This window comes from Bombella favorum (assembly GCF_014048475.1).
GTDB classification, from domain to species: Bacteria; Pseudomonadota; Alphaproteobacteria; order Acetobacterales; family Acetobacteraceae; genus Bombella; species Bombella favorum.
The window spans coordinates 1-57,671 of sequence record NZ_NWUS01000002.1; the positions used below are offsets into that span (position 1 = coordinate 1).

The following is a 57,671-nucleotide window of genomic DNA, read 5'->3' on the forward strand; positions in this document are numbered from 1 at the left end:
AGAGCTCGTCCGAAACACGCCCCATCACCTCACCGACGATCTGCGTGCCGAGCTGGCTGGCCTGTATCTGATTCTGGAGTTTCTGCGCATCAAACCTGTTCGTCAGCGCACCATTGGCATGGTCCACATCGCGACTGTATGCCCCCGTGACACGCCCCGCATTGACCGTGATGGTGTCACTGATAGCGGACTGGCTTTCACTGCTCTCATCATGCGAACGCCCACCACCAAGAAGACCCGCAGAGTTCGCCGCCATCCCCTTGCCGATACCTACAAGCGTCTGCGACAGAGAACCGGTGATCATGCCGCTCCCGGCACCCGCTTGGAAGCCCACACTCCGGCTCTTCCATGCAGAACTGTTCTCAAGGCTGTGGGCTTCCAGACTGCCCGTATTGAAGTGGTTCTTCTCCCGGGACGCCGTGCTGGAGATCACCCCTGCTGTCAGGTTCGTATTGCCCGCAACGTCAATACCAATGCCCTGATCACCCGCATACAGGCCGGAAAGCACCTTCCCCGTCGACGCAAAATGATCCGTTGTCTTCTGGTTCTGATAGCTCGCAGAGACACTGCCTGTGGATGCACCATAAAGCGGTATCTTCACCCCAGCCGTCGCCTGCATGAAAGTACTGCGATAATCTGACGTGTTCTGCGGGCTGGTGATCTCAAGCTCCGCCGCCTTTACATCAATCCGGTGCGCATTGACCTCCGCCCCCTTCAACGTAGTCTTGCCGCCAGACGTCAGGCTGACGCTATTGGTCGCATTCAGGACCGTATCAGCCGCTGTCGCCTGATGGCTCTCCATGTTCGTCCGCTGCATCTGCCCGGAGGCAGACAGGCTGATACCAGCCCCGCTCGTGCCCACACTCGCTTCAACACCAACCGAAAGACCCTTCTGCGTGGTGTGGCTCAGGGCACTCTGACGGTTCCAGCCCGCTTCAAGATCAATATTGTTCTTTGCATCAAGACTGATGTCCTTCGCAGCCAGCTGAGCCGCAATGGCACTGATCGACCCGTCATCCGCCAGCCCCGGACGATCACCACGGGCCACGATGGAAAGCCGGTTGCCCGCTGCGGCTGTGCCGCCCAGAACCGTGCTCTGCTCCTGTTCGGAGTGGCTTTTGGTCTTCGACATGTCAAACGAGACCGACACACCGACAAGAGACCCACCACCACCATTGCTGCTGCCGTCACTTCCCCCACTACTGGAATCCTGCGTACTGCTGGGCAGACTGAACAATTGCGAGAAACCAGTATCAACGGCTGTACTCAGCCCCGTACCCAGCTGATAGGCCCCCTGCATGGCATTGAAGGTCCGCAACACGGTGCTGCCCTTGCCCTTGGCCTGGCTCGCCGCAAGAGCAGACTGCACCACGCTCCCAAGCACGGAATCCCCGGTAAGACCACCGCTCACACCGTAATAGCTGGACATGCTGTCCTGCGTCTGTTTCAGGCTCTGTGCCACCGCCCTGAACACAACCGAGGCCGCATCAATACCTATATCATGTCCGGCACTCAGGCTGGACCCGGTAATCGTGGCCGCACTCCCAGCCTTCAGGGTCAGGTCTCCCTTGCTGGCACTCACCGTGCTGGAAGTCCAGTTCGTCCCATCCCCTGTGTCAGTCTCACGGGACTTGCCATACCCAACCGAGGTCCGGCTCCCTATGTGGAATGACAGGCCACTTTTCTTCTTCTGGTAATAAGAATTCGTCGTATCTTTCAGGGCATCAATGCTCAGGGAGCCACCAGACGTCAGCGTCACATCCTGCCCGCCACTGACAGTGCCTTTCACGGACAGATCACCGCCAGCACTCATCCGGATGTTGTCATTTGCACCGACAAGACTGCCTATTTCGGTCGTGCTGTCGTTGCTGGTGGTAATGGTCTTTTTCTTCAGGAACCCCTTCTTGACGACCCTGCTGTAACTGTGATCCTCATCCGTCATGGCCTTCAGGGCCAGATTTCCCTTGGCCTGAAGGAAAGCGTCCTTTCCTGCCATGACGCCAGACCCGGCAAGATTTATGTCACCTCCCAGAGCCGCCAGAGTGACCGTTCCATCACCCATGACGCTGGACCCGATGTTACGGACAAAGCTGCCCGTCTGTGTGAAGTGACGCCTGGACACTCCACCCGCCCCATGTGTCGAGAGGGCGTCAAGATTGATGTTCTGTCCGGCCACAAGGGTGGCGTCCCCACCAGCCTTGAGCGAAGCCCCCTTGAAGAGGATGTCCTTCGCAGCACTCAGCCGGGCATTGCCACTGGCCGTGATCGTACCCTGCTGGCCTAGTGTCTGCTGCGTCCCTCCGACAATCTGGTCTGTTCTCAGCTGGCTGTCATTCACGACAGACCCTGCAAGGCTGGCAAGGGTCACATCGCCACCCGAAATGCTCCCGCCATCATTCACGAGATCACCCTGAGTGGCCACGAGATTCAGGGCCTTGCCGGATGCCATCGTTCCGCTGTTGCTTATGCTGCCCCCCTGAAGAGACAGGTCATTCCCTGCGGAAATGACGCCGCCATTGGCCAGCCTCACCTTGCCGGGAGCCAGATAAAGCTTCGGCACCAAAACCGTCTGTCCATTCACCGAGACGGGAACATACCAGACGATGTTGTCCGTCAGCCTGGACTGCTCATCCGACGTCAGGGCCTGCCCGAAGGTCAGCCCCAGCTGCTCAGACTGCCGGGACGCATTGTCCAGCAGTGTCTGCATCTGCTCATTAGCTGCCTGATAGCTTCCACCCAGGAAGGTCTGGCCCGTGGCAGAGACAATCTGCTGCTGCACATACTGCGTATCGAACCCGCTATCCCCCAGGAAACGGTAATCTCCCATGGAATGGCCCAGCCGCCCCAGCAGATAGTCCGACCCGTAAAGCCCCGCAAACGTCGCATAACGTGGGTTGGTCTCCAGCAGATAATGCACCGAAGGCGACGGGTTGGGCACTAAGAGCGTCCCACCACCCGGGATGGACGCTATGACCGCCTGCAGGCTGGCCGCAGGCACATGAAGCACGGCTCGGCCCGACAGCTCCCCCGAGACAGCCCCTGATGTGAACGCTGCTCCTCCAGGCACCATAGATGGCGTAGACGGGCTCGCAAACTGTCCTGTCTTCTCTGTAGAAGCAGAGACGTTACCCGATAACACTCCATTCGTTATCATGAGCGATGTGGACGAGCCAGAGAGCTGTCCTGTTTCATTCCTCTGATGCACAGATGCTGCTGACAAGGAACCTTCTTTGCCCGTCGGGACGAAAACACCGCTCATCAATGTCGAGTTGGACGAAGAGTGATCTGTTGGTTTCCACTCTGCAGTCGGTATACTGGGGGACGAAACCGCTACCGTAGCCCCGCTAAAACCGGGAAGAGACAAAGACTGTGCCTGCGATGAGGTCACCATTACAGGAGGCGTCTTATCTGGTTGCAATCCAGACAGGCCACCCGCTCTAGCTCCAGAAGAAACCGCAGCTACAAAAGAATCACCTGCCTGAGACTGTCCGCTCAGCCCTTCCGGTCGCCTTCCTGAGAAGGCCTCACCCGAATTACCTATAATTTTAGTCTTGCTATTAATATAACCACTGAAATTACCTACAATATTTCTTCCGGCAATAATGGTTCCACTTATTCCAGGTAGGTAGAATGTCGCCCATTCATAGGGGGCAGACCTGTGACCTTTTTTGACGTAACCATCTGTATGGCTGAAACTTGGAAAGTTTGTTGACTCCGTCTTCCAGTCACATCCCATATGATCACTACATTTTAGGAAAAAGACCCGTTTATCGGTATAACCAACATTATCTAACGTACCACCTAAAAGGGCTATATCCCTTCCTGCCGCAACGTGACCACCATCATTCACAACTCCACTACTTGTCACGAGATGCAAGTCCCGCCCTGCTGATATAAGTGGAGTAGCATTATTGGCTACAGTACGTGTTTCATCTTCAAGAACATGCGCTTCCCCACGATGATTCTTCACGCGGGTACTACGCAGGGTCATAGTCAAAAACCCTGTACCCTGCTCTCCCTTTTCATTTAAAAAACCAACAGGAATAGGAATATAAGCTTTGACACCTCTATCCGGCTTCTGCCACTCTCCTCTATTCTGATTCCAAATAGAGATATCCTTTGTAATTACCTGAGTAACCCCTCCGACAATATCATTCGTCAGTTTATTCGTGGCGATGTTTATATCACCCTCAGAACCCACAGCCGTAATCTGGCCTGACTGGTTCAGCAGAGATGCCATGGCCCCACCATTCAGGCCGCTCAGAACCATACTGCCATTCCCCGTAAGAATGGCTCCCTTGTGATTGGTCAGCGTACCGGGCAGGGTCATGGCCAACCCTGTTGCACCATAAAACAGGCCAGTATTATAAATATCCCTGTCAGAATGAACGGTCAGGGTACCGCCATTCGCCATCAGGGCTCCATCATTGCTAATGGAAGCTGCTTGCACTGTTGCATTGCGCCCAGCCAAAACACCAGCCCCAGTTGCAGTGTGATAGTCGCCCAGAATTGTTATGAAAGCGTCACGACCAGCCTGAAAGAACGCATCAACATCAGGCGTGTATGTCGTCACACTCAGATCCTGCGGCGCAATAAGAGCTCCGAGCCCATGCAGGCTATTCACTGCAAGACTCAGACTTCCTTTCGTCTGAATCGTACCAACGGACCCAGCAACCACATCAGCGAGCTTCCCTGCCCCTCCATCAATGCTCAGCACACCTGTTGCAGACTGCTGAAGAATTTTTCCGTCCGCATTGCTCAGGTGCTGCACGACAAGGTGGAGATCACCATTGGCCTGTATGGTGCCGCCCTCATTATGGACAACATCCAGACCATTCCCACCGGGCACCGCAACATTTACTCCACCTGAAACCGCATTGATCAGGCCGCCCCGGCCGTTATCAAGGCTCGAAGCTGTCAACTGTACACCCTGCTCCCCCTGAACCGTTCCACCCTGATTATTAAACGGCCGGGTCGTAGAAAGCTGTGCTACACTCTGCTTACTGAGGACTATCCCCTGCTGGCTGTTATCAAAAGACGCTGCGGTAATACTGACATTACCCAGACCCTGTATAAGACCCCCATGATTGCTGCCAACATCAGCAAACTGCGCTGTCACAGTCCCGGCATCAGACAGGATACGCCCGGCATTATTCGCAAGGGACTGCCCCTGTATGGTCAGATCACCCCGGGAACTGATTTCACCCCTCTGGTTATCAATACCAGCCCCAGACAGGAACTGGCCCCTCTGGCCATACATCTGACCAGCATTATGCACATCCCCTGCAAAGGTACTGTTCAGCCAGCCGGAAGACGCAATTTTCCCCTGGTTCATCAGGCTCTGCACCTGAATAGTCAGATCACCATCCAGTGCACCCACCGTGCCACCATTGACCAGCTGCCTCTGGCCAATCAGCCCCATACTCCCCGTTGACAGCAAGGTCCCATGATTCACGATATCGCCTTCCGACTGCACTGTCAGGCGGGCATCCTGCCCCTGCGCTTCAATCATGCCATGACTATCCAGGCCGTTTCCACCCAGCCCCAGAGCCAGCAAGCCGTTACCGGAAATAATCTGTCCACCAGAAGCAACAGTCAGACCAGAAGACTGCAGATTTATACCCTGCCCTCCCATCAGTAGGCCATTCACCGTCAACGGAGTTTCACTTAAAAGTGAAATATGTTTTGATGCCGTTATAATCGAACGAGCATCATCCTTCCAATTCAGAAGTCCCAACGCTACAGAACCGATGGCCTGTAGACTTCCACTAGCATTCTCAAGGTCAGTTACCTGCCCATCTGCAAGCCTTGGACTAAAATTATCTGTAGCATTATTAACTGTCAGATCACCACCAAGAGACAGAATCTTCCCGCTACTGTTGGTCAAACGTGCGGCGATAACATTGAGATTCCGGCTTGCCTGCAAAATGCCCTGATCGTTATAAACCTGAGCCCCATGGCGGCCAAGAGACAGATCGCCGCCAGCCTGTATTACCCCGTTCTGGTTGGAAAGCAGATCACTCTGCAGCTGTACATCTGCTTCGGCAGCAATCTGTCCACTCCTGTTATCAACCTGCCCTGCCTGAAGAATCAGCCTGCCCCCTGTTGCCTGAATGGCACCAGATTCATTCACAACCCTCGCAACGGAAAGATGCGCATCACCACCACCGATCACGAACAGGCCATTGCTATTATCCAGCTGCTCGGCAATCTGCTCTACCAGTCCTCCTGCACCGTAAATCGTGCTTGAATTCACCACATCCTGCACATTCTTCAGAGCAATAATTCCTGCCGACAGCAGCGTCCCTCCGTTATTCAGAGATGCAGCCGACAGAGCCAGCTGTCCGGCAGGATTTCTTTCTTCTATGACCCCCTGATTCCTGATCGACCCCTGGGTCGCTGTCAGGGCTATATCACCTTGATTCGACAGAATATGACCCTGCACTCCATTCTGGATGGACGCAGCCCCCACAGTCAGCCCCGTGCCACTACCCAGCAGACCATTATTCTCCAGCCCGTCTGACACAGACAGGGACATCACTTTCTGAGCCACTAGCCGAGACACCGCATCAGAGCTGTACTGGCCAAGAGCCCCCTGAAGATCACCAGCAGACTCTATGTTCCCGGACTCATTCCGCACAATATTGGCATTCAGGATCAGGTCGCCCTGACTGTTCAGAACGATACCTTTAGTATTGTAGAACTCTCCCACACTATTGAAGGTCATTCCCTTCACAGCTTGTAGGGTTCCACCCTGATTTGCCACCCTACCTGCAGTGACAGTCAGATCATCTGTCGATGTGACCGTTCCGGCATTCACCAGAACAGGCGCTACAATATTCAGATATGCACCCGAACCCTGTCCCGGCAGATGCTGCGTCTGTATCGTCCCTGTATTCCGTAAACCACCCTGCCCTGTGACCCTAATCTCCAAAGGAGCACCCAGTCCAACGAGTATAGCCTGTGCTTCATTTTCCAAAGATGCAGCCTGTATATGCGCACCTGCACCACCTCCCATCAGGCCAGCATTGCGTATATCTCCCCAAGCCTGAACATTAAGGTATTCCCGACTGCTCAGTACTGACGCGCCACTGGAAGCATAGCTGCCTATCTGGGCCGTCAGCTGCCCTTGGGCCTGTGCCAGACCCCCTTCATTATGGAAATCCCCTACCGTCAGGCTAACATCGCCCTTGCTGCTCAGAAGGCTGCCCCCCTGATTGGACAGCTTCCCCGCCGTTAAGGTTAGATTATCCGAGGACTGGATCAGGCCATTCTGATTGGAAATATCCCCGCCATGAAGCTTCAAATCCAACAAGCCAGAAGCCGCAATCAGCTTGCCACCATCATTGGTGAAGCCAGCCCCATCGAGAGAGACCGCACCCTGCTGGGCCCCCATCTCCCCGCTATTCGACAGATGCCCTGTGCTGGTCAAGGTCAGACCCGACAAACCAATCAGTGACCCGCCATTCTGAAGACCACCATCACCCAGCTGCGCCGTAACAGTCTGCCCCTGAAGCTGAGCCTTGGGCCCGCTACTCAGCTGAGCCGCATTCAGACTCAAATTGCCAAAAGACGCCAGAACACCTTCATTCTGCAGGACACCCGGAGAGGTCAGATGCAGATCATGCCCCGCTACAAGACTGGAGCCCTCACTGGAAGCATAGCTGCCTATCTGGGCCGTCAGCTGCCCTTGGGCCTGTGCCAGACCCCCTTCATTATGGAAATCCCCTACCGTCAGGCTAACATCGCCCTTGCTGCTCAGAAGGCTGCCCCCCTGATTGGACAGCTTCCCCGCCGTTAAGGTTAGATTATCCGAGGACTGGATCAGGCCATTCTGATTGGAAATATCCCCGCCATGAAGCTTCAAATCCAACAAGCCAGAAGCCGCAATCAGCTTGCCACCATCATTGGTGAAGCCAGCCCCATCGAGAGAGACCGCACCCTGCTGGGCCCCCATCTCCCCGCTATTCGACAGATGGCCCTGTGAATGAACCGTAAGAGGACCAACATTAGTTACGGCATGGCCAGTATTCTCAATGGAACCATCTGCCGACAACTGCACCGTACCGCCGTAAGCATACATGGTACCCGCATTCGTAATCGCCTTCCCAGATGCAACATCCAAGGCTTGCCCTGATTCCAATGAGCCTTGCTTACCTGTTCGTATATCTCCGTCAGCTCTTACATTCACCTGCCCCTGCGCAAGCATATGGCCATTCAGGACAAGATCACCTCGACTATCCAGATGCATGTCGCCAGCATTAGCCGCCATAGCGCCATCTACACGAACACCCGCCCCGGATTCATTAACAATCAGATAAATACTGTTGGCGTACAGCCCACCCATGGCAGCTGTATCCAATGCCAATTCAGGCTTTTTGCTTTTATCATCCGCTAGTGGTGTAGCTTCATTCGTTCCATAAACGATATGATTTCTACCCAGAACAAGATTGGCCTTCTGCGCACTGACGGGTCCTTCAATCTTGACGGAGCGTGACAGAATATCCAGCACAGGTACAGTTGCAAAATCTGCACCCCGCTGGCCAAACTGGACCGTCCCACCACTGACGGAAAAAGCCTGAACACCACCCTGTGCATTCAACTCAGGATGCCCAGTCGTCAGAGTAACACGGGATGTATTGATGAAACCGCATCCATTACAGGTCAAACCGTTTGGATTGGCAATAATGACAGCGGCCTGTTTTCCAGCAACCTCGGTATAACCCAAAATACGGCTGGGTAGTGGGCCTGTTACTTCATTCAGAATCGTTTCTGCAGCCCGACCATGCAAATTAGTGTTGCCTAATATAGCACCACCAATCTTTGTCTGCGCGTTATGTGTTGCGTTGTTTAGGATAATTCCACGTTCCGAAACATTGTAGTTTCGAAACATATTATGAGACACCCCCGCCCTATTCGGCGACACAATATTGATCTGGTCTATACCATTCTGAGTTTTGTCCAACTCAGGACGCAAACCATGAACAGAATTATCAACCACAATCTGCGGAGGAGCTTGCTGTGCTACGGCCTGTGTAACAGTAGATGCCATTAACAGAACCACAGCGCAGAACAAATTAACTGCTTTCTGCACGACTGAAAAAGCTGTCTGGCGATTATGATGCATCATTGACCGTTCCATGCTGCTCACATCCGTACCCCTGCATTAAAGAACGTAATCAAGCCTTCTGCTGGCAAAGCCCCTCGGGCGAGGGCGTGGGTAAGGATCACATCCCAGAAGAGAATCCCCCCCGTCTTGCGGATACCCAGCCCCACACCAGCCATTTCTCCACCCTTCAGAACGGCTGGCGTTGCCCTTGACAGAAAACCGGCACGAACCACGCCGAAGTCCAGTGCCCCGTAAATCTGTACACCTTTTAGAAAAACCCTGCACGCCACAGTATAGGCGCCACATTTCATAGTATCCGTTGGCGGAGACCATGAAACGTCATTGCGCATGTAGCCACCATTATTGCCAATGAACTCCTGATCTAGAAATCCACGGACAGTATAGGGACCACCGACCTGCAATTCATTTGTCGGGTTCTGGTCATGGGAACTTATTTCCGCATGCATGGTCGTATGCCACAGCCAGCGGGGGGCGAAGGGAACGTATCCGTCAATATCCAGTGTCGGCTTTACATAGGCCGTGTGAGGCTCATCCCGGGCGGGGTTGGGGTAGTAGTTCCATGTACCGGCCCCATCAACGCCAATTTTTACGCCACCCGTAATGTACCAGCTACTGGCCAGTATCTTGAGTGATTCACTGATGCTGGCATTCACATAGGCCTGACGCCCGCTCTGGCTGAAAATGCTGGTGTGATTGACCTGAGACCCGAATGTCTTCCGTTCGAAAGAGACCTGTCCTGTCGTCACGCCAACGCTGTTACGCCAGAGCGTCCTGGAGAAGCCGACCTGCCAGTCGGTGCGTGAACCATTCAGGTGATATATTTCAGTCCCGGCCAGTAACGGATAGGCATCCTGCGACTGCCACCATGACCCGAAGGCCGTCCAGTAGCCAAAAGGCACGGACCCATTAGCCGACAGAAAGGACGTTCCTCTGGCTCCATGATCTGGCCCCCGCAGAGAATGATCATATTCCACCGACCACATGTCCAGCAGACCCAATGGGTTCTCTGCCATCAGCAGAGCATGTCCTACTGTGCGACCCGTTACTTTCTGACCATTATTGTCTTCCCAGAACTGGCCATGCAGAATACCCTGTGCCGGGGCATTCACGACCACACGGGAGGCACCGGCTGCCGAGCCGGGCGTAATCTTCATCTGCGCACCGAAATGCGGCAGGCGGTTCATCTGCTCCACGCCCTGTTCAAGGTCCCGCAGATTAAGGATATAACCTTTCAGGCCGGGGAAAGCCATGTCCGGCACCAGCCGGCGGCTACGCCCCTGCATGTCTATGCCTCCCAGCCGCCCTTCCACTACAACAACAGAAAGCTCACCACTGCTCAGCTTCTGTTCCGGCAGGTAGGCCCGGGACGTGATATAGCCTTTGCGGACGTAAGCCTCATTTATCCTGTTGATCAGGCCATTCAGGTCACTGACGCCAAGACATCGCCCTTCATACCCTGCGGTCATATGTCGCAGCTTTCCCGCAGAAAGATGCGTCGCCCCACTGATGCTCACCTTACGGATGAACATGCAGGCTGGTGAGGCATCCTGCGGGGTCTGTTCAGGAGCAACCTTTACATTGGCAGAGGGAGGCGGGAGAGAGTCCAGCTGCTGCTGATGCTGGCGGAACCGCTGGAACTGGTCCTGCGAAGACCCCGGCCCGGCACCCAGCCCCGGAATAATCGGCGGTGCAGAGGCCAGAGAGGGCGCAGCCTGCGCTCTCCCCACACAGGCTGCACCCATGGCCAGTGTCAGACCAAGACACCATGCCACGACCATACGGACAGCCGCCCGCATACTCCCGATGAGTTCTGGCATCAGAGCACGCCAGAAAGGTCGCAAGACCAGTCCATGATTGACCTGCCGCTTTTAAGATTTAATCAGTGCCGAAAAGGCGAATGCTGTATCCAGCCATCAATCTGCTTCATCGCCGCATCAGCACCATCAAGCGCAAAATTGATTGTCAGGATGCCTGCCGACACCTTGTCCACCATAATGTGGCCCGTTTTCCCCCCGGCGAACTGCTCTGCCTGAGCGGAAGATATATCAGCCGACGCCATACAACCCGTTGAAATGCAGGACTGCCATTGCAAACGGATGGGGCTCTGCCCCTCCACGGCAATACGGGCATCCGTCCTCAGGGAAAGAGCAAGCGGAACCATTGCCGTTACACGCCACGGACGCTTCGCAATCGGTTCTTTATCCACATCCTCTGTGGCACGAGCCATTATGACAGCCCCCAGAGGCTCTGCCTTGCCGCCTTCACCTTGCATCATGAGACTCTGCTGCATCAGACAGAACTGAGGCCCCTTTGTCGGGTTGTTCGGTGGGAATACGCAACGATACCCCCACTCTCCCGCAGTGCCAGACATGACAACTGGTGAGGTCTGAGCCGTATCAGCTGCCCGGACGACAGAAGCTCCTGCTACAGTCAACACTGAAAACGCCACAATACCCAGCATCTGCTTCATTATCCGACCAGCCATTGCGCGCTCCCTGCTATTCTCGTGCCGTACAGAATCCAATCGAAACGATTTATACACTACTATGACATTATTATGAAATGTTTTTGTAACGTTATCGAAAGCCACATGCAGCAAACAAGCCAGCGATCAAAAGTCAATTTTTGTTCAAAACTGTTTATTTCAATAAAGCCATCCCTAATAAGGCAGGCATAATCACCTGCACCATCAAGCCCATCTCCCAGATCGAACAGAAACAACTTGGCACGCCCCTTAGTAGGGCCTATATTATGCTCATAGTGAGTATAAACCTTGATAAGGACCTCTCCATGATGCAGGGCATCGCCACCTCTCCGTCCCGTGCGGCATTATACAGCCCCGTGGCCTCTCTTATGGCCCGGCAGGACTGGGAGCGGCTTTTTGCAGATGACATCGAGGCCATTCTTGAGCTGAAGCGCAAACATAACGCTGTCATCCTTGCCCATAACTATCAGACACCGGAAATCTTCCATTGCGTGTCCGACATCCGAGGGGACAGTCTTGCTCTCGCCCGTGAAGCCCAAAATCTGGAGCAGGATGTCATTATCATGGCGGGCGTCCATTTCATGGCCGAGACAGTCAAACTGCTGAACCCCACCAAAACCGTTCTCATCCCCGACGCTCTGGCTGGCTGCTCTCTGGCTGAAGGCATTACGGCAGAGAATGTCCGTACCCTGCGGGAACGCCACCCCGGTGTGCCAGTTGTCACCTATGTGAACAGCTCTGCGGCCGTAAAGGCCGAAACGGATGTCTGCTGCACCTCTGGCAATGCCCGCCGTGTCGTGGAAAGCCTCGGCGTACCAGAAGTCATCATGATCCCCGATGAATTCCTTGCCCGGAACATCGAACGGGAAACAGGCATCAAAATGCATACATGGTCGGCCCGCTGCGAAGTTCATGAACGGTTCACGCCGCAGGAAATCCGCCAGTATCGGCGTATGCATGGCCCGCTGCATATCATTGCTCATCCAGAATGCTCACCCGATGTCGTGGCAGAAGCCGACCATGCCGGGTCCACAGCCAGCATGATGGACTATATCGCCGAGCATAAGCCCGAAAAGGTCATGCTCATCACGGAATGTTCCATGAGCGACAATCTCGCCGTCATGCATCCCAAGGTTGACTTCATCCGCCCCTGCAATCTCTGCCCGCATATGAAGCGCATCACCCTGAAGAACATCCGTCAGGCTCTGGAAACCATGAGCACGGAAGTCACCATCCCGGCTGAACTTCAGGAACCGGCCCGCCGCTCTGTCGAGCGGATGCTGGCCATTAAGTGAAGGACCGTCCCATGCAGGGACATATCCTTTCCCGCTATGCGGGCTGGCCCGTCATCGTTGGGGCCGGGCTGGCCGGGCTTATGGCGGCTCTGGAGCTGGACGGCCCCTGCGTACTGCTTGCTCCTTCCTTCACAGGAGAAGGGACATCCAGCACCCTCGCCCAAGGGGGTATGGCTGCGGCTGTCGGCCTTGATGACAGCCCCGCTAGCCATGCCGAAGATACGCTCAAGGCTGGGGCCGGGTTATGCGACCCCGCCATCGTACAACGTATCACCGAGGCGGGACCTCAGGCTGTCGAAACCCTTCTACGGCTCGGCGTCCCTTTAGCCCGTGATGAAAACGGCCGGCTTGCCCTCCATCTGGAAGCCGCCCACAGCCATAACCGAATTATCTTTGCCGGTGGCGACCGAAGCGGGCAGGTCATTCTGCAGCATATTCTTCAACAGGCTCAAAAAAAGAAGAATATCCACTGGCTACAAGCCACGCTGGAAGGGTTCCATGCCCCTGATGGGACAATGCAGGGCCTATGGTCATCTGCCGGGTTCATCCCCACACGACACTGCATTCTGGCCAGTGGAGGTTGTGGCGGGCTGTATCAACACACCACCAGCCCGCTCGCCAACCGGGGCATGACGCTCGCTCTGGCAGCGCAGGCAGGAGCCACAGTACGGGACATGGAGTTCACGCAGTTCCATCCCACAGCTCTCGTCACGCCGGACCAAACCAGCCGCCTCTCACTCATCAGTGAAGCCGTGCGAGGGGCCGGGGCCGTGCTACGGCTAGATGATGGCCAACGCTTCACGGAAGAACTTGCCCCCCGTGATGTCGTCAGCCGGGCCATTGCTGCCCAGCTACGGGCGGGCCGCACCGTCTTTCTAGATGGCCGCTCCCTACCGGGCGAACCTTTCAGCACACGCTTCCCCGGCATCACGCAAGCCTGCCGAAAGGCCGGTCTTAATCCGGATACTCAGCTTCTGCCCGTTCAACCCGCCATGCACTACCATATGGGCGGGCTGAAAGTGGACCAGACAGGCCGTACCACCCTCAAGGGGCTATGGGCCTGCGGAGAAGTCGCCTGCACTGGCCTGCATGGGGCCAACAGGCTCGCCAGTAATTCCCTGCTGGAGGCTCTGGTCTGCGGACAATGGGCGGGGCAGGATGTCAACGCCCATCAGGATACAGCCCGCTCGCTCATCACCACGGCACCAGAACGCCCCACCTTCACGACGGACTGGCCTTTCCGGGCTGAAATGCAGCAGCATCTTGGCATTCTCCGTACCCGTAAGGGATTGGAAGAGTTCTTAGGCCGTACCCTGCCTCTGGCCCGCCAGAATCTCTGTGCTCTAACAGCCTCCTTCATCGGCTGGGCCGCTCTGCATCGCCCGGAACAGAGGGGCGCACACTGGCGGGAAGATACACCCGGCCTGCAACCACCCCGTCATCTCGACCTGCACATCAACGACCTGCCCCTGTAACCCCCTCCTGCCCTCCATTTTTCAGGACATTATCATCATGGCCCTCGATACGCTTTTCCTGCCCGACCTACTCTGGGAACCAGTCATCACCAACGCCCTGCGGGAGGATTTCGGCACGGGTGGGGACGTCACCACGCAAGCACTCATGCAAGGCAAACCCATATTGAGGGCTTCCTTCGTCGCCCGACAGGATGGACGACTAGCCGGGCTGCCCGGTGCCCGTCTGGCCTTCACCCTGCTGGATGGCAGCACACGCTTTACAGCCTTCAAGCAGGATGGTGACGGCATCACCCGTGGGGATATTCTGGCCGAAGTGGAAGGCCCAGCCAGTGCCGTTCTTGGTGGGGAGCGTGTGGCCCTCAATCTGCTATCCCACCTTAGCGGGATCGCCACCACAACGGGCCAGATCGTGGACTCTGTAGAAGGCACGGGGGTAAGCATCTGCTGCACCCGCAAGACACTCCCGGGCCTGCGGGCCCTGCAGAAATATGCCGTCCGAGCCGGTGGTGGCAGCAATCACCGCCACAGGCTGGATGATGCCATCATGCTCAAGGACAATCATCTGGCCCTGTTTGGCAGCAACATCCCCGCTGCTCTGGCTGCTGCCCGCCAGCGGGCCGGACACCTCATGAAAATCGAACTGGAGGTAGACTCACTCACCCAGCTTGCCGAGGCCCTGCAATGCCCTGATGGACCAGATGCCTACCTGCTGGACAACATGACACCGGCCATGCTGCGGGAAGCTGTAAACATGATTGAAGGCCGTGCCATTGCCGAGGCCTCGGGCGGCATCACCCCCGCCACCGCCCGCAGCATTGCGGAAAGTGGCGTGGATATCCTCTCACTCGGCTGGCTGACCCATAGCGTGAAAGCTCTGGATATCGGGCTGGATATCCGTACCGCCTAAACAACGGGTTAGAACTGGTCTTTCTGCTTCCGCAGACGGGCCAGTTCTTCCGGCGTCTTAGCCATCAGGAAAGGATTGGTCTGCCGCTCCACACCCAGCGGAACAGGTACGGAAGGCTGCCCCTCCTCCCTCAGTGCCGCCACCTCTGCCATGCGGGCCTCAAGGGCTGGTGTCTTCCTCCCCAGTGAAGCGATGAATTTCAGGTTCCCCTGTGTGTATTCATGGCCGGGGCAAAGCAGGGTCTTGTCCAGCAAATCATCAAACTGACGGAAGCTCGCAAAAAGCTGTTCCGCACTGCCCTCGAATAAACGACCACTCCCACCGCTGAACAACGTATCACCGCTGAACAAGGCAGGCGTCTGCCCATCCAGCGCATAGCAGAGATGGTCCAGCGTATGGCCTGGCGTGGCTAGGACACGAAATGTCAGCCCCGCAAGAGAAACCTCATCACCACCCTTTAACGGGTGATCGACTCCCGCCACATCAGACGGCCCATAAACAGGCACATCATAACGCTGCTTCAAGGCAGCGACACCGCCGACATGGTCACCATGATGGTGCGTCAACAAAATAGCCGCCGGAGCCTCGTCCCCCAGAGCTGCCTCCGCCGGTCCAGCCTCACCGGGATCAATAACCACCCACGGGCCACCATTCCTACGAACAAACCAGATGTAATTATCCTGAAACGCCAGAACGGGCTTTATTTCCACACTCATGAAACCTCTCTTCACGCAGGGTTATCCCGCAAGAAGGCAGGATAACAAGAGCCAGACCCCCAAGATGGGACGTACTGCTCACCCCTGCAACCACGAGGCCCGCCGCCATCATCCTGTAACTATCCCCTCAACGAAATACTTGACCCATCCGGTAGGTGACGTATGAGTAATCCCATGTCACTGATCAAATCTTTCAAACTCGTCCTTGCTCCGCCGCATCGTGCAGCAACTCCCTTCCTCGGCATCGGCCTGCTGACTGGTGTTTTCGGGCGGGCCACGCCGTGGCGGCTGACACGGGCGCTGGGTACGGCAGGTTTTGCCTTCACCGGCTTCTGCCTTTACTTCTTCCGCAACCCAAAGCGGACCTCCCCACAGGGTGACAACCTTGTTCTCTCCAGTGCAGATGGCCGTGTAACGGGTATCTCCATGGTCCCGCCGCCGCCAGCGTTGGAGATGGGCAATGAGCCAGTTTGGCGGGTTTCGACCTTCCTCTCCGTGCTGGATGTGCATGTAAACCGTATGCCCGTGAGCGGGACAATCACCAAAATTGCCTACCATGCAGGCAAGTTCCTTAATGCCAGTTTGGACAAAGCTTCCGAGCATAACGAGCGCAACGAACTTCGTGTAACCCTCAAGGATGGCCGTCAGGTTGCTGTTGTGCAGATCGCCGGGCTTGTCGCCCGTCGCATTCTCTGCGATGTGCAGGAGGGTGAGCACGTCCAAGCTGGGGAGCTTTTCGGCCTCATCCGCTTTGGTTCCCGCACGGATATCTATCTGCCACCGGGCGTCACCCCCGACGTTCTGGAAGGCCAGACCATGATCGGAGGCGAGACGGTCATAGCGAAGCTCTGAGGATCCGTACATGCAGAAGCCATCTTCTAAAACGACCATGATACATAGATACCGGCGCAAGCGGCGCAGGGTCCGTGGGCTGTCCTTCAACCGGCTTGTCCCCAATATTCTAACAATGCTTGGCCTGTGCGCAGGGCTGAGTGCCATCAAATTTTCCATGACAGGCCATTTTACTCACGCCGCCGGGGCTCTGCTGATCTCCGCCTGCATGGATGGGCTGGACGGACGTATCGCTCGACTACTGAAGGGGACATCCCGCTTCGGGGCTGAATTTGATAGTCTTTCGGACTTTGTCTGCTTCGGTGTTGTGCCTCCCTTTATCCTTATGCTGTGGGCTTTGCCCGCTACACAGCGTTTGTCCTTCATCCCTTTCATTCTCTTTACGGTCTGCATGGCTCTACGGCTGGCTCGCTTCAACTCCGCATTGGATGATGATACGACGCCGGAATACGCTGCTAATTTCTTCTCTGGCGTACCTGCACCGGCAGGGGCTGGGCTTGCGCTTTTCCCGGTCTTTCTGGGGCTGGAAGCCAAGCGCAACAACCTGACAGGGCTCGAGCATTTTGCTCACTCCCCTTGGTTGTCCGCTAGCTGCCTGATCGTCACCGCTTTGCTGCTGGTCTCTACCTTGCCGATCTGGTCCTTTAAAAACTTTAAGGTACCAGCACGCTATATTCTGCCTATGCTGGTTGGTGTCGGTGCCTATGCTGCCATTCTGGTAGCAGAGCCTTGGGGCGCGCTGGCTGCGGCCGGTGTTCTCTACCTCGTCATGATCCCACTATCCCGCCGGTCTTACTGGCGGCTACGCCGTGAGGCTGAAGAAGCTTGGGAACTGGTAGAAGACAGACCCCCCTCTGCTAGCTCGACCAACGCCTGAAGAATAGCAGCCGGGGATGGTGGACAGCCGGGGATAGAACCATATACCCGGCTGAGCGCATGAAGACCGCCCAGCGTGGCATATGTATTCTTCCACATACCGCCATCATGGGCGCAGTCTCCCACTGCTACAAGGCTGCGGCCAGCGGGCATGGCCTCCCACGCACTAGCCAATGCCCCCGCACAAGACCGTGTCACAGACCCGGTAACCAGAAGCCAGTCTGCATCCTCTGGATGCCGAACGGACTGAAAGCCACTCCCCTCCAGCGGATAAGCACTGCTCCCCAGAGACAGCAGCTCCATCGCACACCCCTCGCAACTTCCTGTCTCCAGCGAGAACAGCCGTATCCGCCGCCCCTGCCGCCTCATAGGCTGGGGACGCCATTTCTGCACGTCCAGAAAAGCGAGCATCATGGTCAAGGGGGCTGGTTGCATGACAAGTGATCCTCACAAAAACAAAAGACTGACAAGAACCCGCATCAGAGGTTCCATGCCGGGCACTATATAGCGTCCCACCCCAGAGTGAAGTACCGTTGCCCTACTATGCCCCTATCACCATCCCCACGGAGACCCGGCCATCGCAAAGCCCTGCTCATCGTCAATCCAACTGCTGGACATTATTCCCCCCGCAGGCTGAAAGACTTTGTGCGCCATTTGGAACAAGCTGGACTGAACATGCAGGTTGCCGTAACCCGCTACCGGGGCCATGCTGGTAAGATCGTCCCAACCCATCTGCCTGAAACAGACCTCATCCTTGCTGGAGGTGGTGACGGCACAATTGCTGAAATCGCCCATGCCATGCTGGGCAGCTCCTGCCATCTCGCCCTCTGGCCGGTCGGGTCCGCTAATGTGCTCGCACTGGAGCTCAACATCCCCTTTTCTGATGCCCGCAACGCTGCTCTGATTGCCAGCGGGCAAACCCAAACCCTTTGGCCGGGATGGCTCACCACGAATGGCCAGCCCCAACCAACCCTGTTCCTCCAGATGGTGGGTATCGGACCAGATGGATGGGTGGTGCAGCAGCTTTCCTCTACCCTCAAGAAACATATCGGACGATTGGCCTATCTGCTCACTGCCTTGCGTCTACCGCTTGCGTACCCCTTCCATACTTTTGAAACCTGCGTGGATGGCCGCACCTACCAATCCCGGTTTACCATTATCTCCAAAGGGCGGCTCTATGGCGGTCCTTTCAAGCTATTCCCCCATAATCATCATAAGCAGCCGTCCTTTTCCGTCTTCATGCTGCACCGGCTGAACCCTCTAGCTCTACTAGGGCAGGCCCGAGCCTTCTTCTGCCGAAAGCCGTGCCCCGCTCCCGCTTTTACCCTTATTAAAGGGCAGACCATCACCAGCTCCAACCGTCATCCCGTACCGGTGCAGAGTGATGGTGACTTCCAAGGCACAACGCCACTGCACGTCACCGCTGCGCCTTCTCCCTTGGTGGTTATCTGCCCTCCGTTAGAAATCAGCCCCCACCTGAAGGAAGAAACTTCTTCCAGCGATATAACCTGAATATTGAGAAAAGGCGGTATTGAAGGCCCCATCCGGCGCGAATGGCGGGTGGCGATTGAAAAGATTACTGATACCGCCCATGAGTTGAAACTGATGCCACTTTCCCGCCACCGTTACATCATGCAGGATCGTTCCACCAACATGGGTCCGCCCGGATGTGGCTGGGTCAAGGTCTCGATGCCCGTCATTCATCCTCATACCGCTGATGATACGGGTCATCCAGATCAGGCTAACATGGTCATGCCGCCATGTCGTGCTGATGTAATGCTGCTCCCGTGGTCGCCCGCTGCCATTCAAATAAAGCAGACGGCCCGTATAATTCTGCCAGTTGCCATTACGGGTTAACTTCTGCCTGTAATTTAGAAGATACTGAGTGTTCTCATAAAAACTCAGCTGGTCCCGGTCACTCAAGGACAGGCTGTAACGCAGGCTGAAATCCAAACCATCTGTCTTCAAGGCACCGATATTCTGCGGTAGGGCCTCAATAGCTGTGAGTTGCCCGCTATTGGAGCGGGGCAGAATCGCACTACAAAAATCAGGCTCGCTCCCCGTATAACACCCATCCAGCAGCGTCTGAGTGCTAAGGGTCGAGATCATATCTCGCAGGCTATAATGCCAGTACTCCACGGAAAGCTGTAATGACCTGACCGCTTTGGGCGTAATGTCCATCCCCACCGTTGCCGTGCGCCCATATTCCGGCCCCAGCCGGGAATTACCACCCGAAAGAGTCGGCAGCTGCCCTACTAGTGAGGAGGTGAAACTGGCCGGATTAATCCCTTCCTTCTGGCACCGTGCCCGTACCACCCCCGCATTACTGCCATAGCTGCTAACATGGGCGCAGGGATCGGACGCAGAAGCATAGCTTAATGTCTGCCCACCATAGACATCATACAAACCCGGCTGCCGGAACGATGTGCCCAACGTCCCCCGAAATGCCACATCCTGCACCGGCGCCCAGTGCAGGCCGGTCTTCCAGTTCAGCGGTGTTCCGTAATGATTGTACGAAGAAACACGCCCTTGAAGATCAACCGTCAAATCCCGTGCGAGGAAGGCACGCTTCAATAGAGGAAGCTGGATTTCTCCATAACCTTCCGAGACGGTAAAGCCCCCACCTGTATAAGCCCCCGCCGCCCCTGTGGAGGCACCTTGCGCCACAAGAGCATCAGGATGATAGCTGAGCTGCTCGCCCCTATGCTCCATCCCAATCGCCAACCCGACCTCCCCCGCATGACGCCACGGCAGAGTAAAAAGATGCGGGTTCCGCAGACGCAGCATCGTATCCCGCAGCTGATAAGTGGCTCGGTCCTTCTGGGTAAAGCGGATATAATCCTTCGCCTGCTGGCTATAAGGGGCAAAAGGGTTCTGCAACACACAGCCCTGCGCTACCTGACACATACCCGGGTCATAGACCACGGCACTACGAGGGTTGGTTGTATCAAGCTGCCTCGTGCCGGTCGTCTCCAGCAGGTTACGGTAATTGATCATATCCTGCGTATGGGATGACAGACGGCTCCGCCCATAAGTGTAGGAGGCATCGTAATCCCACCCGCCCCCAATCTGGCCTTTCAACCCTGGTAGGAACGTCCATGTATCAGTGTTGATGGTGTTCCGCCGTGGCCCGACATCCTCCGCCCTTTTGATGACAGGCGCATCCATACCCCATGGATTATAAGGGCTAGCAGCAGGTAATATCCATGAAGATGGCAACGTAGACGGCGGAACACTCCCCTGTACCGGGGCTGGCGACTGGGTACGGCTCACCAGCGTATGGCTGTAGCGTATGGTGCTATAGAGCGTCACGAAACGAGAAAAGCGTTCATGAGCATCAATAGAGGCCGTCCCGTCATCATGACGGTTCATGATCGTGGAATAACGGGCGAAATTATAGAGGTCACTCCCCGTGAAGCGGCGGAATCCTCCCTGCCCGTCCGGGACCATTTTCTGTCCCGTCTGCGGGTTTATTAAAACGCCCGACGGAATAATAGATGACCCGTAACTGGGGCTGCCCGTGGCCGGGTTGTCATTCTGCGGCAAGGCCGCCCAGCCCCTATCCCGGTTATAAATGGGCCCGGTCGTGCTGTAGCTGCCTGCCAGCGTGACATTGCCATGCCCGCCATCAAAATTCATGCCATGATAGGCAGAAATTTCACCGCCCCGGGCATCTCCCACCTGCGTGATGCTCCCCCGCATGGTGATGTTACTCCCCGTCAGGTCATGCCGTAGATGGATGTTGATAACACCTGCTACAGCATCCGCCCCATAAAGACCGGACCCACCATCCTTGAGAATTTCTACCTTTTCGATCTGCTGCAACGGGATAGTATTGAGGTCCACACATTCGGACCCGGCATTGAGCGGTGCCCGATGCCCATCGATCAGCACAAGCACCCGCCCCTGGCCCAGATTTCGCAAATCCGTGCAGGAGGCACCTTTACCGCCGTTAGTCATGCTATTGGGTGAACCAGATGACCCGATGGAAGGCATACGTTGCAGATAATCCCCCAGAGAGGTCACGGCACTACGCTGTATGTCCTTCCCCGTAATGGTCTGCACAGCATTAGGCGAATTCTTCCGTCCGCCCTGAAGGAAAGAGCCCGTAACCGTCAACTGCTCAACAGGCGAAGCACCAGTCCGAACCGCCTGAAGTGGCCGCCTATCTACTGGTTTCTTAGGGGGCTTCCTATCGTGAGTGGTCAGAACTGCCTTTACTGGCACCCGCTGCGCCACCGGCTCTGCCTGAAGCGGACAGACCAGCAAAGCCGGACAGACCAAGCCCCCACCCAGCATGAGGGCAATTCCCCGTCTGATTAGCCGCACAACCCCTCACACAGCATATGTAATATTAAACTATATTTTATATGTTATAATATAACATATTGCTGAGAGCCAGCTCTTTCACACAAGCACCATCACAAGGCCACACCTGCTGGCGATAAGCCCAAAGAGGCCAGAGCAAGGCTTAACCCCTCCGGTTCTTGCCCTTCTAAAACAAGGCCCAGAACGGCCAGAAGTGGCATCAATGGGTCCCGTATCTGCACACTAGCCAGCCGCCCCTCTTTCAGAACGACATGATACCAGACATCCCCTCGTGCTCCTTCGGCTACACCCAGTCCTTCATCCGTACGTGGCACGGCTTGCTGTTCACTCTCCTGCCCGTAGCCAGCCGTTATACATTCCAGAATCCTCAAAGATTCCTCACTTTCAACCAGACGCTGCCGGTTGCGAGCCCATGCATCGCCTTCATGCCGCCCTGCACTCTTCATCGCCTGCGGGCGGACCCCTTCATCCATGTACCGCATGTCCAAATACCGCCCACTGGCCCGCCCGGTTACCCCGCCCAGCGCATAATCCCACGCTAGTTCTGTCGGCACGGTGGCCATGTTCTTCAGGCGTCCCTCAAAAAGGCGGGCAAGCTGTTTTATCTGCTCCAGCCGTGGAGACAACTCCTGAACAACAGCCTGCGCAAAAGGAATAATGGCCTCCACACCACTGTGCCCCTCCAGGCTGATACTGTCTGTCAAACGTCGTGACAGGCCATGATCCATACAACGCTTAGCCAGACACTCCCGCGCATGGTCGCACAAGCTCGCCAACAAACCGGCCCCAGCCCGATGGGCTGTCTGTGCCAGATCAAACAAATGCAACCCCAACCGCTCCACCTCCAGCAGGATAAGCCGTCTGTCCCGCTCTCGTGGGTCTATTCGGCGACTCTCGGCCTGTTCCAACGCCCGGACAAAGGCTAACGGATGGGCAACAAATCCACCTGCCGAAATACGAGCCACAAGCGGCATAGCCTCCTGCGGGGTCAACCCAATCAGGCGGGACAGGACACCCCGATGACCAGCAGATATCTGCACATCGACCTGCTGCATCACTCCCTCTGCCAGCACATAGTCTATACCAAGCAGACCCGGCACAGATGTACGAGAAGGTTCGACCCTGCACCGAGGTAATGGTTGTCCTCCCCCCTCACTAACGGGCAAAGGATTGGCAGACAGTGGTGCCGTTAACGACCAGCTGCCATCATCCAATGCCGGGCTATCATCCAGCGCAGACCAAGCCTCTACCCCCCAGAGGTCTCTAGCCATGCGCTCCCCCCACTGGGCCGCTGGGAAATAATGCGAAACCGCCTGATACCGCCCTTGCACCACCGCCGTGCTGAGAAGCAAAGGCTGCTCCCCTTTCAGCAGGAACAGGGCTGTTGCCCATTCTTCATCTGCCCAAAAGGCTAATAGTGCCATCGTGCGCACATTCTGCTGCAAGAGGCTCTGCCAGCCCTCCGCCGTCACACGATAATGGAACAGCCCGACACGCTCCCCCTCAAAGAGGGCTGATTCTTCCATCATCGTCAGTGTCCTTTCAGAGCAGGCAGCGGCTGAACCGATAGGACACCCCATGCCAGCAGGGTAGCAACCAGCAAGTCCAGCAGAATGAGCAGGAACAGAAGGCCCCGCATTAGGCCCCCACCCCGCTGCCAGACCGTAAGAACATTCCTCGGTAGGGTCTCAAGCCCTAACTGCCGAAAACCCAACATCACACAGACCAAAAGCCCCGCCAGAGCAACCCAGCCCAACAACGGTGCCAACACCGCCAATACAATTATGATGACGGGTAGCACCATCTGCACAGGTAAAACTGATGCTCCCGCTGGGAAGAAATCCTCACATCCCAAACGCAGAGCCATAGCCAGGAGAGCCACCCCATAAAGCAGCAGGAGACACGGTATCTGCCCCGTTCCTGCAGCCAATATTCCTAGCCCGGTCATCCATGACAGCATCGGCGGTGTTCCCTGCCGCCGCACGATCATGCCCACCATAGCAAGCAGGCCAGCAATGACCATGAGATGCTGCATAAAGGGTGTCCCAGCCAGCAGCGTCATAAGAAAGAGTGGAATAAAACGCAGCCCCACATCCAACAGGACCAATTCTGCCCGACTAGAAGCCACACTGCCCAGCCCCGCCATCATGCACAGCCCCGCCAACGCCAGCACCTGACCAACCTGCGCCGCACTGTCGTTGCTGGAGAAAACACTCCCGCCCTGCATCACCACCAGCCCAAGCCCAGCCAGAATCACGCCGCTCAACCGTAGGCGAACAGCCTCCCAAGCAGGCATGGCCCGTCGGGTTGCCCGTCCATCCCACCAAGCCAGCAGGACCGTTCCAGCACCATCAAAAAACAGAGCCGCTAGCGGGGGACGCAGCAACAAACCCATAAAGATACAGCCCGTCACCAAAAACGGCAGATAAATGCCCATCCCTTCCCGGAAGGACGCTTTCTCTCTCACCGGCTCTGCCCCTCGCCGCAGTAAGAAGAGCGATGCCGGGACACAAGCCTCCATCCCTAAGCAGAACGCCTGCCCCCATGCCATACCAGAGGAGCAGCCCAACAAGGCCAGACCACTCAGGATCATCCCCAGCCGTGCCATAAAGCTGGCCTGGCCGGGCCGCCGTGATGCCCACAGAACCCAGACCACCAAAAACGGCCAGCAGAGCAACCCGAACAGGACAGGTGAAGCAAAAAGGCCGGGTGAGAAAGACGCTTCCGCCAGTATCATCAATCTTCCTCCACCCGTAGCCAGGCCAGCCGGGGCAGAAGCACAAAAGCGAGAAACACCATAACTGCCCAAAGTGCCACCGCTGTAATAAACAACCCCCATGACGGCAGAATAGCAGCCACGACCATAAGCCCATCCACAGCCATGATCAGCCCGCAGAACTGTGCGAGAGCCACACCACAGGCAGCTGAACACAAACCTGCCAACACAAGCCCGATGCCAAAGGTCGGCACCAGCCCGAGCCCGGCCCCAAAGAAAGCAAGCACGAACTGTAGCAGCAATGTCATCACGACAGGCAAAAGGCCCCGCCCACTGGCGAGAAACCGCCCCTGCTGACCAACTGCAAAATGCCGAACAATACCCCAGAGCAGCAGATTAAATACTGGCAGCAAAAGAGCGCAGAAAACCGCAAGCACCCCCGTACCAGACGTACCCGCAATAGCCGCACAGAGCAGCCCATAAAGCGGCAGCCAACGTCCATCCCGGCCCAGACGCAGCAGCACCAGCACCAACGCACAGGCAAAACCGGCCATCATACGGCGAACCTCCCGGCAAGGGCCATCAGTCCGGCCAGCCCTAGCAGGAGGGCAACAAAACGGCCATGCCGGTTCATACCCGTCAACCGCCCTGACGCCACAAGCAAGCTGCCTCCCACAAACCTAACCACCAACCCTACAATGCCTCCCAGCCCTTCCAGACCGAACAAGACGGGCAGGAGCAGGTCCCCCAGAAGCAACGCCCAGCCAACATGATACATCCCTACTATCACCTGCCTTTGGTCTCGGGCGGACCGGCCAGCGGGATACCCCCTCATCACCATATCATCAGCCAGTGCCTGACGGTCAGGCAGGGATGTTGTCAGTGCCAATGCCACGGCACAACAAAGGGACGTTCCGGCAAGGCTGGACCCCGGAGATGCCAGCAAAAGCCGTTGTACACCTTGCAACCCGGTCACCCCCGGAGCCGCCAGCACAATGAAACATTCCGTCAGACATAGAACGAGACAACAGCGGCCATGCGCCCCTCGGGATAATCCCGGCACGGCCCAGAACGCACCAACCAGCAGAATACCCCCCATCAACAACGGGTCCGCCAGCCAAGCCCCCATCACAGAGCTAGTCTCCGGCATAACAAGGGAAAGGCCAGCAAGACAGAGCAACACCAAAAGCGCTAGAGCCAGCATCAACCCATCATCTGCCGGCAAGCCATGCCGCAGGGTTAGCCGCCAGAATGTACCGAAGCGTGCATACCGTTCCCGCAAGGGAGATACAGCCCTGCCAACCAGCAGGGCTGGTACGTCCTCTTTCAACCAGAACATCACGGGCAGAAGCAGCAATATCACTCCCAATTGGAGGCCCAACTCCAAAAGAACCCGAACCACGGAAAGCAAAAATGCCGCCATCATTGTGCCAACCCCATGACGACCAGTACCCCCCCAAGAAAGACTAGCCAGAACACAGATTCCGGTTCCTGCACTGGCGCAAGGGACAGAAGCTCCGTCACAGAAAGCCGGAGGCTCCGGGCCTGTCGTTGCCCCCGCATCAACAATCGCCTCACACCACGAGGGCGGACAGGCTGCGCTTGCATATAGTCATGGAGAACATCCAGACCATTCCGCTCACCATCCTCTAGCGGTAGATCCACATCCTGCACGTCTCCTCGCTCTCTACGGGAGAGGCAGCACCAGAGAAGCAGTAGAATTGCCCAGAAAATCGGTAGAGCCACCATGCTGCCATCACCACCGGAGAGGCGATAGAACCACCCTGCCCACGCTGCCCCATGGCCCGTCAACCAACCCGCCACTATGCCACAGCCCGACGGCAGCCCCATGGCCAGCAGAAGAACCCACACCAAAAGCCGACGACGCCCGGCCCACAAAGGCAGTGCCGCTTCACCAAGCACAACCAAACCATCACCGCATGAAAGCCCCATGATGGCCACTCCTAACAAGCAGCCAACCACGGTCCATCCCTCTGTGCTACTGCTCAGCCCCAGAGCCGCATGAAGACCAACCCACCCCACAACAAACCCCGGCAAAGGTGGAGCAGGAAGCAACAACAAGGCGGCACGAGGCCAGATCACCGCAAGAGATTGGCAGGCGAGGTCCAGCAAGAGAGCAAAAAGGGCTCCTTCCACGCCAAGAAGCATACCCTGCTGGCGGGAGACCTCTATAACACCCAGCAAAAACACAGGCCGTACTAAGCGGCAATACCGGTACAGGGACAGCCGATCCGGCCACGGCCCAGCCATCATACATAGCCCCGCTAGTACGGCCCCACCTGATACCCACCACAACGGATGTAGGGCCGCCATGCCACGCCCCAGCCCCAACATCAGCAACAACGCCACCAGTCGGGCGGCCCCGTCACTGCCTGCTCTGCCGGCAGCCCAGAAACAGACCGCCATCAAACCCAGCCCACCGAGCCCATCCGGCAACAGGCCATAGCCAATCAGGGCCGGAATCCCCCATACGGGCTGAAATGCCGCCCCGCCTCCCATCAAGATGAGCGCAATAGCTACCAGACAGGACACCGCCCCAGCATGAGGAGACAAGGTCAGAGCCAACATAGCCACGACCATACCGGCCATATGGCAGCCCCCTCGCCGCCAACGAACCAGTGGCACAGAACGCCAAAGGCCACTGACGAAAACACGGACCTCCCCTTCTCCGCAAAGCAGGGCAACCAGAACGACCAGCAGACAGGCCATGAAAGGGTCATGAAACGGCATAGCCTGTCCTTATCTTTTGGCCCAGCCTTTGGCCTTCTGCTGCCAATATGCCATGCGGTATCCAGCTTGTTTCATCTTTTGCCAGCGCAGGCGAGCGTGCTGAACAGCCTCATCATTATGCCCATCAAAGAGGTCAAATATCCTCGTAAAGCCTGTCAGCTCACCATCCCACGCCCCATTTATGCGGAACAGAAACGCCGCACCGTTGGGCGATTCATCGCATGCTGTCAACCAAATGGGCTGCCTATCTGCATGCCCCATCGCCTGACTGCCATGAGGCAGCCAAACACCAGGAGGGGTAGCCCACAAAGCATCATCCAATGCCGAAACCTGCCCACTATCCTGACAACGAATCACCGCTCGCTCGCCCGTTTCAAGGGTACGTTCCAGCAATGTCGGCAAGGCTGCCTCGAAGGAGGTGCGTGTCAGATGATAGAACCCCACCTGTACATCCTGCGGCTGATGAACCGCTGCCGTGACCTGCCCTTCAGACTGCTCCTGCATACTGTGCCTCTTTCACGAAAGCCCCTGCCAGCCTGCCCCCATAAGGGAGGAAGCCAGCAGGGGCCAGTCTAGCCATCCCCCATAACGGGGGCGGCCCACTCCTTATCCGATCAGTGCCGGGACGGCCCAGCTTGATGCAGCCGGACGAACTGATCCAGCAGACGTACGCCAAAACCGCTAGCCCCCTTCGGGGTAATGGCAGTAGCCTTTTCTGCCCATGCCGTGCCAGCGATATCCAGATGTGCCCAAGGCGTATCCCCTACAAAACGCTTGAGGAATTCTGCTGCCAGAATGGAGCTACCCGGCCGCCCCCCGATATTCTTCATATCGGCAATATCGGAATCAATCCGGCGATTATAGGCCGCACCCATCGGCATACGCCACAGAGCTTCACCCGTCTCCTCACCAGCCTGCGTCAGCGCATCGGCCAATGTGTCATCATTGCTGAACAGCCCTGCATAATCGCTGCCCAGTGCTACAACGATGGCTCCCGTCAATGTGGCCAGATTGACCATCAGAGCAGGCTTAAAGGTCTGCCGTGTATAGGAGAGCAGATCTGCCAGCACGAGGCGGCCTTCCGCATCGGTGTTCAGCACCTCGATGGTCTGGCCGCTGTGGCTTTTTACAATGTCACCCGGACGCTGCGCTGCGCCGGACACCATGTTCTCCACCAAACCAACGACACCTACGGCATTAACCGGTGCCTTACGGCGGGCAAGAGCACTCATCACGCCAACAACGGCGGCGGCCCCACCCATATCCATCTTCATCTCATCCATGCCAGCGGCTGGCTTGATGGAAATGCCACCGGAATCAAAAGTCACGCCCTTACCGATAAAGGCCAGCGGTGCGCTGTCGGCCTTTGCAGCCCCTTTATGCCGCATAATAACGGTGAAAGGCGGCTGCTCGCTGCCCTGCGCCACACCGAGAAGAGCACCAAAACCCAGTGCCTCCATCTGGGCACGATCCAACACCTCAATCTCCAGCCCCAGAGATTCCAGAGCCTTGATACGCCGTGTGAACTCTTCCGGGAACAGCACATTGGCAGGTTCATTGACGAGGTCTCGTGTCAGGAAAACACTCTCGCCCAGCCCTTCTAGCTCTTTCCAGGCTGTCTGGGCGGCATCCACCTGTCCGGCCTCTGGCAAGACAATATGGAGGGCCTTCAGGGCCGGTGTTTTGCTGGTCACTGTTTTGTAACGGTCAAAACGATACCCACCCAGCCGGGCGCCCAGCGCAATCTCTGTGGCCAGGGATGCTTGATCAGCCTCCAGCAACAGGGCAGCATCCTGCGCCTCAACAGCACTGGCCTTTAGCAGCTTTACGGCTTCACCACCGGCAGTCCGGGCAGCCGTGCCAGCACTCTGCGGCTCATCATCCGCTGGAGCACAACCCAAAAGATGGAACTGCGCCACCGGGCCAGCCGGGGCTATCAGGCTGAGGGCCTGCCCTGCCTTACCGGAAAAGTCCCGCAGAGCCGCAGCCCGGGACAAAGCACCGCCGAGGGCTTCATCATACCGGCGGAACACAGCCCCTTTAGCAAACTCCGCCCCACGACAGAACAGCACAGCTGAAAGGCCATTCTCACCTTGCGGGTGGGTCTCTACAACAAAAGAAATATCAATCATATCAAACCTGTTTCATTCTTCCGGTGGGTTGCCTTCACCTTTCGGCGTGGCGGCCACTCATCTGTAAAGGCCATTCCTCGCCGCCTGCCCCGGCTAATCAATAACGATGCAGCCTCACATAAGCGTGACGATGGAAGACGCCCTCTTTTCAGTCCGCCCACCATAGCAGAGAAGAGGAGAAGTGACGAATGCTCCATAATGCGGTAACCTGTTATCATGAATCTTTCCCCCGACACCGCCCCGCAAGACCGTGAACTGCTGATGCTGGCTCTGAAAATCGCCACCGAAGCCGCCGGGATCGTGCGGGAAATCCGTAACCGTGGCTTCCGAACCGAAATCAAGGCCGATTCCTCCCCCGTGACAGAAGCGGACAAGGCATCAGAACACCACATTCTCGCCCGCCTGCGGGACGCCTGCCCGGATATCCCCGCCATTGCCGAGGAGGAACATGCTGCAGGCATCCATATCCCAGCGGGAAACAGCTACTGGCTGATTGATCCACTGGATGGCACACGAGGCTTTGCGGAAGGGGGAGAAGATTTCACCATCAATATCGGGCTGGTCCGCAATAACAGGCCCGTGTTGGGGGCCGTGGCCCTGCCTGCTAGACGGGGCGTATATGGTGGGGGCATCGGACAGGGAGCCTTCCAGGTGATTGATGGACAGCACCTCCCCATCCGTACGGCAGAGCCCGGGCCGGATGGCCTACGGGTCATGACGTCTTCTCACCACACATCGGAACCACTGCTGAAAAAATGGCTGGCCGGACGACGTGTCCAGTCCGTCACACGCATGGGCTCCGCCGCCAAGATCATCCTCATTGCCGAGGGCAAGGCCGATTTCTACCCTCGCTTCGGCCCGACCATGGAGTGGGACACCGCCGCCCCGCAAGCCATTCTAGAAGCCGCAGGCGGGCACCTTCTGGATGATAACGGCCATACACTGCGCTACGGCAAAACAGGCTGGCTCAATCCGCCCTTCTTCTGCACTGGCTATTCGCAAGACTGACGTTCCGCTCCTGTTCTGCCCTCTTTCCATTTCATAATCCCGGTCTCATCACTATGCCTCACCCTGCCCCTTCCCATCACCGCACAGAACGGCTTGACCAGGACCATGACGGCATCCGGCGGGCCGCACGGCTGCTCCGTCAGGGGGGGCTAATCGCTTTCGGGACAGAAACAGTCTACGGGCTGGGTGGGCTGGCCACATCGCAACGGACGGTAGAGCGCATCTTCCAAGCCAAGGGGCGGCCCTCCTTCAATCCCCTCATCAGCCATTTTGCTTCTGCCGAGGCCGCCTTTGCCGAAGCCAACATGACCATTCCCCTGCGGGACATGGCGCACGCTCTCGCCCGAAAGTTCTGGCCCGGCCCATTGACGCTCATCCTGCCGCGCCATGCCGAAAGCCGCATCTCCCAAGCTGTTACGGCAGGGCTAGAAACGATCGCCGTACGTGTGCCTAAAGGCCGTGCGGTGGAAGAGCTGCTCCGCCTGACGGGGGAACCCATCGCTGCCCCTTCCGCTAATCGGTCCGGTCGGGTTAGTCCCTCCACCGCACGCCACGTTCTGGACGAGCTGGAAGGCCGGATTGATGCCGTGCTGGATACAGGCCCCTGCACAGTCGGGCTAGAAAGCACCGTGCTGGACCTGACAGGCCCCCACCCCATACTTCGCCGCCCAGGAGGGGTAACGCTGGAAGAACTGCACGATATCTGCGGCTCTACCATCGTTGTAGAGCAGGGGGCAGCAGATGGCAGCACGCCCCGCCCCAATGCGCCGGGGCAGCTATCCTCCCATTATGCACCCTCTCTGCCCGTCCGGCTGGATGCTACCCATATTCAACCCGGCGAAGCCTTCCTAACCTTCGGAACCCAACAGACCGAAGGCCCGCAGCCCGACCTTACCCTCAATCTCAGCCCCGATGGCAATGTGGAAGAAGCCGCCCGCCGCCTGTTTGCAAGCCTACGCCAGCTAGATCAGGCCGCCAACAGGCAAGGGTTGACCGGTATCGCCGTGGCTCCCCTGCCAGAAGCTGGGCTGGGCCGTGCGCTGAAAGACCGGCTACGACGTGCAGCGGCTCCTCGTCCAGCAGATCAGACATCCCCCCCGGCCTGACATGGCCCGGCAGCACGTCCCCAGAACCGAACATACCAACAGGCTGGATAAGCTTTTTCCCCTGCGGGACCGTTACATCCTCCTACACCTTCTTTTAGGGCTAGCCGCCCTAACAGGGGGAGCCACCGCTCTGATATGGCTGACCCAGTCGCTGCACTTCATCAGCATGATCGTTCAGCATGGCCTTTCTCTGCTGGCTTTCCTGCATCTAACCCTGCTGATGCTGCCATCCTTCATCACTGTCATTCTGCCCGTAACCTGTTTTCTCATTATCCTATGGGTGTATCAGCGACTGGATAATGACCGGGAGCTAACCATCCTTCAGGCAACAGGACTATCCCCCCTGCGGCTGGCTTGCCCCGGCCTTCTCTGTGCCAGCCTTGCCACCCTGATAAGCTATGGGCTGAGCCTGTGGGGCGCCCCGCTCGCCTATCATCACTTCCACCGTTATGAGCTAGAAATTCGTAACAGGGCTGCCGCCTTTTTGTTGGAAGAAGGTGTTTTCACGCCCATCTCAAAATCCATGACCGTTTATATCCGTGAGCGGCGCAGTGATGATAGTTTCGGCGGCATCATGATTGAGGATAATCGGGTTCCGGCCTCCCCTGTTACCATCCTTGCCGAAGATGGGCTGACAGAACCACACGGCGACATGTTGCGCCTGATCCTGCATAACGGCTCCCGCCAGACCCTCAACCGCCAGACTGGCGAATTGAGTACGCTGCTCTTTCAGCTTGAAACGCTGGATTTCGGCTCTCCTCATGGTCAGGCCCTTAGCCCGGATGTGGCCGAACTCACCATGACCCAGCTTTTCCACCCTCAAAACGACCTCCCCATCCACACACGCAACAAGCTGCTCATTGAGGGCTGGACACGCCTGACCGGCCCGCTCGCCTGCCTTGCCTATGGCATGATCGGGCTGCTCTGCGTCTTGCGGGGGCGGTTTAGCCGTCATGGTAGTATCGTCCGCCCAACAGTGGCCGTTCTGAGCGTTGTCGGGCTGATGATCCTCTCCTTAATGCTCAAAAATCTGACTGAACGGAACCCTGCCCTTGTGCCCCTTCTATGGCTAGAAGTTGTGTTGCCCATCGTAGCGGGAGGTGGCCTTTTCCTACGGGATGCCACCCGCCATTACAGGCTATCTGCTTCTCCCACTTCTTCCCCGGCCTCCCGCTAGCCCCGGTACGACAGAGAGGTCTCTCCCGTATGGCTCATTCCGGTTTTTCCTTCACTCTGGCCCGCTATGTCGGCCGCCGGTTCGTCCTGACAACATGCCTGACTCTACTAGCCCTGACCGGACTCATCTCCCTGTTCGATTTCATCGACCTCCTTCGCCGGGCCGCCGCACACCCGGAGGCCGGTCTTTCCCTCGTGCTTGAAATCGCTGCCCTGCATGTCCCCTATTATGTGACCTATATTCTGCCCTTCGCCATTCTGCTTGGCGGGATCATCTGCTTTTCCCGTCTGGCCCGTTCCTCCGAACTGGTCGTGACCCGGGCTATGGGCATATCCGCATGGCAGGTACTGATCAGCCCTGCCCTTTGTGCGACCCTGATGGGGGCGGTAGTCAGTGCCGGGCTGTCACCTCTCTCCTCCTACAGCTACGGGCGGGCCGTACAGCTAGATGAAACATGGCTGCGAGGCCAGCATAACCATGATGCAAATCGATTTTCTGACCTCTGGATAAGGGACGCTGGCAATTCGGCAACTGGGGGAGACATCATCTTCCATATTGGCCTGCTGGAACAGCAAGGCCATCTTCTGAAGGGGCAGAATATCACCATCTTCCAACTAAACCGGAACATGACCCTTCAGAACCGGATGGAGGTCTCTGATGGACTGCTTTCAGAAGGCTTATGGAGACTCCACAATGTGCTTATTCTTTCCGATGGCCATCCCCCGCAAAGAAAAAATAACTATCTCTTACCCTCTGGAATCACTACGGAAACCTTAAAACAACGCACCCTCCCCGCTGATGCCCTATCCCTCTGGGCACTACCTGACGTGATTAAACTGTTGCGTCATTCCGGTTTTTCCACGATACCTTATCGTCTCCACTTTCAGGGGCTATTGGCCCTTCCTATGCTTGCTGTCACCATGACGCTCGTTTCTGCCGGTTTTTCCATGCGTCCAGCCGGACGGGGGGGAATCGTGCGTATGCTGGGTATTGGCATTGCCGCTGGCTTCGCCCTTTTTGCGGTTTGCAAAATAGCCGAGCAGCTAGGAAAGTCTGGAGCTTTACCCCCGTTCCCCGCTGCATGGGGGCCGGCGGGGGCCGGTTTGTGTCTCGCTGCGGCGCTGCTGCTGCATTTGGAGGATGGCTGATGCCACTGTCTGCTGACTTTCCATTCCGCCTTGGAAAGCCCCGGTCACTGCTTAGCCAAACCCTTACGGGGACGGCTCTGGGCGCCCTGTTGCAGGTTATCCCTGCCTCTGCCCAACCTACTGCTACGCAGGCAAGCCCGGACAATGCGGCAGCCGTAGCAGGTACACCCCCCCGGACAAAAGCACCACAGAACGCTCGTACTCTTCCCCCCAGCCCGAAGACAAACAGCTCTGCTGACGGCCGTGTCTCCAACTCGGACCCAGTGACCTATCTTGCCGACCATGAGAGCTACGACAAAACCGGCTTGTTCATCCTCGAGGGCAATGTCCGCCTCTGGCAAGATGAGCAGACCCTACGAGCAGATACAGTCACCTACGACCGCGCCGCTGGCATTATCAGGGCGTCCCATCATGTAGCGCTAACACAGCCTGACGGCTCTACCGCCTATGCCGATCATGTCGAGCTGGCACATGGCATGAAAGATGCCGTTAGCTCCTCCATGTATGTCCGCATGCCCAGTGAGGCCAAACTCTCCAGCAGTGGCATGCGTCGGGTCAATGGCCGTGTGACGGATTTTGCCAATCCCGTTTATACGGCTTGCCCTGTTTGTGCGGCCCACCCCGACCAGCGCCCTTTCTGGGACATCAAGGCCCACGGGATGACGCAGGACAAGGACAATCAGAATATTGAGTTCGACAGAGCATGGTTGCATGTTCTTGGCGTACCGGTCTTCTATTTCCCTTACCTACCTGTCACAGACCCCAGCTCAGAACGTCATAGTGGCCTGCTGAACTTTAATGCCAAACCACATGACCATTATCTAGGAACGGTTTTCAGCCTCCCTTATTACTGGGTCATTGACGGCCATCAGGATGCTACTTTTACTCCGCAGGTTTCCACTAAATCTGGCCCGCAACTTTCCACTATCTATCGCAACCGCCTGAATAACGGATATCTCTACTTTGAGGGTGGTGTAGCAGACGATACCCTACATGGGCGGCCCTTTTACAACGCCTTCGGTGAGATCAGCGATGGTGGTAAAGAGCACGGTGCGCAGGCCTACATAAACAGCCGTGGCGAGTTCAACCTCTCCCCACATTGGCGGGTTGGGTTCCATGCCAACCGGGCCACTTCCGCCAACTATATGCGTGACTACAGCCTGTCCGGCTATGGTAATGACACGCTAAACTCCAATGCCTATCTGGAAGGTTTTGGGGTTGGTTCCTATTTGCGGCTGGATGCACAGGTCTATCAGGGGCTGAACCAGGGGCTCATCAACAACAAGGACCTCCCCTACTCCCTGCCCCGCTTCACCTACGACTTTCAAGGAGAGCCGGACCAGCTCGGCGGGCGGCTGAGCGTCCATACAACCGACTTTGTCGTCCTGCGTGAGCGCGGTGCCAATGACCAGAGAGGGGAGCTTGCCCTCCAGTGGGACCGCCCATGGACCAACAAATGGGGCCAGCAATGGCTTCTTACTGCCCGTGTTGATTCCATGCTCTACCACGCCACTCATATGCAGGAGCAGCCCCTCTATGAGAATGCCGGCTCCCGTGTGCGGGGGCAGGTCCAACCTACGGTGGCTGTTAAGATCAACTGGCCGTTCCTCCGTTCCTTCGCCAAAGGGCATGGAACGCAGATCTTCGAACCTATTGTGCAGTTTATTGCGGCTCCCAATACCGGCAATGCCTTGCACCGGCAGCTCCCCAATGAGGATAGCTTCGCCTACGAGTTCAATGACACAACGCTTTTTGCGCTCAACCGCTATATGGGTACAGACCGGCTTGATGGCGGCCTGCGGGCCAATATCGGCCTGCACCAGAACTGGAGCTGGAACGGTCGCTCCATTGACATGCTGATCGGTGAAAGCTTCATGCAGCACCCCACTCGTGGGGGGCCAGCCTATCTGGCTTATTCTGGCGTGCAGCACACATTCTCCGACCCAGTCGGGCGCATCCAGATGACGCCCTCGCGCTATTTCGACTTAACAGCCCGTGGGCGCTTCAACCCCTATACCAAGAGCTTCGATTACGGGGAGGGTCTTGTCTCGGCGGGGGTGCCTTTCCTGCGTGTCTCGGCTGGTTATATTTATGAGCCTATAACGCCCTATTACTATTATTATACACCGCATTACGAACGCTTGAATTCAGAAGTGCTGAGAAATCCCTATCTCAGCAAGACAAGCGAGATCAGCGGTAGTGTTACAGGGCGGTGGAAGCATGTCCACTTCACCTATTACACACGGCGTAGTCTCTCTCGTAAGGAATTTGTGGCGAATGGTGGGGTAATCGGCTACTCTAATGATTGCTTCACACTAAACGTCTACGTTAGCCGTCAAAACACCCGCATCGGTGGACGGCGTCCTAGAGCGACTGTCGGCTTCAGCGTTTCACTCAGATCTCTCGGTACGTTCGGAAACTGATCTTGACCATGCCTTTCTACTCACGTCTCTTCCGTTCCACTCTACTGCCTCTGACAGCCTGCGCAGCCCTCATGGCGAGCGGGACTGCCCTAGCGGCCCATCACCGGCAGGCTGCAGACAAGCAAAAGTCAGCAATTGCACCCTCTACCCAAGCGGACTCCTCATCCGTTCTGACTGAGGATCAGATCATTGCGATCGTGAACGGACAGATCCTCACACAACGTGATGTGGAAGACCGGGCCCGCTTGTTTGCTGTATCTACTGGCCTGCCTCTCACCACCGAGATCATGACCCGTATGCGTAGCCAGCTTATCAATCAGCTCATTGATGAGCGGCTGAAGATGCAGGAGATCCTTAGCCGGCATATTAATGTTGAACCCGAACAGATTGCCGAGGCCATACACTCCATCGAAGTCCGCAACGGGATGCCGGAAAATGCCCTGCGAAACCGCCTGAAAGCGGATGGTATTTCCCTGACAACCCTGATCGACCAGCTGCGTGTACAGATTGGCTGGATGCAGGTTCTACGAGAGAACCTTGGTATCCGTAGCCGTGTCACCCCGCTACAGATCACTCAGCGTGAAGAGGCACTACAGAACGAATCAGGGCGCCCACAGTATTTCATGAGTGAAATCTTTATTCCTGTGGTTGACCCCCGCCATGATGAGACGGAGCTATCCTTCGTCAAGACGATCATTACCCAGCTTCGCAATGGTGCTCCTTTCCCCATCGTGGCAGCCCAGTTCTCGCAAGATCAGTCCGCTCTGCAGGGGGGCTCCCGTGGGTGGATGCAGGAAGATAATATCGAGCCAGAAGTACTGTCCGTCATCAAACAGATGCCGGAAAATGCCATTTCCAATCCCATCAAAGTGCCCGGTGGTTATGAGATCGTCACCGTTCATGCCCGCCGGACCATCGGCAAGCAAATGGGAACGCTCCTCAATATGAGGCAGGCTTTCTTCCCCTTCAGCTCCCAACTAAATCCAGCTGAACCAACAGACCAGCAGAAACTTTCGCTCCAGAAGGCCCTGCATGCTTCCCAGACTATTAAAAGCTGTAATGAGATGGAAGCGTTGAATGCCTCGCTAGGCAACACCCGCCCCAGCAATCCGGGCCTACAGATTGCCGAGCGTCTTGCCCCTCAAATGAAGCAGGTTGTAGACAAAATCCCCACGGGCCATGTTTCCCGCCCTCTCGTGGCCCCAGATGGCATTGCCCTCATCATGATCTGCTCCCGCGATCAACGTAACTTGGCCCAGCAGACACCCGGACAGATCGCTGACCAGCTGATGAATGAGCGTGTCGAGCAGGCATCTCAGCAGCTGCAGCGTTCTCTGCGCCGTCATGCCATTATCAAGCTCCGTCCGGCCGCCAAGACGGTACTGTCCCACGAATGAGTTCTACTATGGCGCCGCCGGCCCTTCCCTCGTTACGGGAGAGCATCCGCACGCATGGGCTGGATGCTCTCAAGGCACTTGGGCAGCACTTTCTATTAGATCCAACCCTGTGTATGCGCATCGCCGCACTTGGTGGCAATCTGGCAGATTACCATGTAGTAGAGGTTGGCCCCGGTCCGGGAGGGTTAACCCGGGCCCTGCTGCAGTCCGGTGCTAAAAGCGTGCAGGCTGTCGAAATTGACAGACGAGCATGGCCGCTTTTGGAAGAGCTACAAGCGCATTATCCGGATCAACTCCATATCATCCGAGAGGATGCACTGAAGCTAGATGCGGCCCAGCTAACCCCCGCCCCCCGACAAATCATTGCCAATCTGCCTTATAATGTCGCTACCCCCCTGCTCGTTGGCTGGCTACGGCAGGCGGGGCAATGGTCCCGCATGGCTCTGATGTTTCAGAAGGAAGTAGCAGAGCGGGTCTGCGCTGCGCCTGGAACGCCCGCCTATGGGCGACTGGCTGTTTTGTCTCAATGGTGTGCTGATTGTTCCATCGCCCTGACCCTTCCACCGGGTGCCTTCTCTCCTCCCCCTAAGGTGCACTCTGCGGTAGCCCTCATCATTCCTCATACTGAACAGCCCTCACAGGCTCTTTTTAAAGCTATGGAACAGGTAACTGCTGCAGCCTTCGGGCAGCGCCGCAAAATGCTCCGTGCTGCGCTCAAGCCCATCAAGGGCAACATCCTATTGGAAGAAACCGGCATAGACCCAACCAGACGGGCGGAGACCCTCTCCATTGCCGAATTTGACAGCTTGGCCCGCTGCCATCTCAATCAAAAATCATCCTAACAAAGGCAATCCCCGAATAGCGCAAACTATTCGGGGACGTATTCTCAAGAGCTAGGCTTTTTTCTCATCCTTTGCTCGCTGAGTATTTTCAGCATCAAACATATAATCACGGGTCAACGGTACGCCTTCAATATCCCGAGTGATCTGAAGCTGAAAGTTCATATGGCCCTGAATACGGAAGGCAAGCTCACTCGCAACCAGATACAGCTCAAACATCCGCACAAAGCGATCATCATACAGGGCTCGTACTTTTTCCTTATTCGCCTCGAACCGTACCCGCCAATGAGCCAACGTCTTGGCGTAGTGCAGACGCCACACCTCACAATCTGTCAGCCATAGGCCCGTCTGTTCCAAAGCGGCCAGTGTCTCACTAAGAGCCGGTGAATATCCACCGGGGAAAATATATTTAGAGATCCACGGGTTCGTCATTCCCGGCCCATCCATTCGGCCAATAGAATGAATAACCGCCACACCATCTTGCTTCAAAAGCCGTTTAACGTGGTTAAAGAAGGTCTCATACTGCCGCACCCCAACATGTTCGAACATGCCAACGGACACGATGCGATCGAATTGCCTCTGTAAGGTTCGATAATCAAGCAACTCGAATGAAACAAGATGATCGAGCCCCTCTTCCTTTGCCCTTTTCTGCGCAACCTGAAGCTGCTCGACCGACAGAGTAATACCCGTCACTTTTGCCCCATAGTCACGGGCAAGGGTTAAGGCCATCCCCCCCCAACCACAGCCAATATCCAGCACCTCAAGGCCTGGGCGATCGAGCTTCAGCTTAGCAGCGATATGCCGTTTCTTCGCTACCTGCGCATCATCGAGTGACATATCGTCATGCTCGAAATAAGCACAAGAATACTGCCTGTCCTTATCCAAAAACAGCTCATAAAGGCTGCCATTAAGGTCGTAATGATGGGCTACATTGCTACGGGAGCGTTTCAGAGAATTCAGAGGACGTAGCACACGGCTAACATAGCGCAGCTTCCCACTGATATCCTCGCTCAGCAGGCCGCCACGTTCCACATTGGGGATGACAACCCACAGCACATCCTCCAGCGAGCAGCCATCTGGCACGACTGTGCCATCCATATATTCCTCACCAAAGGCAAGAGCCGGCTTGAGTGCCAAAGCCCGCTCCGCCGCGGTTGTTAGAATACGGACGGCAGCCTTATGCCCTGGCCTCTCCCCCTGATACTGCCGCACTGTCCCATCACTATAGGTTACTGACAGGGTACCAAAATAAATGAAGCGCTTCAGCAGAGCGTCGAGAACCGATTTCATGCGTTATTCCATCCTGACTCGGAATGAAACAGGTCTGTTGCCAGCAACCCCCTGCTTCAACTGCTTTCCTAGACTTTGGCACAGTCCAGAAATATGACAAGCCCCCACGCATCATGAAGAACAACAGTTCTAGGCAAGAAAAAACCCGGCAAGCACAAAGCCTGCCGGGTTCTTCCGGGCAATACCCGAACGGGATGATCCTGAGATCAGCCCTCGTGGCCAGCGCCTTCAGCCACTTCGCCTTCAGCTGCCAGAGCGGCAGCCTCAGCAGCGGCTTCTTCAGCAGCCTGCTCGGCATGAAGCTCACCGAGGATGTTATCCTCTTCTTCTTCCTGACCGACAACCTCACCACGGGCCTGACGCTCAGCTTCTTCCTCAGAACGAGCCACATTGACCGTGATCTGGATGGAAACTTCCGGATGCAGGACGATGCGAGCTTCCACAAGGCCAAGAACCTTGATCGGCTCATCCAGGATGACCTGCTGACGGGCCACTGTCAGGCCAGCTGCAGTAGCAGCAGCAGCAATGTCACGCGGTGTTACGGAGCCATAGAGGCTACCGCTGTCACCGGCCTGACGGATCAGCGTCACGCTCAGGCCGTGCATACGCTCGGAGAGACGCTCGGCCTCTTCACGCTTGCGGATGTTCAGGGCTTCCAGCTGGGCACGCTCATTGTCGAAACGGGCACGGTTAGCAGCCGTAGCACGCAGAGCCTTACCCTTAGGCAGCAGGAAGTTGCGGGCATAACCCGGCTTCACACGGACGATATCGCCCATCTGGCCAAGGTTTTCCACGCGCTGAAGCAGAATCAGTGATGTCTGGGACATGTCGTGCTCCTCAGTTTACAACGTAAGGGAGCAGGGCGAGGAAGCGGGCGCGCTTAATCGCCTGCGCCAGTTCACGCTGCTTTTTTGCCGACACTGCCGTGATGCGGCTAGGAACAATCTTGCCACGCTCGGACAGGAAGCGGCTCAGAAGGCGCACATCCTTATAGTCGATCTTCGGAGCGTTAGCACCGGAGAACGGGCAGGATTTCCGACGGCGATAGAAGGGACGGCGTGCCCCAACAGCCAGACGGCGGGAAGCAGGGCTAACTGCCGGTGTCGTGTTTGTGTCTGACATGGTTTCTTACTCCGCTGCAGCCGCGTTGTGATCGCGCGTCTCTGAGGACTCGTTATGGCGGCGGCCACCACGGCCACTCTCATAACGTCCGCCACTGCGGGAACCACCACGGGACCCACGGTCACCACGGTCATCCTTGCGGGACAGGATAGGAGACGGTGTCTCGTCAATCTCGTCAACACGGAGTGTCAGCAGACGCAGAACATCGTCATGCAGACCCATCTGACGGCTCATCTCATTCATGGCCTCAACCGGAGCTTCGATCCCCAGCAGGACATAATGACCCTTGCGGTTCTTCTTAATACGATAAGCAAGGGTGCGCAGACCCCAGAACTCACGCTTGCGGATGGTACCGCCGTGCTCGCCAAGAATACCAGAGATGTTCTCGACCAGGGTTTCAACCTGAGCCTGAGAGACATCATTACGTGCAATCAGCACGGTCTCATAAAGTGGCATGAAAACTCCCTTCGGATAAGGTCAACCCGGACCAACCCAGTGCTGGCCTGAACGCACCACCCCAATGGGGCCGTGCCGGGTATAGCCGTTGCGCCGCCATAGCGCACGGCAGGGAAAGCGGCCTTTAAGCACGAAAGCGGCTTAAAGGCAAGGAAAACTGGTAGGGCCTTAGGCCCTACCAGTAAACTGAATCAATCATCCAAAAAGGAGCGCAACTTGCGGCTGCGGCTCGGATGCTTGAGCTTGCGAAGAGCCTTAGCCTCGATCTGACGGATACGCTCACGGGTCACGTTGAACTGCTGACCAACTTCTTCCAGCGTGTGATCGGTGTTCATACCGATACCAAAGCGCATACGCAGCACACGCTCCTCACGAGGTGTCAGGGACGCCAGAACACGGGTTGTTGCCTCACGCAAATTCGTCTGAATAGCAGCATCCAGAGGAATGACGGCGGTCTTATCCTCGATGAAGTCGCCGAGGTGGCTATCTTCCTCATCACCGATTGGGGTCTCGAGAGAAATCGGCTCCTTGGCGATCTTAAGGACCTTGCGGACCTTCTCCAGCGGCATACCCAGCTTCTCGGCCAGCTCTTCCGGGGCAGGCTCACGGCCAATTTCATGCAGCATCTGCCGGGATGTCCGCACCAGCTTGTTGATCGTTTCGATCATATGAACAGGGATACGGATCGTCTTAGCCTGGTCGGCAATGGAACGAGTAATTGCCTGACGGATCCACCATGTCGCATAAGTGGAGAACTTGTAGCCACGGCGATATTCAAATTTATCCACCGCCTTCATCAGGCCGATATTGCCCTCCTGAATCAGGTCGAGGAACTGAAGACCACGATTGGTATATTTCTTGGCAATGGAGATCACCAGCCGCAGGTTGGCCTCGATCATCTCCTTCTTGGCACGGGTGGAATCACGTTCCCCGCGGGAAATTGTCTGATAGACCAGGCGGAACTCATCCACTGGCAGGCCGGTTTCCTTAGCCAGAGCGGCAACCTCATCCCGCATTTTCTCAAGAGCAGGCAGATGCTTGCTTGTCAGGGTCTTCCAGCCCTTGCCGGGAAGCTGGCAGATACCTTCAATCCAGTCCGGTGCCAATTCCTGATGGCGATACCGGTCCATGAAATCTTCCCGAGGAATCTTACATTTCTCGGCCAGACGCAGCATCCGCCCTTCAACGGCGTTCAGCTTCTGCACATGGGCCTTCAAGGACTGAACCAGCTCTTCAATACGGTTGTTATGCAGGCGCATCCGTTCAACAAGAGCAACCAACTCGGTCCGCAGCTTGTTATACTTCTTCTCGTCTGCATCGGTCGGGGCTCGCCCTTCCAGCAGGACCTTGAGCCGCTGGCTCTGCATCCTAATCAGCTTCTGATAAAGTGGCTCGAAGGCCTCGAAGAGCAGCATAATGTCCGGGCGGAGCTTCTCCTCCAGTGCGGAAAGGGACAAACCACTCCCCTCGCCGCCATTTCCTTCGCCATCGCCGTCTTCTGCATCATCATCCGGCTCGTTTTCTTCCTCGGATGCAAGGTCCTCCATCTCTTCGGGCGATTCCGGGTCGCTCTGGCTAGCCTCCAGGTCGATCACCTCACGCAGAAGCAGCGTCTCGTTCTTAAGCTGCTCGTACCATCCTAGAATAGACTGGAAGGTCAGTGGGCTGCGGCACAGGCCACCAATCATCTCGCCACGACCGGCCTCAATACGCTTAGCAATGGCGATTTCGCCCTCACGAGAGAGAAGCTCTACCGCTCCCATTTCCCGGAGATACATACGGACAGGGTCATCCGTACGGCTGGCAGCAACAGCATCCACATTACCGCCATTTGCCTCATCTTCTGATGAGTCATCATTGCTGGCACGGGGCTCGTTGCTGGCTGTGTCGTCCTCTTCCCTGTCGGCACTCTCGACAACCTGAATTCCCATTTCGGAGAGGGCAGCCATGACGTCTTCAATCTGCTCGGAAGACATCTTGTCCTGCGGGAGGATGGCGTTCAGCTCATCAAACGTAATGTGCCCGGCAGCCCTCCCCTTGGCAATCAGCTTCTTGACGGCCGAGGACTGCACATCAAGCGGAGAGCTGTCCTGCTCTGGTGCATTCCGGTCTGATCCAGATGCTGATTTTGTGGCCATGCGTCTCTCCGTCCTCTACTCGAAAGCCAGTAATGGGGCAGCTTGGAATTGGTTAATCCGGCCCTCCAAGTCAAGGACCGGGGCACCAGAAAGTTGCGATTACGTGTTTTATCCTAATCAACGCAGCGACTTCCTCCAATAGTTCAGCCATCTTCCGGCTCCAGCTCCGGACTTTCCCCGCGGCGGAGGGCAAACAATACGTTCTGCTTAGCCTGCATAGCGGCAAGCAGTGCCCGCTTCGTTGCCTCATCCGATTCGGAAGAAGATTTCAAGAGCCGTTCCACCGTCCGGCGTACCTCCTCCTCTACCGTTTCCTGCAATGTTCTGAGATTTTCCAAGGCGTAGAAATGCCACCAGAGCTTCATGACCGCCTGCATACGGTCGTCGCCATCCTCTAACTGAACCTGCCGAGGCATAGGGCTGCTACACAGCTCTTTGACCGCATCTGCCAATCCCTGTTCAGCCATCCAGCCCTGGCAGCTTTCTGCCGTTAGTGCCCCAGTGCATTCATCAGCCCAGCTCAACAGGGCTGTACGGATGCCAGCAAGAGTATCAGGCAGGGAAAGCGCATTATATTCTTGGTCGATACCCGGCAATATCTCCGGATACTGTAAGAGAATGGCCGTGAGGATATTCAACCTCTCACTGCTACCCTCTTCTACCCTCCGCTCACCAGAAACGGGGATAACAGATGCGGCCATGCCACCTTGCTGCCCACGGAACCCCCGGCCTGTTTTCTGGCGGCGATACCGGGCGAAGAACATGTCGCCCAGCGTACTACGATATTCACTGGCTAACAGTTTATCCGGGATCATCCGGGCCAGAGCGTAGAGTTTTTCCCGCAAAGCCGCACGCCGCTCGGGTGTAGGGTCACGCTCCTGTGCTGTCAGCAGGCTAAAAAGCTCCTCCTCCATCGGCCGAGCACTGGAGAGACGGCTTTCCAGACCTTGTGGGCCTTCTCGCCGGATGAGGGAATCCGGGTCATCTCCACCGTCTAAACGGCAAAAGCGCAAGCTCCGCCCAACCTTCAGCAACGGCAAGGCCACTTCGCAGGAACGTAAAGCGGCCCGCTGACCAGCGCCGTCTCCATCGAAACAGATAATAGGCGTATCTGTCATCCGCCAAAGAAGTTCTAGCTGTTCATCCCCCAAAGCTGTGCCCAACGGTGCTACAGCTCCCCCAAAGCCCGCCTGCACCATAGCGATGACATCCATGTAGCCTTCCACCACAACAGCCTTTGCCCCTTTGTGGATGGCCTGCCGTGCGAGGTCGATATTGAAGAGTGTCCGCCTTTTGGAAAATATCTCCGTCTCTGGTCCATTCAGATATTTTGGCTGACCATCTCCCAGAACACGCCCGCCGAAAGAGATGATCCGCCCCTTCCTATCCCGGATCGGAAACATGACACGGTTGAAGAACAGCTCGCCCCTAGGCCGTCCGTCCTCATCAGTCCGCATCAACCCAACTTGGACCAGCGTCTCCGCTGTAATGTTTTTCCCTTCCAACGCCTTCAGCAATGAGCGTCCATCACCGGACCACCCAAGCCCGAAACGCTCCAGCGTTTCCTCCGTTAGGCCCCGCTTCTGGAGGTAGTCCAGCCCTGCACGTCCCTCCGGCTGGTAAAGCCTGCTGCGATAGATGGCCTGTACCTCATCCATGACATCATACAGGGTCTGGCGGACACGGGCTTTCTCGACCTGTTGGGGGTCATCTGCGGGAACCTCCATCCCCGCTTCTGCCGCCAGACGCTCCACAGCCTCACGAAAACCCGCCCCCTCACTCTGCATGACGTAGCTGATGGCATCCCCATGCACACCACAGCCGAAACAGTGATAATGATCATCGTAGATGTACAGTGAAGGTGTCTTTTCTCCATGGAAAGGGCAACAGACCTTCCAGTTTCGCCCGGACCGGACAAGTTTGTTCCGACGACCGAACAAGGATGTTAAGGATGTGCGCTGCCGCAGCTCATCAAGAAATGCTGTATCTATGGCCATAGCGACAATGTGGCACTCCCCTCCCCAAAAAGGAAGATGACGCTTTCCCCTTGACGAAACCGTCCTGAACCTCAACACACATGAGGGGTCACCCTACCACACCACAAAGCAGAGAGCGGGCCTTTCATGACACGTTCCACCATCACCGGCATTGCATGTGGCGCCGCAGCTGGCGCCCTATGGGGACTGTCCCTTCTTGCCCCAGAACTGATCAGCCCCTTTGCTCCCCTGCAACTGGCCTCTGTTCGATTTGTCACCTATGGGGTCATCGCCCTGTTACTGCTTGCTCCCCGGCTGAAGAAAATCCTACCCCATCTTGGCGCTGCCGAATGGTGGGGGCTGCTAGGGCTTAGCCTGATGGGCAACATCATCTATTACAGCCTGCTTAGTGCGGCAGTTCAACTTTGCGGTGTGGCGATGCCCTCCCTGATCGTAGGCTTTATCCCTGTGACGGTCACAGTCGTGGGGGCTTTGCGACATGATTCAACGGTGCGTCTCCGCCGACTTGCGCCATCCATGTTGCTAAGTGCCGGTGGGATTGTCTGTATTGCGTGGCAGAACTTCCATAATGCTGACCATTCACAACATCACAGTAGCCTGCTCCTGCAGGTCGCCGGCCTCATCATGGCCGCCTGTGCCCTACTGAGCTGGACAGGATTTGTTGTCAAGAACGCCAACTGGTTAAGACGGCTGGAGCATCTCTCCAACAATGATTGGAACCTATTGACCGGCCTTGTTACCGGTGGGCTAGCCCTACTGATGCTACCTCTGGCCTTCCTACTACCCCAGCATCTGCCTGCCACAGGCTGGGCGCATTTCCTCATGATTGCCTGCGGGATCGGCCTGATGGCCTCGGTCGTTGCTAATGCGTTCTGGAACACCATGACACGCCTCCTGCCGCTGACAATGGTCGGACAGATGATCCTGTTCGAAACGCTCTTTTCCCTGTTCTATGGCTTCCTATGGGAACAACGTTTCCCCACCTTGCTAGAAGGCTGCGCCATTGCTCTGGCTATTAGCGGTGTTATCTCCTGCGTCAAGGCTCACGGCCCAGCAAAGCACAGCTGAACCAGCCCTCCCCCTTGACGAGAGACGTTTTACCGACAACACAGGCCATGATCATATAAATTAACAACCAAAAAACGAGCCTGCATGACACGGTCCATCCTTATTGGCACCGCTTATGGTGCCATGGCGGGAGCTTTCTGGGGTATTACCTTCCTTGCCCCGGAGCTTGTCGCTCCCTTCACGCCTTTTCAGCTTGCAACACTACGCTATCTGACCTTCGGGGTCGTCTCCCTACTCATCCTTCTTCCCCGATTGAAGACGCTACTGCCACGCATCTCCTTCAAGGCGTTCCGAGCCCTTGTGCTGCTCGCCATACTAGGTAGCGTGGGCTATTATAGCATGATGGGTGTTGCCATCCAGCTAAGCGGCGTGGCCATGCCATCCCTCATCATCGGCTTTATCCCCGTCACAGTGACACTAGCCGGTATCTGCCGCCATAATGCGGTCGTCACGCTACGTCAGCTCATCCCGTCCATCCTGCTCAGCACGGCAGGTATTCTCTGCATCTCATGGCAGAACTTCTTCGTTGGCTCCGCCCTGCACCATACTGGTCCCCTCCTACAGGCAGTCGGCCTGCTGATGGCCATTGGCTCCCTGTTGGGCTGGACGCTCTTCAATGTCATCAATTCCGACTGGCTAAAGAAGCTGGACCATATCACAAGTGATGAATGGAACCTGCTGACAGGCGTCATGGCGGGTATCCTGTCTCTGGTCATTCTCCTGCCTGCCGCTTTTTTCTGGCCTGCCCATCTACCTACCACAGGGTGGACACGTTTCTTTCTCATTTCCTGCGGTGTGGGGCTGTTCTCCTCTACAATCGCTAATGCGTTCTGGAACCGCATGACCCATCTGCTACCTCTGACGATGGTCGGACAGATGATCCTGTTCGAGACGCTATTTTCACTGATCTATGGTTTCCTCTGGGAACAGCGCCTACCCACCATCTGGGAAGCTGCCGCCTTCCTGCTTTCTGTCAGCGGGGTGCTGGCCTGTGTCCGTGCCCATAAGAATAGCGAAGCCTCACACTCCTATCACTGACACGAAAAACCCCGCCCAAACATAACCGGGCGGGGTTTTTCATAACTCAGCACGAAAGCTGAAAAACCGATCAGCTAAGGTGAGCCTTAACAAGACCACTGGCCCGACCAGCATCCAAAGCCGCACCGAAACGTCCCTTCAGCACGCCCATCACCTTACCCATGTCCTTCATGCCTTCTGCGCCTGTTTCCTTCACAGCCTCGGCGATAGCTTCCTTAAGGGCTTCCTCGGAGAGTTCAGCCGGAAGATAGGCACGGATGGTCTCAATCTCTGCCTCTTCCTTAGCGGCCAGCTCGGGGCGGTTGCCCTGATGGTACATGGCCGCAGACTCCGTGCGGGTCTTGATCATGGAGCGCAAAGCCAGAAGGATATCATCCTCGCTCACCTCACCGCTCTTAGCACGGGCGGCAACATCAAGGTCCTTAATCTTGGCAGAAATGGCACGAATCTGCGCCACACGGTCAGACTGACCGGCCTTCATGGCGGCCTTGAGATCATCCATGATACGGGTACGGAGCGACATGTTGGTCCTCTCTTAATTATAGGTTTATAATCTCTATATGGGAGCGTAAGAGGTATCAGCACAGTTCCCTCCTGTCGATAAGGGCCATTTTCATGGGTGGACTATCCATATGGGAAGAAATTTCCCACTCCCCCTTGCACTTCACGCCCTGCCCCTCATATGGGAAAAAACTTCCCATTAAACCCTTGCTGCTTTATGAAGATAAAAGCCTGAACAGACGGAAAACAGACAGGGCGTGGAGCGGAGCAACAGACGCATGAACATCGATTCACTAATCAGGAAAGCGGGCGGTGCGGCTGAAATCGCCCAGCTGACCGGGGTCACGACCGAAGCCGTGCGCAAATGGCGTCAGGCTGGTATGGTACCCACTAAACACTGGCCTGCCCTGCTTCACGTGCCGGGAATCACCCTGGCCGACCTGAACGAGACGTCAGAGGAGACATCTGCCATGACCCACCCTACAGATGACATGCCCCCCAAAGGCGCAACAGCCGTCCTCGTGCTGGCGGATGGTACCCACTTCTGGGGCCGTGGTTTTGGTGCCTTCAATGAAGGTGCCGTGGGTGAACTCTGCTTCTCCACCGGCATGACAGGTTATCAGGAAACACTGACAGACCCCTCCTTCGCCGGGCAGATCATCACCTTTACTTTCCCCCACATCGGCAACGTCGGCACCAACGGTGATGATGACGAAGCCCCTACAATGGCCGCCCTCGGCCTCGTGGTGAAAGAGGATGTCACCGCCCCGGCCAACTGGCGGTCCGTCCAGCCACTTCAAGACTGGTTGAAAGCCCATAAGCGGGCTGGCATCAGCGGTGTGGACACACGCGGTATCACCCGCTTGCTGCGGGACAAAGGGCCGCAGAACGCTCTGCTCTTCTACCCTAAAGATGGCCGTTTCGATCTCGCCGCCCTGCGCAAAAAAGCCGCAGAATGGCCCGGTCTGGAAGGGATGGACCTCGTCAAAGAAGTTGCTCAGCCCGCCCGTAACTGGACGAAAACCACATGGCACAACACCCGCCCCGAGCGGGCTGTGAAACGCCGTGTCGTGGCTCTGGATTACGGAGCAAAGGATAACATCCTCCGTAGCCTCGTTGCCGCTGGTTGTGAGGTGCATGTCCTCCCCGGCACCGCCACAGGGGAAGAAATCCTCGCCCTGAAGCCGGAAGGCGTCTTCCTCTCCAACGGTCCAGCAGACCCTGCCGCTACGGCTGTCTATGCTGTCCCGGCCATTCAGGCCGTCATGGAAGCAGACATCCCTGTCTTCGGCATCTGCCTCGGCCATCAGCTTCTGGCCCGGGCACTGGGGGGCACGACCTACAAGCTGGACCGTGGCCATCGTGGTGCCAACCAGCCGGTGAAGGACCTCACGACAGGCCGGGTGGAAATCACCAGCCAGAATCACGGTTTCGCCGTGGATGAGAAGTCCCTGCCCGATACCGTCAAAGTGACACATGTCAGCCTGTTTGACGGCTCTAATGAAGGGCTTGCCTCCACCGTGAAGGAGGCCTTCTCCGTTCAGTATCACCCGGAAGCCAGCCCCGGCCCGACCGATAGTTTCTACCTCTTCGAGCGGTTTGTTGCCGTCATGGACCGCCGCGCCGAGGCCCGCACAACCAGCAAGGCAGGAGCCTGAACCATGCCCAAACGCACAGATATCCGCTCCATCCTCATCATCGGTGCTGGCCCCATCGTCATCGGGCAGGCCTGCGAGTTCGACTATTCCGGTGCACAGGCCTGTAAGGCCCTGAAGGAAGAAGGCTACCGGGTCATCCTTCTGAACTCCAACCCGGCCACCATCATGACCGACCCCGGTCTGGCCGATGCGACATACATCGAGCCCATCACGCCGGAATTTGTCGAGCGCATCATCCTCAAGGAAAAGCCCGACGCCGTCCTGCCGACCATGGGGGGCCAGACAGCCCTGAACGCCGCCATGGCATTGGATAAGTCCGGCTTCCTCAAAAAGCACGGCGTGGAGCTGATCGGCGCACGTGCTGACGTGATCGACCGTGCCGAGGACCGCCTGAAGTTCCGTGAAGCGATGGATGCCATCGGTGTGGAAAGCCCCCGCAGTGCCATCGCCCATACGCTGGACGAGGCCCGCACGGCTCTGGAACATATCGGCCTCCCCGCCATCATCCGTCCTTCCTTCACCATGGGCGGCTCTGGCGGCGGTATTGCCTATAATCGGGAAGAATTCTCCCAGATTGTTGCCAGCGGTCTGGATGCCTCCCCCACCACCGAGGTGCTCATCGAAGAATCCGTTATCGGCTGGAAAGAGTACGAGATGGAAGTGGTCCGTGACGTGGCGGATAACTGCATCATCGTCTGCTCCATCGAGAATATCGACCCGATGGGCGTCCATACCGGGGATTCCATCACCGTAGCCCCGGCCATGACGCTGACAGACAAAGAATATCAGCGGATGCGTGATGTCTCCATCGCCTGCCTACGGGCTATCGGCGTGGAGACGGGGGGCTCCAACGTGCAGTTCGGCGTGAATCCGAAAGATGGCCGTATGGTCGTCATCGAGATGAACCCCCGTGTATCCCGCTCCTCCGCTCTGGCCTCCAAGGCCACTGGCTTCCCGATCGCCAAGATCGCTGCCAAGCTGGCCGTGGGCTACACGCTGGATGAGCTGACAAACGACATCACTGGCAATATTCCTGCTAGCTTCGAGCCGACCATTGATTATGTCGTCACGAAGATTCCTCGCTTCACCTTCGAGAAATTCCCCAGTACACCGGCCCTGCTCTCCACCTCCATGAAATCCGTTGGTGAGGCCATGGCCGTGGGCCGCAGCTTCGCTGAATCCCTCCAGAAGGGCCTGCGCTCTATGGAAACCGGCCTGACGGGTCTGGACCCTGTGGAAGCCCCCGGTGATGGCTCCCCGGATGCCTACCGTGCCGCCCTCTCCGAGCCACGGCCGGAACGTATCCTCATGGCCGCACAAGCCTTCCGTGCTGGTCTGTCTCTGGAAGATATTCAGGAGGCTTGCCACTTCGAGCCGTGGTTCCTGCGTCAGCTGGAAGCTATCATCGCCACCGAGCGCGAGATCGAAGCGAACGGCCTGCCGGATGATGCCATCAGCCTGCGCCAGATCAAGGCGCAGGGCTTCTCCGACCAGCAGCTTGCCCGCCTGAGCGGTAAAAACGTGAAGGACGTTGTTGCCCTGCGCACGAAGCTGAATGTTGTGCCTGCCTATCGCCGGATTGATACCTGTGCGGCTGAATTCTCATCCGACACGCCGTATCTGTACTCCACCTACGAAGGGGGCTTCGGCATCCCAGATTGTGAGAGCCGCCCGACAGATAAGAAAAAGGTCGTCATCCTCGGTGGTGGTCCCAACCGTATCGGTCAGGGTATCGAGTTCGACTATTGCTGCGTCCATGCCGCCTACGCCCTACGTGAAGCCGGTTTTGAGACCATCATGGTCAACTGTAACCCGGAAACAGTATCCACCGACTATGATACGTCCGACCGTCTCTATTTCGAGCCGCTAACGGCTGAAGACGTCATCAGCCTTGTAAAGAAGGAAATGACGAACGGTACCGTTCTGGGCTGCATCGTGCAGTATGGTGGCCAGACCCCGCTTAAGCTCTCCCGTGCGCTGGAGGAAGCAGGCATCACCCTGCTGGGCACCCCGGCCGATGCCATCGACCGTGCCGAGGACCGGGAACGCTTCCAGGCCATGCTGCGCAAGCTGGGCCTGCGTCAGCCCCGCAACGGCATTGCCCGTAACCCAGATGAAGCTCTGAAGATTGCCGAAGAGGTTGGCTATCCGGTCGTGGCCCGTCCGTCCTATGTGCTGGGTGGCCGTGCTATGGAGATCGTCTATGACAAGGCTGGCCTGTCCAACTATCTCAACACTGTTCTACGTGCGGCTGGTGAGGAAGTGGCAACAGGGCCAGTCCTGCTGGACCACTACCTAAATGAGGCCATCGAAGCTGACGTAGACTGCATTGCCGATGGTCATGATGTCTATGTCGCCGGGGTGATGGAGCATATTGAGGAAGCCGGTATTCATTCCGGGGACTCTGCCTGCTCCCTGCCGCCTTACACGCTCTCCCCAGCTCTGGTGACTGAGCTAAAGGCGCAGACCGAAGCCATGGCCCGTGAACTGGGCATCCGTGGCCTGATGAACGTACAGTTTGCCATCAAGGATGACGAAGTGTTCGTTCTGGAGGTCAATCCCCGTGCCTCCCGTACGGTGCCGTTCGTAGCTAAGGCAACAGGTGTGCCGGTTGCCAAGATCGGTGCCCGCATCATGGCTGGTGCCAAACTGTCCGACTTCCCGCTAGAGGGCCGGTCTGTAGCCCCGCATGTGGCTGTTAAGGAAGCCGTCTTCCCCTTCAACCGCTTCTCTGGCGTTGATACGATCCTTGGGCCAGAAATGCGCTCCACTGGTGAAGTAATGGGGCTGGATGCCAACTTCGAGATGGCCTTTGCTAAGTCCCAGCTAGCAGCAGGTGTGAAGCTCCCTCGGGAAGGCACCGTCTTCCTCTCCGTGCGGGAAAGCGATAAGGCCCATGTGCAGCCTCTAGCCCGCAAGCTAGTGGAAATGGGCTTCACCATCCTTGCTACTCGTGGCACGGCCGAACGGCTGAAGGAAGCCGGCATCCCTGTGACCCGTGTCAATAAGGTGCTGGAAGGTCGCCCGCATTGCGTGGATGCTATCCGCTCCAACGAGGTGCAGATGGTCATCAACACAGCGCAGGGGGGACAGTCTGCTCGAGACAGCTTTGACATCCGCCGCTCTGCCCTGACGATGAACGTGCCGCATTACACGACCATCGCCGGTGCCCGGGCTGTTACCTATGCCATTTCTGTCCTGAAGCAGAAAGAACCGGATGTGGCCCCGCTGCAATCCTATTTCCACGGTTCTTTCTGATCGCAAGAGAAGACTTGCAGCACACATAGTGCGCTGTCTATCCTGTCCGCCACAGCGTATGCCGCCCCGCCCTTTTCTGCTCCATGCGGAAGGGGGCGGGGCGGTATGCCATTCACCTCTTTTACCAGTGTGAGGATACCCTCCATGCAGAAAAGCCCCATGACTGCCCAAGGACTAAAACGCCTTGAGGATGAGCTGCGCCAGCTCAAATCAGAGGAGCGCCCCGCCGTCATCCGGGCCATTGCCGAAGCCCGCTCCCACGGCGACCTCTCCGAGAACGCCGAATACCACGCCGCCCGGGAGCGTCAGTCCTTTATCGAAGGGCGTGTGCTGGAGCTGGAAAGCCTGATCTCCACAGCCGAAGTGATCGACCCCACGACTCTCTCTGGTAATCGCATCCAGTTCGGGGCCACAGTCGAGCTGGTGGATGAAGAAACCGACAAGGAAAGCACCTACCAGATTGTCGGTGCTCACGAAGCTGACATCAAACAGCATCGCATTTCCATCTCCTCCCCCCTTGCCAAAGCACTCATCGGGAAGGAGATTGGGGACAGCGTCTCCGTTCCGGCACCGGGCGGGGATCGTACCTATGAAGTTCTGAAAGTGATCTATAAATAATGCCGGACTCTGCTTCCACAACCAGCCTGACCTTCAACGACGTCAAAGACGCTCAGAAGCGCATTGCCGCCACCATTGCCCGCACTCCCACGATCAGCAATGTGGCCCTTTCCCGGCTGACGGAAGCAGAGATTATTATTAAGCTTGAAAATCTTCAGGCGATTGGCTCCTTCAAGGAACGTGGGGCCGCCAACCGTATGGCCCTACTCACGCCTGAAGAACGTAAGCATGGTGTCATCACTGTTTCGGCAGGTAATCATGCACAGGGTGTAGCACGACAGGGCAGCCTGCTGGGCGTAGAGGCCACTATCGTAATGCCCCGCTTTACCCCCGCCACCAAGGTGGCCGCCACCCAAAGCTGGGGCGCACGGGTTGTTCTGGCCGGTGAGAACTTTGACGAAGCCGTACAGACAGCAGAAAAAATCCGCAAGGAAGAAGGCCAGACCCTCATCCATCCTTTCAATGACCCCGCCGTTATTGCCGGTCAGGGGACTTGCGCCCTCGAGATGATCGAAGATGCGCCCGATCTGGACGCCATTGTGGTGCCAATCGGCGGTGGTGGCCTCATGGCGGGTTTTGTCACCGTGCTGAAAGAACTCAGCCCGAAAACAAAACTCTATGGTGTGCAGGTAGAAAACTACTCCCCACTCGGCACCTATCCTGAACCACTCCGCACCGTTCCCGGTGGCTCAACAATTGCTGAAGGCATTGCCGTTGTACAGCCGGGCAATCACTGTTTGGATGTCATCGGGAAGAACCTTGATGGCGTGTTTGTCGTCAACGAACTTCAGGTCGAAGGTGCCATTACAACACTGGCCGAGAAAGCCCGTCAGGTAGGCGAAGGCGCTGGGGCAACACCACTTGCGGCTATTCTGGCTCATCATGATTTCTTCAAAGGTAAGAAGGTGGGTTTCCCCATCTCTGGCGGCAACATCAATGCCCGCATTCTTGCTCATGTCATTCTCCGCTCCCTGCTGCGGGACGGACGCATCCTACGGCTGATCTTCCAGATTCCCGACCGCCCCGGCCTGCTGGCAGCCATTTCCGAGAAAATTGGCAGCTATGGTGGCAACATCATCGAGGTGTCCCATCACCGCCTCTTCGCTGCTCCTTCTGTACAAACAGCTGAACTGGTCGTGATGATCGAGGCCCGTGACACAGAACATGCTCTTGAGATTGAGCGTGAACTCTCCCGTCATTATCACGTCGAGCGGGACTGACCTTCACGCCATACCGTAACAAAGGAGAGGCTCTGCCCCATACGGGCAAGGCCTCTCCTTTTCTGTATCAGGCCGTTTCTTCGTCTGGCACAAAGTGTAGGGCCAGACCATTGGTGCAATAACGCAGCCCGGTCGGTGGCGGCCCGTCTGGGAAAACATGGCCCAAATGGCCATGGCACCCCGCGCAATGGATCTCCACCCGCACCATGCCAAGGCTGCGGTCTTCACGCTCACCAACGGCTCCCGGCACAGCCCGGAAGAAGGACGGCCAGCCGGACCCGCTCTCATATTTAGCTGCAGAGCTAAACAGCCTCTTCCCACATCCAGCACAATCATAATGGCCGGGACGCTTCTCATCATTCAACGGACTGGACCCCGGAGGCTCAGTACCGTGGCCATGTAAGATACGCTTCTGCTCCTCACTCAACGGGCCACAGCCACAATGCGGCACCTTCTCAGATGGTTGGTCGTGCATAAACAGTTCCTCCCCCCCCAAAAAAACCTTTCCGGGCCCCGGCTAGACAGGCCCCCTATTCTCCGCCACAAAAGGCCTATGGGAATAGATCGCCGCATCACCCCGTACACCTCGTCACTGAACTCAATCTCGCCTGACTGATCTCATGCTGTCAGATGTGTTTTTCAAGCCCCATACGACACCATCCAGAAAGGGATTTTCAGGCAACCCCATGGTTCTGAAGCGGTCCCGCACAGGTACATTCCGCCACTGGCTCTTCCCTTACTTGATGGTAGCACCCCTTGTTTGGGGGCAGGCTGCTGGTCATACCACCCCTCCCCAGACAACAGGGCCTGCCCCACTCTGGGAATCCAACGCCCCCCTTCCCACCTCAGAGGCTGGAATCCGCAAAGCACGGGCGGCTCGGCTAAATCTCCAAAAGTTGCTGGCTCAGAAAGCCCAGCTACTCCAGCAAAAAGAAGAAGAAACCCGCAAAGCGGAAGCACAGGCACATCTTAGCGCTCGCCAACTGGCCCTCCTCCGCCAGAAACAAGCCCAGCTGGCCCAACAACATGAGCTTGTTGAGGCTCATCTGGCCAAAATTTCTAATCAGCTGGAACAGCTCAACGCTGGTAGCAGCCAGCTCACCAAAAAGGAAAATACCGTCCTGCTGGATGAAGCGTCACGCCTTCCTGCCCTCTTACAGCTTGATTCATCACCCGAACTGGCATTGCTCATGCCGCCGGACAATCCGACCATCAGCGCGGCTCTTCCCTTCTCCCTGCTGGCTCTTCGCCATCAACAGAATCAGCAGGCTATGCAGCAAACCCTCCGCCAACAAGACCACCTACGCAAGGAACAGAACCGGCTGACAGGCCAGAGCCTCACCATCGCTGCGCAGGAGAGCCGCCTCCAGACCCGTCAAAACGAGGCGGAAAACCGAGCCGAGCAAGCTGCCATACAATCAGAACAGGCTCAGCAAACCCTTCTGAAGCAACAAGCCCTTCTGACACAAGCCCGCCAGAGTACAGAGGCTCTGACCGCCATCATCACGGTTCTAGCCAAGCAGGAAGCTGAGACCCGCCGCCATTTGCGGGCACAAAAAGCCCGGTTCCACAAACTACACCAGCACCATAAAGAGCAGGAGATTGACGAGCAGGATCGTAGCTTTAATCCGGGTAGAGGGATCACAAAAGGCTCGGCCCGGGCCCCCGTGCAGGGGCGCATCGTGACGCATTGGGCACAACCTACGGAGGCTGGGCCTGCCACGGGGCTAACTTACCAGACAGCACCCGCTGCCCCTGTCACAGCCCCCTGCACGGGCCGTCTGCTTTTCAGCGGGACATTCCGCTCCTTTGGCCTCATGGTAATTCTGGATTGCGGGCAGAAGCAGCGGCTCGTTCTGGCAGGGTTGGGTTCGCTCCAGCTTCAGAGTGGCCAGTCCGTCCGTCAAGGAGGATTGATTGGCCAAATGCCCGGTCAGAACCCGCTTCTTTTCGTGCAGCTCCGTCAAGGTACGAAGCTCATGGACCCGGCCCGCTTCTTCTGAAACCAGCCTAAAGCCCCTAGGGAGTTTCACCTATGCCGAAAACACTGTAAGCTAGTTGCATTATATTTCTGGGCCCGGGCCCTGTAATACCGCCCACGGCGGAACGCCTGCCTTCTAAATGTTAAGGAATAGACCGACCATGAACTTCCGCACTGGCCTGATGCTGGGTCTTGCCTGTTCAGCAATGGGTGTTGCCTCTGGTACCTTCATGACCAGCCGCCCGGCCTTCATTTCCACCGCCTGGGCGCAGGAAGCCACAAACAAGGACAGTAACAGCACTCCGGCCAACAGCAACGACAGTAACAATGCTGAGACTGTCCGTATGCTGACACTTCTCGGCACGGTGATGGATATTGCTCACTCGGAATATGTTTCTCCCCTGCCCAACAAGAAGCTCATCCGCAATGCTATTGACGGGATGATCAGTAATCTGGACCCCCATTCCTCCTTCATGGATGCTCAGCAGCTCAAGGACATGCAGGATGAAATGTCCGGCCAGTTTGGCGGGCTGGGGTTGCAGGTCCAAGGTGAGGCTGGCCATG

General features: G+C 56.9%; 42 protein-coding genes (1 of these 42 running past the window's edge). 21 read left to right on the forward strand and 21 right to left on the reverse strand.

Translation table 11 applies throughout. The annotated features are described in order from the left end of the window. The 3 genes from CPA57_RS05290 to CPA57_RS05300 all read right to left on the reverse strand — a co-directional run. Positions 1–9,130: two-partner secretion domain-containing protein (locus CPA57_RS05290; RefSeq protein ID WP_182081853.1), on the reverse strand; the 9,130-nt coding region annotated here is incomplete at its 3' end. 17 nt (positions 9,131–9,147) lie between these two features. After that, entirely contained in the window at positions 9,148–10,947 is a 1,800-nt protein-coding gene (locus tag CPA57_RS05295) for a ShlB/FhaC/HecB family hemolysin secretion/activation protein (RefSeq protein ID WP_229709286.1), read from the reverse strand. Positions 10,948–11,009: 62 nt separating this feature from the next. Next, the gene (locus tag CPA57_RS05300; RefSeq protein ID WP_182081854.1) at positions 11,010–11,615 is read right to left on the reverse strand and encodes an invasion associated locus B family protein; all 606 of its coding nucleotides are present in this window, start codon (positions 11,613–11,615) and stop codon (positions 11,010–11,012) included. Positions 11,616–11,923: 308 nt separating this feature from the next. Between CPA57_RS05300 and nadA the strand changes: the two genes are divergently transcribed. The 3 genes from nadA to nadC are packed head-to-tail and all read left to right on the forward strand — an operon-like array spanning position 11,924 to position 15,292. Further along, entirely contained in the window at positions 11,924–12,910 is a 987-nt protein-coding gene (nadA, locus tag CPA57_RS05305) for a quinolinate synthase NadA (RefSeq protein WP_182082081.1), read from the forward strand. An 11-nt stretch (positions 12,911–12,921) separates the two neighbouring features. Further along, positions 12,922–14,385: an L-aspartate oxidase gene (locus CPA57_RS05310; RefSeq protein ID WP_182081855.1), complete on the forward strand. Its 1,464-nt coding sequence runs from the start codon at positions 12,922–12,924 to the stop codon at positions 14,383–14,385. Positions 14,386–14,422: 37 nt separating this feature from the next. Next, complete coding sequence (gene nadC, locus CPA57_RS05315; RefSeq protein ID WP_182081856.1) at positions 14,423–15,292, forward strand: carboxylating nicotinate-nucleotide diphosphorylase; 870 nt, start codon at positions 14,423–14,425, stop codon at positions 15,290–15,292. Between the two features lie 8 nt (positions 15,293–15,300). Here the strand turns inward: nadC and gloB are convergent, their stop codons facing one another. Next, positions 15,301–16,008 (reverse strand): hydroxyacylglutathione hydrolase, encoded by a 708-nt coding sequence (gloB, locus tag CPA57_RS05320; protein ID WP_195805427.1) that lies wholly within the window; start codon positions 16,006–16,008, stop codon positions 15,301–15,303. A gap of 174 nt (positions 16,009–16,182) precedes the next feature. On the opposite strand from gloB, the gene CPA57_RS05325 reads away from it, so the two are divergent. Both CPA57_RS05325 and CPA57_RS05330 read left to right on the forward strand, forming a co-directional pair. Then, positions 16,183–16,860, forward strand: coding sequence for a phosphatidylserine decarboxylase (locus CPA57_RS05325; RefSeq protein ID WP_182081857.1), 678 nt, complete (start codon positions 16,183–16,185; stop codon positions 16,858–16,860). Between the two features lie 10 nt (positions 16,861–16,870). Beyond that, positions 16,871–17,737, forward strand: a complete 867-nt coding sequence (locus CPA57_RS05330; RefSeq protein ID WP_182081858.1) for a CDP-alcohol phosphatidyltransferase family protein — start codon at positions 16,871–16,873, stop codon at positions 17,735–17,737. Here CPA57_RS05330 and CPA57_RS05335 read toward each other — a convergent pair. Beyond that, the gene (locus CPA57_RS05335; RefSeq protein ID WP_182081859.1) at positions 17,653–18,171 is read right to left on the reverse strand and encodes an NADH-quinone oxidoreductase subunit B family protein; all 519 of its coding nucleotides are present in this window, start codon (positions 18,169–18,171) and stop codon (positions 17,653–17,655) included. The two genes, CPA57_RS05330 and CPA57_RS05335, sit on opposite strands and share 85 nt — an antisense overlap. A gap of 108 nt (positions 18,172–18,279) precedes the next feature. Here CPA57_RS05335 and CPA57_RS05340 point away from each other — a divergent pair, with 108 nt between their 5' ends. Then, on the forward strand, positions 18,280–19,248 hold the full coding sequence (locus CPA57_RS05340) for a diacylglycerol/lipid kinase family protein (RefSeq protein WP_182081860.1): 969 nt from the start codon (positions 18,280–18,282) through the stop codon (positions 19,246–19,248). On the opposite strand, the gene CPA57_RS05345 is transcribed toward CPA57_RS05340, so the two are convergent. From CPA57_RS05345 to CPA57_RS05380, 8 genes are all read right to left on the reverse strand, one after another. Further along, complete coding sequence (locus tag CPA57_RS05345) at positions 19,195–22,065, reverse strand: TonB-dependent receptor domain-containing protein (RefSeq protein ID WP_326831355.1); 2,871 nt, start codon at positions 22,063–22,065, stop codon at positions 19,195–19,197. The two genes, CPA57_RS05340 and CPA57_RS05345, sit on opposite strands and share 54 nt — an antisense overlap. Before the next feature lie 92 nt (positions 22,066–22,157). Further along, positions 22,158–23,594, reverse strand: a complete 1,437-nt coding sequence (locus CPA57_RS05350) for an NADH-quinone oxidoreductase subunit D-related protein (protein WP_182081861.1) — start codon at positions 23,592–23,594, stop codon at positions 22,158–22,160. Between the two features lie 2 nt (positions 23,595–23,596). Further along, entirely contained in the window at positions 23,597–24,802 is a 1,206-nt protein-coding gene (locus CPA57_RS05355) for a hypothetical protein (protein ID WP_182081862.1), read from the reverse strand. Further along, complete coding sequence (locus CPA57_RS05360; protein WP_182081863.1) at positions 24,802–25,338, reverse strand: hypothetical protein; 537 nt, start codon at positions 25,336–25,338, stop codon at positions 24,802–24,804. The genes CPA57_RS05355 and CPA57_RS05360 overlap by 1 nt, the downstream gene beginning before the upstream one ends. Continuing rightward, positions 25,335–26,138 (reverse strand): hypothetical protein, encoded by an 804-nt coding sequence (locus CPA57_RS05365; protein WP_182081864.1) that lies wholly within the window; start codon positions 26,136–26,138, stop codon positions 25,335–25,337. Before CPA57_RS05365 ends, CPA57_RS05360 begins: the two co-directional genes overlap by 4 nt. A gap of 65 nt (positions 26,139–26,203) precedes the next feature. Further along, positions 26,204–27,532, reverse strand: a complete 1,329-nt coding sequence (locus CPA57_RS05370) for a hypothetical protein (RefSeq protein ID WP_182081865.1) — start codon at positions 27,530–27,532, stop codon at positions 26,204–26,206. Positions 27,533–27,541: 9 nt separating this feature from the next. Further along, complete coding sequence (locus CPA57_RS05375; protein ID WP_182081866.1) at positions 27,542–28,036, reverse strand: DNA polymerase III subunit chi; 495 nt, start codon at positions 28,034–28,036, stop codon at positions 27,542–27,544. 110 nt (positions 28,037–28,146) lie between these two features. Beyond that, positions 28,147–29,664, reverse strand: coding sequence for a leucyl aminopeptidase (locus CPA57_RS05380; protein WP_182081867.1), 1,518 nt, complete (start codon positions 29,662–29,664; stop codon positions 28,147–28,149). A gap of 216 nt (positions 29,665–29,880) precedes the next feature. On the opposite strand from CPA57_RS05380, the gene CPA57_RS05385 reads away from it, so the two are divergent. Genes CPA57_RS05385 through rsmA form a run of 7 tightly spaced genes read left to right on the forward strand, consistent with a single transcriptional unit; the run spans position 29,881 to position 38,765 of the window. Further along, positions 29,881–30,672, forward strand: a complete 792-nt coding sequence (locus CPA57_RS05385) for a 3'(2'),5'-bisphosphate nucleotidase CysQ family protein (RefSeq protein ID WP_182081868.1) — start codon at positions 29,881–29,883, stop codon at positions 30,670–30,672. 53 nt (positions 30,673–30,725) lie between these two features. After that, positions 30,726–31,778, forward strand: coding sequence for an L-threonylcarbamoyladenylate synthase (locus CPA57_RS05390; RefSeq protein WP_182081869.1), 1,053 nt, complete (start codon positions 30,726–30,728; stop codon positions 31,776–31,778). Between the two features lies 1 nt (position 31,779). Then, the gene (locus CPA57_RS05395; protein WP_182081870.1) at positions 31,780–32,955 is read left to right on the forward strand and encodes an LptF/LptG family permease; all 1,176 of its coding nucleotides are present in this window, start codon (positions 31,780–31,782) and stop codon (positions 32,953–32,955) included. A gap of 29 nt (positions 32,956–32,984) precedes the next feature. Further along, positions 32,985–34,103, forward strand: coding sequence for an LPS export ABC transporter permease LptG (lptG, locus tag CPA57_RS05400; protein WP_182081871.1), 1,119 nt, complete (start codon positions 32,985–32,987; stop codon positions 34,101–34,103). After that, on the forward strand, positions 34,103–36,526 hold the full coding sequence (locus CPA57_RS05405) for an LPS-assembly protein LptD (protein WP_182081872.1): 2,424 nt from the start codon (positions 34,103–34,105) through the stop codon (positions 36,524–36,526). The genes lptG and CPA57_RS05405 overlap by 1 nt, the downstream gene beginning before the upstream one ends. 8 nt (positions 36,527–36,534) lie before the next feature. Continuing rightward, positions 36,535–37,923 carry a peptidylprolyl isomerase gene (locus CPA57_RS05410; RefSeq protein WP_229709287.1) on the forward strand — a complete coding sequence of 463 codons (1,389 nt, stop codon included), beginning with the start codon at positions 36,535–36,537 and terminating at the stop codon, positions 37,921–37,923. Further along, on the forward strand, positions 37,920–38,765 hold the full coding sequence (gene rsmA / locus CPA57_RS05415) for a 16S rRNA (adenine(1518)-N(6)/adenine(1519)-N(6))-dimethyltransferase RsmA (protein ID WP_182081873.1): 846 nt from the start codon (positions 37,920–37,922) through the stop codon (positions 38,763–38,765). The genes CPA57_RS05410 and rsmA overlap by 4 nt, the downstream gene beginning before the upstream one ends. Before the next feature lie 51 nt (positions 38,766–38,816). Here rsmA and CPA57_RS05420 read toward each other — a convergent pair whose 3' ends face one another. The 6 genes from CPA57_RS05420 to dnaG all read right to left on the reverse strand — a co-directional run bounded on the left by CPA57_RS05420 (position 38,817) and on the right by dnaG (position 45,765). After that, positions 38,817–40,052, reverse strand: a complete 1,236-nt coding sequence (locus tag CPA57_RS05420) for an SAM-dependent methyltransferase (RefSeq protein WP_182081874.1) — start codon at positions 40,050–40,052, stop codon at positions 38,817–38,819. Between the two features lie 206 nt (positions 40,053–40,258). After that, on the reverse strand, positions 40,259–40,879 hold the full coding sequence (rplI, locus tag CPA57_RS05425) for a 50S ribosomal protein L9 (RefSeq protein ID WP_077396276.1): 621 nt from the start codon (positions 40,877–40,879) through the stop codon (positions 40,259–40,261). Between the two features lie 10 nt (positions 40,880–40,889). Further along, positions 40,890–41,174 (reverse strand): 30S ribosomal protein S18, encoded by a 285-nt coding sequence (gene rpsR / locus CPA57_RS05430; protein WP_077396275.1) that lies wholly within the window; start codon positions 41,172–41,174, stop codon positions 40,890–40,892. A 6-nt stretch (positions 41,175–41,180) separates the two neighbouring features. Further along, a complete protein-coding gene (gene rpsF, locus CPA57_RS05435; protein WP_077396274.1) occupies positions 41,181–41,630 on the reverse strand; it encodes a 30S ribosomal protein S6 in 450 nt (149 codons plus the stop codon). Positions 41,631–41,821: 191 nt separating this feature from the next. Continuing rightward, positions 41,822–43,768 carry an RNA polymerase sigma factor RpoD gene (rpoD, locus tag CPA57_RS05440; protein WP_182081875.1) on the reverse strand — a complete coding sequence of 649 codons (1,947 nt, stop codon included), beginning with the start codon at positions 43,766–43,768 and terminating at the stop codon, positions 41,822–41,824. Positions 43,769–43,911: 143 nt separating this feature from the next. Then, positions 43,912–45,765, reverse strand: coding sequence for a DNA primase (dnaG, locus tag CPA57_RS05445; protein ID WP_182081876.1), 1,854 nt, complete (start codon positions 45,763–45,765; stop codon positions 43,912–43,914). Positions 45,766–45,891: 126 nt separating this feature from the next. Here dnaG and CPA57_RS05450 point away from each other — a divergent pair, with 126 nt between their 5' ends. Next, positions 45,892–46,833 (forward strand): DMT family transporter, encoded by a 942-nt coding sequence (locus CPA57_RS05450; RefSeq protein ID WP_182081877.1) that lies wholly within the window; start codon positions 45,892–45,894, stop codon positions 46,831–46,833. An 84-nt stretch (positions 46,834–46,917) separates the two neighbouring features. Next, positions 46,918–47,871, forward strand: coding sequence for a DMT family transporter (locus CPA57_RS05455; RefSeq protein WP_182081878.1), 954 nt, complete (start codon positions 46,918–46,920; stop codon positions 47,869–47,871). A 70-nt stretch (positions 47,872–47,941) separates the two neighbouring features. Here CPA57_RS05455 and CPA57_RS05460 read toward each other — a convergent pair whose 3' ends face one another. Next, positions 47,942–48,394, reverse strand: coding sequence for a GatB/YqeY domain-containing protein (locus CPA57_RS05460; protein WP_077396269.1), 453 nt, complete (start codon positions 48,392–48,394; stop codon positions 47,942–47,944). A 256-nt stretch (positions 48,395–48,650) separates the two neighbouring features. On the opposite strand from CPA57_RS05460, the gene carA reads away from it, so the two are divergent. The 4 genes from carA (at position 48,651) to CPA57_RS05480 (ending at position 55,126) form a co-directional block, all read left to right on the forward strand. Further along, positions 48,651–50,030 (forward strand): glutamine-hydrolyzing carbamoyl-phosphate synthase small subunit, encoded by a 1,380-nt coding sequence (gene carA, locus CPA57_RS05465; RefSeq protein WP_077396268.1) that lies wholly within the window; start codon positions 48,651–48,653, stop codon positions 50,028–50,030. 3 nt (positions 50,031–50,033) lie between these two features. After that, positions 50,034–53,288 (forward strand): carbamoyl-phosphate synthase large subunit, encoded by a 3,255-nt coding sequence (gene carB / locus CPA57_RS05470; protein WP_182081879.1) that lies wholly within the window; start codon positions 50,034–50,036, stop codon positions 53,286–53,288. A gap of 144 nt (positions 53,289–53,432) precedes the next feature. Beyond that, the gene (gene greA, locus CPA57_RS05475; RefSeq protein WP_182081880.1) at positions 53,433–53,906 is read left to right on the forward strand and encodes a transcription elongation factor GreA; all 474 of its coding nucleotides are present in this window, start codon (positions 53,433–53,435) and stop codon (positions 53,904–53,906) included. Next, positions 53,906–55,126, forward strand: coding sequence for a threonine ammonia-lyase (locus CPA57_RS05480; protein WP_077396265.1), 1,221 nt, complete (start codon positions 53,906–53,908; stop codon positions 55,124–55,126). The genes greA and CPA57_RS05480 overlap by 1 nt, the downstream gene beginning before the upstream one ends. A gap of 67 nt (positions 55,127–55,193) precedes the next feature. On the opposite strand, the gene msrB is transcribed toward CPA57_RS05480, so the two are convergent. Continuing rightward, entirely contained in the window at positions 55,194–55,601 is a 408-nt protein-coding gene (gene msrB / locus CPA57_RS05485) for a peptide-methionine (R)-S-oxide reductase MsrB (RefSeq protein ID WP_182081881.1), read from the reverse strand. Between the two features lie 211 nt (positions 55,602–55,812). On the opposite strand from msrB, the gene CPA57_RS05490 reads away from it, so the two are divergent. Together CPA57_RS05490 and CPA57_RS05495 are read left to right on the forward strand one after the other, a co-directional pair. After that, positions 55,813–57,129: a murein hydrolase activator EnvC family protein gene (locus CPA57_RS05490; protein ID WP_182081882.1), complete on the forward strand. Its 1,317-nt coding sequence runs from the start codon at positions 55,813–55,815 to the stop codon at positions 57,127–57,129. Positions 57,130–57,268: 139 nt separating this feature from the next. Continuing rightward, positions 57,269–57,671 carry the 5' portion of a S41 family peptidase gene (locus CPA57_RS05495; protein ID WP_182081883.1) on the forward strand. The gene runs 1,106 nt beyond the window's last position, so 403 of the gene's 1,509 nt are visible here — the first part of the coding sequence; the start codon lies at positions 57,269–57,271; its stop codon lies beyond the right edge, outside the window.

Coding starts and splice junctions, on each gene's coding strand:
- CPA57_RS05295 (WP_229709286.1), bottom strand. CDS start 10,947: ATGCCAGAACTCATCGGGAGTATGCGGGCGGCTGTCCGTATGGTCGTG.
- CPA57_RS05300 (WP_182081854.1), bottom strand. CDS start 11,615: ATGGCTGGTCGGATAATGAAGCAGATGCTGGGTATTGTGGCGTTTTCA.
- nadA (WP_182082081.1), top strand. CDS start 11,924: ATGCAGGGCATCGCCACCTCTCCGTCCCGTGCGGCATTATACAGCCCC.
- CPA57_RS05310 (WP_182081855.1), top strand. CDS start 12,922: ATGCAGGGACATATCCTTTCCCGCTATGCGGGCTGGCCCGTCATCGTT.
- nadC (WP_182081856.1), top strand. CDS start 14,423: ATGGCCCTCGATACGCTTTTCCTGCCCGACCTACTCTGGGAACCAGTC.
- gloB (WP_195805427.1), bottom strand. CDS start 16,008: ATGAGTGTGGAAATAAAGCCCGTTCTGGCGTTTCAGGATAATTACATC.
- CPA57_RS05325 (WP_182081857.1), top strand. CDS start 16,183: ATGTCACTGATCAAATCTTTCAAACTCGTCCTTGCTCCGCCGCATCGT.
- CPA57_RS05330 (WP_182081858.1), top strand. CDS start 16,871: ATGCAGAAGCCATCTTCTAAAACGACCATGATACATAGATACCGGCGC.
- CPA57_RS05335 (WP_182081859.1), bottom strand. CDS start 18,171: ATGCAACCAGCCCCCTTGACCATGATGCTCGCTTTTCTGGACGTGCAG.
- CPA57_RS05340 (WP_182081860.1), top strand. CDS start 18,280: ATGCCCCTATCACCATCCCCACGGAGACCCGGCCATCGCAAAGCCCTG.
- CPA57_RS05350 (WP_182081861.1), bottom strand. CDS start 23,594: ATGATGGAAGAATCAGCCCTCTTTGAGGGGGAGCGTGTCGGGCTGTTC.
- CPA57_RS05355 (WP_182081862.1), bottom strand. CDS start 24,802: ATGATACTGGCGGAAGCGTCTTTCTCACCCGGCCTTTTTGCTTCACCT.
- CPA57_RS05360 (WP_182081863.1), bottom strand. CDS start 25,338: ATGATGGCCGGTTTTGCCTGTGCGTTGGTGCTGGTGCTGCTGCGTCTG.
- CPA57_RS05370 (WP_182081865.1), bottom strand. CDS start 27,532: ATGCCGTTTCATGACCCTTTCATGGCCTGTCTGCTGGTCGTTCTGGTT.
- CPA57_RS05375 (WP_182081866.1), bottom strand. CDS start 28,036: ATGCAGGAGCAGTCTGAAGGGCAGGTCACGGCAGCGGTTCATCAGCCG.
- CPA57_RS05380 (WP_182081867.1), bottom strand. CDS start 29,664: ATGATTGATATTTCTTTTGTTGTAGAGACCCACCCGCAAGGTGAGAAT.
- CPA57_RS05385 (WP_182081868.1), top strand. CDS start 29,881: ATGAATCTTTCCCCCGACACCGCCCCGCAAGACCGTGAACTGCTGATG.
- CPA57_RS05390 (WP_182081869.1), top strand. CDS start 30,726: ATGCCTCACCCTGCCCCTTCCCATCACCGCACAGAACGGCTTGACCAG.
- CPA57_RS05395 (WP_182081870.1), top strand. CDS start 31,780: ATGGCCCGGCAGCACGTCCCCAGAACCGAACATACCAACAGGCTGGAT.
- lptG (WP_182081871.1), top strand. CDS start 32,985: ATGGCTCATTCCGGTTTTTCCTTCACTCTGGCCCGCTATGTCGGCCGC.
- CPA57_RS05405 (WP_182081872.1), top strand. CDS start 34,103: ATGCCACTGTCTGCTGACTTTCCATTCCGCCTTGGAAAGCCCCGGTCA.
- CPA57_RS05410 (WP_229709287.1), top strand. CDS start 36,535: ATGCCTTTCTACTCACGTCTCTTCCGTTCCACTCTACTGCCTCTGACA.
- rsmA (WP_182081873.1), top strand. CDS start 37,920: ATGAGTTCTACTATGGCGCCGCCGGCCCTTCCCTCGTTACGGGAGAGC.
- CPA57_RS05420 (WP_182081874.1), bottom strand. CDS start 40,052: ATGAAATCGGTTCTCGACGCTCTGCTGAAGCGCTTCATTTATTTTGGT.
- rplI (WP_077396276.1), bottom strand. CDS start 40,879: ATGTCCCAGACATCACTGATTCTGCTTCAGCGCGTGGAAAACCTTGGC.
- rpsR (WP_077396275.1), bottom strand. CDS start 41,174: ATGTCAGACACAAACACGACACCGGCAGTTAGCCCTGCTTCCCGCCGT.
- rpsF (WP_077396274.1), bottom strand. CDS start 41,630: ATGCCACTTTATGAGACCGTGCTGATTGCACGTAATGATGTCTCTCAG.
- rpoD (WP_182081875.1), bottom strand. CDS start 43,768: ATGGCCACAAAATCAGCATCTGGATCAGACCGGAATGCACCAGAGCAG.
- dnaG (WP_182081876.1), bottom strand. CDS start 45,765: ATGGCCATAGATACAGCATTTCTTGATGAGCTGCGGCAGCGCACATCC.
- CPA57_RS05450 (WP_182081877.1), top strand. CDS start 45,892: ATGACACGTTCCACCATCACCGGCATTGCATGTGGCGCCGCAGCTGGC.
- CPA57_RS05455 (WP_182081878.1), top strand. CDS start 46,918: ATGACACGGTCCATCCTTATTGGCACCGCTTATGGTGCCATGGCGGGA.
- CPA57_RS05460 (WP_077396269.1), bottom strand. CDS start 48,394: ATGTCGCTCCGTACCCGTATCATGGATGATCTCAAGGCCGCCATGAAG.
- carA (WP_077396268.1), top strand. CDS start 48,651: ATGAACATCGATTCACTAATCAGGAAAGCGGGCGGTGCGGCTGAAATC.
- carB (WP_182081879.1), top strand. CDS start 50,034: ATGCCCAAACGCACAGATATCCGCTCCATCCTCATCATCGGTGCTGGC.
- greA (WP_182081880.1), top strand. CDS start 53,433: ATGCAGAAAAGCCCCATGACTGCCCAAGGACTAAAACGCCTTGAGGAT.
- CPA57_RS05480 (WP_077396265.1), top strand. CDS start 53,906: ATGCCGGACTCTGCTTCCACAACCAGCCTGACCTTCAACGACGTCAAA.
- msrB (WP_182081881.1), bottom strand. CDS start 55,601: ATGCACGACCAACCATCTGAGAAGGTGCCGCATTGTGGCTGTGGCCCG.
- CPA57_RS05490 (WP_182081882.1), top strand. CDS start 55,813: ATGGTTCTGAAGCGGTCCCGCACAGGTACATTCCGCCACTGGCTCTTC.